48 protein-coding genes, 1 tRNA gene and 1 pseudogene (2 of these 50 only partly in view) are annotated in these 57,671 nt (G+C 41.4%); 31 read left to right on the top strand and 19 right to left on the bottom strand.

The window, feature by feature from the left end:
- Positions 1-2,834 carry the 3' portion of an O-antigen ligase family protein gene (locus HZA77_14620; protein ID MBI5376665.1) on the top strand. The gene continues 154 nt to the left of window position 1, outside the view, so only the last 2,834 of its 2,988 coding nucleotides appear in the window; its start codon lies beyond the left edge, outside the window; the stop codon is at positions 2,832-2,834.
- Positions 2,835-2,929: 95 nt separating this feature from the next.
- On the opposite strand, the gene HZA77_14625 is transcribed toward HZA77_14620, so the two are convergent.
- The 4 genes from HZA77_14625 to HZA77_14640 form a co-directional block, all read right to left on the bottom strand.
- The gene (locus HZA77_14625) at positions 2,930-3,937 is read right to left on the bottom strand and encodes an undecaprenyl/decaprenyl-phosphate alpha-N-acetylglucosaminyl 1-phosphate transferase (protein MBI5376666.1); all 1,008 of its coding nucleotides are present in this window, start codon (positions 3,935-3,937) and stop codon (positions 2,930-2,932) included.
- A gap of 6 nt (positions 3,938-3,943) precedes the next feature.
- Positions 3,944-4,927 carry an NAD-dependent epimerase/dehydratase family protein gene (locus tag HZA77_14630; protein MBI5376667.1) on the bottom strand — a complete coding sequence of 328 codons (984 nt, stop codon included), beginning with the start codon at positions 4,925-4,927 and terminating at the stop codon, positions 3,944-3,946.
- Between the two features lie 112 nt (positions 4,928-5,039).
- Positions 5,040-6,137 carry a glycosyltransferase gene (locus HZA77_14635; GenBank protein ID MBI5376668.1) on the bottom strand — a complete coding sequence of 366 codons (1,098 nt, stop codon included), beginning with the start codon at positions 6,135-6,137 and terminating at the stop codon, positions 5,040-5,042.
- Positions 6,115-7,689 carry a glycosyltransferase family 39 protein gene (locus HZA77_14640; GenBank protein ID MBI5376669.1) on the bottom strand — a complete coding sequence of 525 codons (1,575 nt, stop codon included), beginning with the start codon at positions 7,687-7,689 and terminating at the stop codon, positions 6,115-6,117. The genes HZA77_14635 and HZA77_14640 overlap by 23 nt, the downstream gene beginning before the upstream one ends.
- A 97-nt stretch (positions 7,690-7,786) precedes the next feature.
- Between HZA77_14640 and HZA77_14645 the strand changes: the two genes are divergently transcribed.
- Together HZA77_14645 and HZA77_14650 are read left to right on the top strand one after the other, a co-directional pair.
- Complete coding sequence (locus tag HZA77_14645) at positions 7,787-8,968, top strand: glycosyltransferase family 4 protein (protein ID MBI5376670.1); 1,182 nt, start codon at positions 7,787-7,789, stop codon at positions 8,966-8,968.
- A 9-nt stretch (positions 8,969-8,977) separates the two neighbouring features.
- Positions 8,978-10,132: a glycosyltransferase family 4 protein gene (locus HZA77_14650; GenBank protein MBI5376671.1), complete on the top strand. Its 1,155-nt coding sequence runs from the start codon at positions 8,978-8,980 to the stop codon at positions 10,130-10,132.
- On the opposite strand, the gene HZA77_14655 is transcribed toward HZA77_14650, so the two are convergent.
- A complete protein-coding gene (locus HZA77_14655) occupies positions 10,120-10,929 on the bottom strand; it encodes a glycosyltransferase (protein ID MBI5376672.1) in 810 nt (269 codons plus the stop codon). The two genes, HZA77_14650 and HZA77_14655, sit on opposite strands and share 13 nt — an antisense overlap.
- A gap of 81 nt (positions 10,930-11,010) precedes the next feature.
- Between HZA77_14655 and HZA77_14660 the strand changes: the two genes are divergently transcribed.
- The 3 genes from HZA77_14660 to HZA77_14670 all read left to right on the top strand — a co-directional run bounded on the left by HZA77_14660 (position 11,011) and on the right by HZA77_14670 (position 13,809).
- A complete protein-coding gene (locus tag HZA77_14660; GenBank protein MBI5376673.1) occupies positions 11,011-12,240 on the top strand; it encodes a hypothetical protein in 1,230 nt (409 codons plus the stop codon).
- Positions 12,230-12,778 (top strand): hypoxanthine phosphoribosyltransferase, encoded by a 549-nt coding sequence (gene hpt / locus HZA77_14665; protein MBI5376674.1) that lies wholly within the window; start codon positions 12,230-12,232, stop codon positions 12,776-12,778. Before HZA77_14660 ends, hpt begins: the two co-directional genes overlap by 11 nt.
- A 119-nt stretch (positions 12,779-12,897) precedes the next feature.
- Positions 12,898-13,809 (top strand): flavodoxin family protein, encoded by a 912-nt coding sequence (locus tag HZA77_14670; GenBank protein ID MBI5376675.1) that lies wholly within the window; start codon positions 12,898-12,900, stop codon positions 13,807-13,809.
- A gap of 20 nt (positions 13,810-13,829) precedes the next feature.
- Here HZA77_14670 and HZA77_14675 read toward each other — a convergent pair whose 3' ends face one another.
- Entirely contained in the window at positions 13,830-15,530 is a 1,701-nt protein-coding gene (locus tag HZA77_14675; protein MBI5376676.1) for a PAS domain S-box protein, read from the bottom strand.
- 151 nt (positions 15,531-15,681) lie between these two features.
- On the opposite strand from HZA77_14675, the gene HZA77_14680 reads away from it, so the two are divergent.
- Positions 15,682-16,485 (top strand): SDR family NAD(P)-dependent oxidoreductase, encoded by an 804-nt coding sequence (locus tag HZA77_14680; GenBank protein ID MBI5376677.1) that lies wholly within the window; start codon positions 15,682-15,684, stop codon positions 16,483-16,485.
- Positions 16,486-16,546: 61 nt separating this feature from the next.
- Here the strand turns inward: HZA77_14680 and HZA77_14685 are convergent.
- A tRNA-Glu gene (locus tag HZA77_14685) sits at positions 16,547-16,619 on the bottom strand.
- A gap of 159 nt (positions 16,620-16,778) precedes the next feature.
- Here HZA77_14685 and HZA77_14690 point away from each other — a divergent pair.
- A complete protein-coding gene (locus HZA77_14690) occupies positions 16,779-17,780 on the top strand; it encodes a hypothetical protein (GenBank protein ID MBI5376678.1) in 1,002 nt (333 codons plus the stop codon).
- 6 nt (positions 17,781-17,786) lie between these two features.
- Here HZA77_14690 and HZA77_14695 read toward each other — a convergent pair whose 3' ends face one another.
- The gene (locus tag HZA77_14695; GenBank protein MBI5376679.1) at positions 17,787-18,731 is read right to left on the bottom strand and encodes an RluA family pseudouridine synthase; all 945 of its coding nucleotides are present in this window, start codon (positions 18,729-18,731) and stop codon (positions 17,787-17,789) included.
- A 60-nt stretch (positions 18,732-18,791) separates the two neighbouring features.
- Here HZA77_14695 and HZA77_14700 point away from each other — a divergent pair, with 60 nt between their 5' ends.
- Positions 18,792-19,763, top strand: coding sequence for an alcohol dehydrogenase catalytic domain-containing protein (locus HZA77_14700; protein ID MBI5376680.1), 972 nt, complete (start codon positions 18,792-18,794; stop codon positions 19,761-19,763).
- 21 nt (positions 19,764-19,784) lie between these two features.
- On the opposite strand, the gene HZA77_14705 is transcribed toward HZA77_14700, so the two are convergent.
- Entirely contained in the window at positions 19,785-20,744 is a 960-nt protein-coding gene (locus HZA77_14705; GenBank protein ID MBI5376681.1) for an RluA family pseudouridine synthase, read from the bottom strand.
- 386 nt (positions 20,745-21,130) lie between these two features.
- Here HZA77_14705 and HZA77_14710 point away from each other — a divergent pair, with 386 nt between their 5' ends.
- The gene (locus HZA77_14710; protein MBI5376682.1) at positions 21,131-22,402 is read left to right on the top strand and encodes a hypothetical protein; all 1,272 of its coding nucleotides are present in this window, start codon (positions 21,131-21,133) and stop codon (positions 22,400-22,402) included.
- Positions 22,403-22,439: 37 nt separating this feature from the next.
- On the top strand, positions 22,440-24,224 hold the full coding sequence (locus HZA77_14715; GenBank protein ID MBI5376683.1) for a DUF1566 domain-containing protein: 1,785 nt from the start codon (positions 22,440-22,442) through the stop codon (positions 24,222-24,224).
- Positions 24,225-24,283: 59 nt separating this feature from the next.
- Here the strand turns inward: HZA77_14715 and HZA77_14720 are convergent, their stop codons facing one another.
- A complete protein-coding gene (locus HZA77_14720; protein ID MBI5376684.1) occupies positions 24,284-25,147 on the bottom strand; it encodes an EamA family transporter in 864 nt (287 codons plus the stop codon).
- A 66-nt stretch (positions 25,148-25,213) separates the two neighbouring features.
- On the opposite strand from HZA77_14720, the gene HZA77_14725 reads away from it, so the two are divergent.
- The 11 genes from HZA77_14725 to HZA77_14775 all read left to right on the top strand — a co-directional run bounded on the left by HZA77_14725 (position 25,214) and on the right by HZA77_14775 (position 39,771).
- Entirely contained in the window at positions 25,214-26,302 is a 1,089-nt protein-coding gene (locus tag HZA77_14725; protein MBI5376685.1) for a DUF763 domain-containing protein, read from the top strand.
- A gap of 16 nt (positions 26,303-26,318) precedes the next feature.
- Positions 26,319-27,608 carry a phosphopyruvate hydratase gene (eno, locus tag HZA77_14730; protein MBI5376686.1) on the top strand — a complete coding sequence of 430 codons (1,290 nt, stop codon included), beginning with the start codon at positions 26,319-26,321 and terminating at the stop codon, positions 27,606-27,608.
- Positions 27,609-27,618: 10 nt separating this feature from the next.
- Entirely contained in the window at positions 27,619-29,634 is a 2,016-nt protein-coding gene (locus tag HZA77_14735; protein MBI5376687.1) for a glycogen debranching enzyme N-terminal domain-containing protein, read from the top strand.
- Positions 29,635-29,666: 32 nt separating this feature from the next.
- On the top strand, positions 29,667-29,960 hold the full coding sequence (locus HZA77_14740; protein MBI5376688.1) for a zinc ribbon domain-containing protein: 294 nt from the start codon (positions 29,667-29,669) through the stop codon (positions 29,958-29,960).
- A complete protein-coding gene (gene ppc / locus HZA77_14745) occupies positions 29,944-32,796 on the top strand; it encodes a phosphoenolpyruvate carboxylase (protein ID MBI5376689.1) in 2,853 nt (950 codons plus the stop codon). The genes HZA77_14740 and ppc overlap by 17 nt, the downstream gene beginning before the upstream one ends.
- Positions 32,797-32,871: 75 nt before the next feature.
- Complete coding sequence (locus HZA77_14750; protein ID MBI5376690.1) at positions 32,872-33,585, top strand: lytic transglycosylase domain-containing protein; 714 nt, start codon at positions 32,872-32,874, stop codon at positions 33,583-33,585.
- A gap of 68 nt (positions 33,586-33,653) precedes the next feature.
- Positions 33,654-34,037 (top strand): cobalamin B12-binding domain-containing protein, encoded by a 384-nt coding sequence (locus HZA77_14755; GenBank protein MBI5376691.1) that lies wholly within the window; start codon positions 33,654-33,656, stop codon positions 34,035-34,037.
- Positions 34,034-34,981, top strand: coding sequence for a methylmalonyl Co-A mutase-associated GTPase MeaB (gene meaB / locus HZA77_14760; GenBank protein ID MBI5376692.1), 948 nt, complete (start codon positions 34,034-34,036; stop codon positions 34,979-34,981). The genes HZA77_14755 and meaB overlap by 4 nt, the downstream gene beginning before the upstream one ends.
- 17 nt (positions 34,982-34,998) lie before the next feature.
- Positions 34,999-35,460 (top strand): pyridoxamine 5'-phosphate oxidase family protein, encoded by a 462-nt coding sequence (locus HZA77_14765; protein MBI5376693.1) that lies wholly within the window; start codon positions 34,999-35,001, stop codon positions 35,458-35,460.
- Between the two features lie 88 nt (positions 35,461-35,548).
- Positions 35,549-38,152 (top strand): TIGR03960 family B12-binding radical SAM protein, encoded by a 2,604-nt coding sequence (locus HZA77_14770; protein MBI5376694.1) that lies wholly within the window; start codon positions 35,549-35,551, stop codon positions 38,150-38,152.
- 74 nt (positions 38,153-38,226) lie between these two features.
- A complete protein-coding gene (locus HZA77_14775) occupies positions 38,227-39,771 on the top strand; it encodes an Rne/Rng family ribonuclease (protein MBI5376695.1) in 1,545 nt (514 codons plus the stop codon).
- Between the two features lie 404 nt (positions 39,772-40,175).
- Here HZA77_14775 and HZA77_14780 read toward each other — a convergent pair.
- From HZA77_14780 to HZA77_14805, 6 genes and pseudogenes are all read right to left on the bottom strand, one after another.
- Positions 40,176-40,584: pseudogene (locus HZA77_14780) on the bottom strand (HEPN domain-containing protein).
- Positions 40,581-40,916: a nucleotidyltransferase domain-containing protein gene (locus HZA77_14785; protein ID MBI5376696.1), complete on the bottom strand. Its 336-nt coding sequence runs from the start codon at positions 40,914-40,916 to the stop codon at positions 40,581-40,583. The pseudogene HZA77_14780 and the gene HZA77_14785 overlap by 4 nt, the downstream one beginning before the upstream one ends.
- Positions 40,917-41,042: 126 nt before the next feature.
- Positions 41,043-41,666 carry a hypothetical protein gene (locus HZA77_14790; protein MBI5376697.1) on the bottom strand — a complete coding sequence of 208 codons (624 nt, stop codon included), beginning with the start codon at positions 41,664-41,666 and terminating at the stop codon, positions 41,043-41,045.
- Complete coding sequence (locus tag HZA77_14795) at positions 41,659-43,194, bottom strand: DHA2 family efflux MFS transporter permease subunit (protein ID MBI5376698.1); 1,536 nt, start codon at positions 43,192-43,194, stop codon at positions 41,659-41,661. The genes HZA77_14790 and HZA77_14795 overlap by 8 nt, the downstream gene beginning before the upstream one ends.
- Before the next feature lie 20 nt (positions 43,195-43,214).
- A complete protein-coding gene (locus HZA77_14800) occupies positions 43,215-44,261 on the bottom strand; it encodes an HlyD family secretion protein (protein ID MBI5376699.1) in 1,047 nt (348 codons plus the stop codon).
- A 1-nt stretch (position 44,262) separates the two neighbouring features.
- The gene (locus tag HZA77_14805; GenBank protein MBI5376700.1) at positions 44,263-44,883 is read right to left on the bottom strand and encodes a TetR/AcrR family transcriptional regulator; all 621 of its coding nucleotides are present in this window, start codon (positions 44,881-44,883) and stop codon (positions 44,263-44,265) included.
- A 182-nt stretch (positions 44,884-45,065) separates the two neighbouring features.
- Between HZA77_14805 and HZA77_14810 the strand changes: the two genes are divergently transcribed.
- From HZA77_14810 to HZA77_14825, 4 genes are all read left to right on the top strand, one after another.
- The gene (locus tag HZA77_14810; GenBank protein ID MBI5376701.1) at positions 45,066-46,361 is read left to right on the top strand and encodes a DUF2088 domain-containing protein; all 1,296 of its coding nucleotides are present in this window, start codon (positions 45,066-45,068) and stop codon (positions 46,359-46,361) included.
- A 25-nt stretch (positions 46,362-46,386) separates the two neighbouring features.
- Positions 46,387-47,478 carry an alanine--glyoxylate aminotransferase family protein gene (locus HZA77_14815; protein ID MBI5376702.1) on the top strand — a complete coding sequence of 364 codons (1,092 nt, stop codon included), beginning with the start codon at positions 46,387-46,389 and terminating at the stop codon, positions 47,476-47,478.
- A gap of 124 nt (positions 47,479-47,602) precedes the next feature.
- Positions 47,603-49,114, top strand: coding sequence for a hypothetical protein (locus tag HZA77_14820; protein ID MBI5376703.1), 1,512 nt, complete (start codon positions 47,603-47,605; stop codon positions 49,112-49,114).
- A complete protein-coding gene (locus HZA77_14825) occupies positions 49,111-50,142 on the top strand; it encodes an alcohol dehydrogenase catalytic domain-containing protein (protein MBI5376704.1) in 1,032 nt (343 codons plus the stop codon). Before HZA77_14820 ends, HZA77_14825 begins: the two co-directional genes overlap by 4 nt.
- Before the next feature lie 289 nt (positions 50,143-50,431).
- Here HZA77_14825 and HZA77_14830 read toward each other — a convergent pair whose 3' ends face one another.
- Positions 50,432-50,866 (bottom strand): pyridoxamine 5'-phosphate oxidase family protein, encoded by a 435-nt coding sequence (locus HZA77_14830; protein MBI5376705.1) that lies wholly within the window; start codon positions 50,864-50,866, stop codon positions 50,432-50,434.
- Between the two features lie 211 nt (positions 50,867-51,077).
- Between HZA77_14830 and HZA77_14835 the strand changes: the two genes are divergently transcribed.
- From HZA77_14835 to HZA77_14855, 5 genes are all read left to right on the top strand, one after another.
- Complete coding sequence (locus HZA77_14835; GenBank protein ID MBI5376706.1) at positions 51,078-52,793, top strand: undecaprenyl/decaprenyl-phosphate alpha-N-acetylglucosaminyl 1-phosphate transferase; 1,716 nt, start codon at positions 51,078-51,080, stop codon at positions 52,791-52,793.
- A gap of 102 nt (positions 52,794-52,895) precedes the next feature.
- Positions 52,896-53,627 (top strand): NTP transferase domain-containing protein, encoded by a 732-nt coding sequence (locus HZA77_14840; protein MBI5376707.1) that lies wholly within the window; start codon positions 52,896-52,898, stop codon positions 53,625-53,627.
- Between the two features lie 59 nt (positions 53,628-53,686).
- The gene (rfbB, locus tag HZA77_14845; GenBank protein ID MBI5376708.1) at positions 53,687-54,691 is read left to right on the top strand and encodes a dTDP-glucose 4,6-dehydratase; all 1,005 of its coding nucleotides are present in this window, start codon (positions 53,687-53,689) and stop codon (positions 54,689-54,691) included.
- Positions 54,692-54,942: 251 nt separating this feature from the next.
- On the top strand, positions 54,943-55,794 hold the full coding sequence (gene rfbD, locus HZA77_14850) for a dTDP-4-dehydrorhamnose reductase (GenBank protein MBI5376709.1): 852 nt from the start codon (positions 54,943-54,945) through the stop codon (positions 55,792-55,794).
- Positions 55,788-56,924: a hypothetical protein gene (locus tag HZA77_14855; GenBank protein ID MBI5376710.1), complete on the top strand. Its 1,137-nt coding sequence runs from the start codon at positions 55,788-55,790 to the stop codon at positions 56,922-56,924. Before rfbD ends, HZA77_14855 begins: the two co-directional genes overlap by 7 nt.
- 99 nt (positions 56,925-57,023) lie before the next feature.
- On the opposite strand, the gene HZA77_14860 is transcribed toward HZA77_14855, so the two are convergent.
- Positions 57,024-57,470, bottom strand: a complete 447-nt coding sequence (locus tag HZA77_14860; GenBank protein MBI5376711.1) for a type II toxin-antitoxin system VapC family toxin — start codon at positions 57,468-57,470, stop codon at positions 57,024-57,026.
- Positions 57,467-57,671 carry the 3' portion of a hypothetical protein gene (locus tag HZA77_14865; GenBank protein ID MBI5376712.1) on the bottom strand. It continues 20 nt past the right edge of the window, so 205 of the gene's 225 nt are visible here — the last part of the coding sequence; the start codon falls outside the window, past its right edge; its stop codon occupies positions 57,467-57,469. The genes HZA77_14860 and HZA77_14865 overlap by 4 nt, the downstream gene beginning before the upstream one ends.

Genomic DNA, 57,671 nt, shown 5'->3' on the forward strand with positions numbered 1-57,671 from the left:
TTTTATTTTTTCTGATATATTTTATAGAAAATAAGAAACATACTGTTGCGCCATATTTGAAATATTCTTCTCTGCTTTTAATTTCCGTACTTTTTTATTTTCTCTCTGAGGTGATTTCAACGATATTCTCTATTATTCCCCAATACAGTATATGGGGTAGTTACTTCAGGCAGCAGGGTATTTATACAGTTTTTGCATATTTAATCTTTTTTTTCGGAGCACTATATTTTCTCTCCTCGTCCTTTTTTTACAGGGAATTCTTCATAAATGTCATTATTGCATCGTCTGTTCCGGTTTCAATTTGGGGTATTTTCCAGTCCGCAGGGATAGATCCTATTCCGTGGGCAGTTCAAGACATTTCCGCACGAGTAACATCGTCGTTGGGAAATCCAATATTTCTCTCAGCATATTTAATCATGGTCTTTCCTGTTACACTTAGCAGGGTGATCATTCTTTTTGAAAATAGAAATAAAAGCAAGGGAATGCATATCCCAAATGTAATTATTCATGTTTTATTTCTCATTGTGCAGATTTTAGCCATTTATATGACCAAAAGCCGGGGCCCACTTCTTGGATTTGCTGCAAGCATGCTCTTTTTTATTCTTTGTTACAGCAAGCTATCTGGTAAGAAATTCATGAAGTATGTTTCAACCGTTGTACTGATCATATCAATAATAACCGGGCTTATCCTGGCAAATGCTATTATGCGGGGGAACGGTGAGGCTCCTTCAAACGTAGGTATAGATGCCAGCGGGAATCCTGAAAGGATACTTAATGTTGCTGAGACGGAGTCTGGAACAGGCAAAGTAAGGCTTTTGATCTGGAAGGGAGCTATAAAACTAATTAAAAGCAGTCCATTGTCCAGAATACTCGTTGGTTATGGTCCAGAAAGCATGTACGTTTCATACAATAAAGTCTATGAATCAGAACTTTCAAAATATGAGTCATTAGAAGCTGTACCTGACAGGTCACATAATGAACCATTAGATATTCTTTCATCAAAAGGTGTAATAGGGATTATAGCATTTATTGCAGTTTACATAGCTCTCTTCTCAATGGCATTCAGGAGGCTGGGGATACTTGCGGACAAAAAAAATGAGACATATTTTTGGATTGCCGGCTTTTTAATTCCAATCATTCTGACTTTGTTGATTATATGGTTTACTGTTTTTGAGGAATTGACAGGAGTTGCTATAGGGACTGGTATTTTTCTTACTATTATTCTTTTCCTCTTCAGAGGCAAAAATACTGGTGAGAATATTAACGATAATGATGTCACTTACAGTAATAAATTATATGTCGCCGGATTTCTTTCCGGTATTATTGGGCACCTGATTGAAGTACAGACAGGAATTCCCATAGCGTCAACAAATCTCTACTTCTGGGTCTATTCAGGAAGCATTATAGCTTTTCTTTCTTATAATAATATTGAGGAAGAGAATAAGAATAAATTGTCCCAATTGAGTAATCCTGCGCATTGCAAGACAGGGAATTGGCTCTCATCAATGATTGTTATAATTCTTCTTATAACGACTATGTTCGATTTTTTATCAAGCGATATTGGCCTTCAAAGAAGTTCATCATTTTACTTTATATTTATCTCAATTATATGGATTCTCACCGGTTGTATATTTTGCTTCCAATATCAATATAAAGATGAAGATAAAAAAGGAACGTATAGTAAAGAACTTATCAAGAACGGGGCCATAATTTTTGTTTCTTCTGCAGCAGTATTCTCTGTATGTCTTGTGCTTTATTTTATACTCATGAAGCCTGATGTTTCTTTAAAACATTTATTAGCTGCCGACCAAATTTCAAATTATATAGGTTATTATATAGTGACAATCATATTAATTATATTAGCCGCATCAGTTGCAGAAGTTGCTAACATCCCCGCTAGTAATAGGCTATCAACAAGTCCATTCAGGCTGGCAGTTTATGTTCTTGCCGGAATAATTTGCGGAGTTTTTGCTTATCGAATTAATATCTTTCCTATAAAGGCTGACTGTTATTTTAATGTCGGGTCAACGCTCAAGAGTTCAAAGGGTCAGGATCTTTCGATGCCTTTTTTTGAAAAGGCTGTTTTATATAATCCAACCGAGGAAGTTTATAGAAAAGCACTTGGCGTTGCATTCATGTCTAATGGTGTTCGTGATAGCAAGGATAGGCAGATGTGGTTCGATAAGGCAGAAAATGAAGTGGAGGCTGCATGCAAGTTAAATCCTGAAAATGCACATAACTTTTATGTTATGGGGTTAATGTATAAACAGTGGGCGACTGTAGAGGCGTCACCTGCTAAAAGAAAATCTCTTTTAGAGAAAGCAGCAAAAGCTTTTGAGACTTCTATTTCCCTAACCCCTGGGAGAGGATATATTTATCGCGAAGCAGGGGAAAGCTACATGATTTTAGGGGAATTAACAAAAGCAAAGGATTATTTTCAAACCTCTGCAAATCTCAATAACAGAGACGAAAATTCCTGTATACTTCTTGGAGATATTCTACGCAAACTTGGAAAACCTGATGATGCGCTTAAAGCATATACAGAGGCTGTCAAAAGAAAGCCTGATTCTATCAGAGCATACAGCTCAATGGCTTATATATATACTATGAAAAATGACAACCTGCATGCCATAGAGGGGAACCAAAAAGTTCTTGGAATAAATCCAAATGATTATGATGCGCATAAGAATCTTGCAATTTTATATGACAGGATTACCCGTTATAACGATGCTTTGAATGAAGCTCAAAAAGCTTTTGCAGTTGCACCAAAAAATCAGAAGGAAAGGATGGGGAAGTATATCGAGGAGCTAAAATTACGTATGAAGAGAAGTTAGATTCAAGAGAAGCTTATACTTCACTCACTTAGAGAAATCTACTGATTAGCGGTTGGGTCGTTAATGATTATCTGATTATTGGATGACAAAATTGACTAATTGCGTTTACCTTCGTAAAGCCTTTCCATGAAAACAACACCGATTATTCCGATTAATATCGTTGCGGCAAATACCATATAACCGGTTATACCCGGGAAATAGAAAATCAATACCCCGAGGGCTCCGAATAATAATGATATAAGGTAAACAACATATGCTACTTTTTTATGCGACAAACCCAACAGACAGAGCCTGTGAGTTGAATGATCTTTGCCTGGTGTAGTAAATGGGTTTAATCCTTTTTTAGCACGTGAGATGGTTACTAATGTTGTATCAAATATTGGAAATGAAAGTATCACAACAGGGATCATCCATGTGTTTTCCACCGCTAACCCCGGGAATCTTAATTTTATGCCGACTGAAGCGAGAAGAAAACCTATGAACATGCTCCCGGTATCTCCCATGAAAATACGTGCGGGATTCAAATTGTATCTTAAAAAACCTAGACAGGCGCCAAGCATAGCTGCAGCAAGGCTTCCAACAAGATACTGCCCGTTCATTATCGCAAGTACTAAAAAAGAAAGTGAAGCAATAGATGCAACTCCTCCAGCTATCCCATCCATGTTGTCAAGGAGGTTGATGGAGTTGGTTATTCCAATAACCCATAATCCTGTTATTAGTATATTTATAAATTCTGACTCGAATATTTCTACTTTTACTCCGGTTGAAACCAGGACAAAAAGTGGAATTAGCTGACCTCCAAATTTCAAGGCAGGATTAAGCTCCCTCCAGTCGTCGTATAAACCGAAAAATGATACAAGGGTTGCTCCGGTAAATATACCGAAACACTGATCTATTCTGAATTCTGACCTGAATATGATTAGAGCGATGAGAAATGATAAATAAATTGCAGCACCGCCAAGCAGAGGGGTAGCAGCCATGTTAAGTCTCTCAGAGCTGGGGGTATTAATTATTCCTGTTTTTATGCCAACTTTTCTTGCAAGTGGTGTCAGTGCCAATGATAATACGAGGGCGCACGCAAATATTAAAATAAAATAGCTCATATTCCCTTATAAAAGCCTTTTTAACGGAACACTCTTAAACCAGTCTATTGTTTTTTTAAGACCCTCTTCAAACCCGATTTCTCCTTCAAAACACAGTTCATCTTTTGCAAGAGATACATCAGCAGAACGTGACGGTATATCTTCAAAATTTGTACCATAGATATCTTCAGGCTTGATGAATGTTATTGGTGATTTTGAGCTGGTAAGTCTTTTTATCGCTTTTGCGAGGTCGACGATTTGGATTTTAGAATTGCTTCCCAGGTTATATAGTTTTCCTATTGAGCGCTTTGATTCCCCTGCAAGCATTGTTCCGCGTGCGGTGTCTCTTACAAAAGTAAAAGAACGTATCTGTGTGCCGTTTCCGAAGATTGTTATTGGTTTTTCTTCAAGCGCCTGCATGATGAATTTTGCAACTACACTTCCATAGCCGTCGGGTTTTGATTTTGGTCCATACGCATTAAAGTAGCGGACAACTGTAACCTCAAGCCCGCTTTTTTTAAGGGACATTGCGAGATGTTCTCCAAGTGCCTTTGAAACAGCATAAGACCATCTCGGTACTGAGGAATTACCGAGTATCATATCCCCGCTCTCTTTGAAGAACTGCCCCGGACTTTTACCGTAAACTTCAGAGGACGAAGTGAATACCATTCTCTTGTTATGCGTCAGGCAAGTTCTCATTACTTTTTCTGTTCCAGAATAATTGACGTAAATTCCGCGTGCCGGATTATCTACCACATGTTTAACACCGACCAATGCAGCAAGATGATAAACAACGTCCACTGTTGGAATAATTTCTTCGAGTATTTTATCATCCAGGATATCTCCTCTGACAAAGTTTATAAGACCTTTTTCGAGGAGGTTGCTTAAATTTTCAAGGCTGCCGATGGACAGGTCATCAAGAACCGTTACCTCATATCCCTTCCCGACAAGAATATCCGTGAGATGAGATCCTATGAACCCCGCTCCACCTGTAACAAGACATTTCATCATCAAATACCTTTCATCAAAGACTATGGTTTATAACACAGTACAGAATTAAACTAATAAATAATTGTGTGATTATACTTTACGCTTATGTTTTGGCAAACCTTTTATCATGGCATCAAATAGAATGGTATAGGGAGAGAATTCTGTCGGACATAACGGAAATGGTAAAATTATCTACCACACGTTTTTTTGCATTGTCGCCGAATGTTTTCATAAGTCCCGGGTTGTTTAAAATTTTAGTGGCTGATGATGATATGCCATCAGGGGCTTTCGCCTTTACGACAAATCCGGTTACGCCATCTATGTTCACAAACGATGTTCCTGTACCAAGCTCTGTGCTTATGAGGGGCTTTGCGCAGGCCATAGCTTCAAGAAGTACCGTCCCAAAAGCTTCACTTTTTTCTGTAGAAGGAAGGACAAATATATCGCAGGCATGGAAATAATCGGGCAAATTCTCATAAGAAACTTCACCTGTGAAAAAAACCTTTTCTTCAAGTTGTAAACTCTTTACCATCTCCTTGAGCTCAGTTTCCATAGGCCCCGTTCCTACTATCAACAGAAATGCGTTTATTTCTTTCATCGCCTCTATCAATACAGGGAGTCCCTTATAATAACGGAGTTTTCCTACAAAAAGAAGAAGAGGGGTGCCGTATCTGGTTCTGATCGCATCCTGCCCCTTAGTATTAATGTTTTCAAAAGGTGCTAAATCTATCCCGAGCGGAATTACTGCGCATTTATCCCGAAACCGTGAAAGGAAAGGGGATTTGGTGATATAGTTTTCGCTTGTAGCAATCAGACGGTCGGCTTTGTTAAGAACCCTTTCAAGCACGGGACGGTACAGCATGGCAATATATTTTTGTCTTACTATATCGCTGTGATAAGTAATCACTGTTTTTGCTTTGATACCTGAAATAAGATAAAAAGTCTCTCCAAGCGGGTAAGGAAAATGGAGATGGACGATCTGCGGCTTTAATTTTTTTAATATAGCAAGCATTGAGATGCTCAGCGGAGTAGACGCAACTGTCGCTATTCTTGAGGCTTTGATTATTTTTACTCCATTGAGAATTTCCGTAACTGTTTTATTGGTATTATTGGTCACCAGAACAGTTACATCGTATCCCTTTGATGACTCATATTCTGCAAGCATCTTTATATGGTTTTCGATCCCACCCAGAACAGGGTAGTAATCTTTATATATGTGAAGGATTTTCAATTGTCTCTCTGCCAGTTAAAAAAGGTATTTTCTTGAAGACTTTTGTTGTGACTTTATACTGATATGATTTTTTTTTAAACAAGAATTCCTTCAAAGCAAGGAACGTTTTATCGCTCTTAAGATAATTAATTTGTTTTTCAAAGGAATAGCCAATTTGTGTAACTGCCTCTTCAGGGTCATCTTCATATAGCTTTTGCATCCTGTCTCTTCCCAGAGAGACAATTATTACAAACTCCGGCCTCTTCTCCTTTATGGCAGAGATGGCATTCATCCTGTTGTCATATTCATATGTTTCAGGCCTCCTGGCGAGGCGTTCCAGATATTCAGGAACCGCTGAATCGGCAGGAGCAATTACTAAATCATTTTGGCTGTAATTGGCTGCGATTTCATGCGCTATCTCTCTTGATGGTATTGCATAAATTGGGTTTAGGAAAGAATCCCCCGAGAAATAAGATTTGATAGGGAAAAAGTTCAATATCACAAATATGGGAATGATAAGTTTCTTAAATCCCGGGAACGAATAAAATCCTTTTGCCAGTATGACGGTAAAAACCGGGAACAGGAAAAAACATCTTGAAGCAAATAAGATGAAAGAATGGTTTGAGGCTATCGTATTAAATATAATGAGCATTCCTGCGGCAGGTATTAAAAAAAGCGTTATTAACAGTAAAAAGATTTTCTTTTCCTCTTTCCAGAGAAAAAACAATCCTCTTGCTGTAAATATCGAAGTAATTGCCAGCAGCAGGAGAGCAGATATACCCCATGGGAATATAGTGCCACCACATGAGAACTCATAGAGCATATCGCCTGCAGCAGCAATAGTTCCCAGAGGAGAAGCAGAAAGGTCAGCATTAATATCATTAGAGAACCTGGATGTCTGATTCATTGAAAGAAGCAGTGCTGGAAGAATACAAAGTGCTATGATTGATTGAGTAATTATCCAGTATTTTGCTGGAATATTATGATAACGTTTAAGGATAAAAAAACATGCAGTGTGCGAGACGATAAGCAGCGCTGCCGGATAAAAACACCAGGGCACTGCTGCTGAAAATACAATGTATGACATCGTAACCGGCAGGGTTCTTTTGCCTTCCATTATTTTCAAGAATAAAATGTTGCATACACAGACTAAAAGTGCCTCCAGTACGTAATATCTTGCCATCCTGGAATAGAGAAGAAAAAAAGGTGATATGCCAATAATGAAGGAAGAAAGGATAGCTGTACTGCGAGTTAAAATTTTTTTTGTAAAGAAGTAATTAGCTGCAATGACGAGGAGTGCGCAGAGCACGGAAAAAAATCTTATTGATATGTCACTGTCTCCGGAAAGCTTTGCCCATAAAGAAAGTAGAAGAAAGTAGAGAGGAGGATGAACGTCGCCTGCTATGAAACTGAAAAAATCCCCGAAGGAATTGTTGAAATGCCGTACCGCATTAACTGAAAAAATCTCATCTACCCAAAGACTTTTTTCTCCAAGATCCATTGAAAGCAAGGCTGTTGCAATAAAGACGCCAAACAATATGAGAGCTGCATTAATATTTCCTTTTTTATCCATTTTTATGATTTTTTTATAGTTAATCCATGTAACAATATGTTATGGATATGATAAATTAGCGTAGCGTGACAAGTAAACCTGTTTTTTAAAAAAAAGAATGGTAGCTCATAAAAATAACAAAAAACCAGTAGTCCTTTTCTGGGAAGCACTTCCAAATGTTGCCGGAGGACAGAGGGTCTGCCTTGATGTCATCAGAGCACTTCGGGGAAGATGTGAGATGGTAGCGATCGTGCCTTCAAAAGGTGAATTTTCAGATGCTGCGGAAAGAGAAGGGGTTAAGTGTGTAGAGATCCCTTTTAAATCATATTCGCTCGTTAAGAAAAACGTTTCAGATGTTTTGTCATTCTTTACAGATACTCCGTCTGTTGTAAGCAAGGCGGTAGATATAATTAAGGGAATGGGTGTTACAGCAATATATGCAAGCAGTACAAGGGTGTTTTCGTGGGCTGCAATTGCCGGAAGAAAGGCTTCTGTCCCTGTTATATGGCATCTTCATAATATCCTTGGTGATTTTAAAACAAAGGCACTTGTAAAGATTTTATCCAATATGAAAAGCGTAAATCTTATACTTTCAGATTCAAAGTCAGCCGCCTTGCAGTATGGGAAAATGGCTGAAAGAGTTACCGTAATATACAATGGAGTTGACCTTACAAGGTTTTATCCTGATAAGAGAAAGCGCGTTGCTTTCAGAGACCTCTGCAGGATACCTCAAGATGCTGTTGTTGCCGGTACGGTCAGCGACCTTATCCCTCACAAAGGGCAAATAACATTTATAGAGTCAATGGGTAAACTTTGCAGGGACAATCCAAAACTTTTCGGAGTAATAGTTGGAAGGGCAAGGAGCGGATTTGAATGGTATGATGAAAAGCTCAAATCTGAGATTGCAAAATTAGGGCTCGATGGAAGGATTGTATTTACAGGTTACAGAAAAGATGTTGAGAATGTCCTTAACGGAATGGACATTCTTGTTGTCCCCTCATATTCTTCGGAGTCCTTCCCTCTGATAATCCTTGAAGCTTTTGCCTGCGGTACAGTTGTCGTGGCTTCAGCTTTCAGCGGAATGATGGAAGTAATCAATGACGGCGTAAGCGGTTTTTTATTTAAAACAGCCAGCAGCAATGAACTTGCTTCCAAGCTAGCGCTTCTTGCCGGTGACCCGCAATTGCTCCAAAAAATGGGACAATATGTAGAAGAAGAAGCAAAAAATCTTTACGATATGGAAATATTTAATGCGTCTGTAAGAAAAAGTTTTGCTCCTTTTATACAACCTGCTGAGTAATTTTCAAAGATGCCTGATATTAGAATCTGTTCCCCATGCATGGGCATTTCTCCTGATTCCGACCTTGGGGGAGAAGTTTATGAAAGAGAACTCTTATTAAGAATACCTAAATACGGCGGAAAACTCAGTCTAATACTTCCGAAGAACAGTAAAATCAGGGAAGATATGGTTTTTGAAAGCATCAATTATCTTCCAATTTCGCGACGGCTCAGATGGTTTGTTTCAAATCCACTTTATTTCAATGCCATAAAAAAAAATTATGCAGAAGAGGGCTTTGATCTGTTGCGTGTCCACTCGCTTCGGTTTATTGGTCCGGCAGCTATTATGTTCAGAAGTATTTATGGCGCAGGCATTCCGCTGATAGGGCATCATCATCATATAGACCCCGAGGTATTGAGCTTTGTCATTGACAGGAGAGTTGCCTCTGCCCTCGATCTTATCATAACTGTGAGCGAGTTTTCAAAAAAACAGATTATCAATGATTATGGAGTGGAAGAAGACAGGATTGTGGCTGTCTATAATGGTGTTGATGATAAATATAAGCCGTTTCCAAAAGATCCTGTTATGGAAAATAAATATGGGACCAATGGGAAGAAGGTTCTGATGTATATAGGGGGAATGAAGAAAAGAAAGAACCTGTCATTTCTCCTCGAGTGTCTGGCAGAGATAAGGAATGAAGAGTGGCTCTGTCTCATCTTCGGCAGAGGTGAAGAGCTTGCTTCTCTTAAGAGGAAAAGCGCAGCACTTGGGATTTCAAATCTTGTCAGATTTTGCGGCTATCTGCCTGAAGAGGAAAAATGCAGAGTTCTGAATATTTGCGATGTATATGTTTTTCCGTCACTGCTCGAGGGATTCGGGATGGCGGCTGTTGAAGCTATGGCTTGCGGAAAGCCTGTAGTGGGGCTAAATACAGCGTCGCTCCCTGAGATAATAGACGATGAGAAGACAGGGCTTTTATCTGTTCCGGGAGATAAAAGGGCTTATATAAACAATATCCTGTTGCTTTTGAAAGATGAAAATCTCAGGCAGAAATTAGGGAACAATGCAAGAGCTAAAACAGAGAAGTGTTATAGCTGGGATGAATCCGCAAGGAAGGTTATGGGCCACTATGAAGCGGTTACTGAAAGATTCAGGAAAACAGGAACAGATACTCAACGACCATAAAGGCTGCTTTTGAAGAAAGTCTTTCTAATAAATTTTCTCAATTGTTGAGGGGTAAGATAGGCAACGAGCGGTTTTATTACGTGTATTAAAGCGTAAGCAGGAAAATATCCTGCGAATATGTATTTAAGCCGCAGTTTGACTCCGGCAAGAAGCTGTGCATTGTCGGTTGTAAGGCACACGTTTCCTTCATGATAGCGCCTTTTAATCAGGGATTCGTCCAAATTGGCGAGTTTACATTTCTTAGACATCCTGATCCATAGGTCATAATCCTCAAGCATCCTAAGTGAACCGTTATAATAGCCTGCCTCTTCAAGTGATTCTTTCTTCATCATTATAGAGGCATGAAAGAATGGGTTTATTTTTATCATCAGGCTTTTTATATCTTTGTCATCTGATGGAAATTTTTTCTCGCCGATGATTTCCCCTGATGAATCTATCTCATAATATGATGTCCCAAGAACTGAAATATCCTGATTTTTTCTGAAGAATAATATCTGTCTTTCAAATCGTTCTTTCACTGAAATATCATCTGAATCCATCCTGGCGATGTATTTCCCTTGCGATTCTTTTGCGGCAATGTTCAACGCATATGCCAGCCCGTGATTTCTATCCAGCCTGATGATTTTTATTCGAGGGTCGTTATAGCTTTTTATTATTTCGTTTGTACGGTCAGTCGAGCAGTCATCAACTATGATAAATTCGAAATCATCATAACTCTGCGAGAGTATGCTTTCTATCGCCTCGCTTACATAGCGTTCACCGTTATATACTCCCATTATTACGCTTATTTCCGGCATAAATATTCCATCTTTCCTCTCTTATATTTTCAATCTCTATTATATGGAATTGTATCTCTCTCTTGTTGTATAGTAAATCAAATGATGATGAAAAGTAAAAAAGCAATGTCCATAGTGGAAGGAGGGAGCTATCTCATTGCATCAAGGATTTTTTCTGTTGTGACCGGTGTAGTTCTTGTGGTCGCCTTTACAAACCTTGCTGATAAAGAATTGTTTGGAAGCTTTCGGTATTTTATAACTATCCTTGGAGTGCTCAGCCCTTTTTCACTTCCCGAGATAAACACAGCAATAATAAGGACTGTCGCCGCAGGGAAGGGGAAGGCATATATAAATGGTACGCGCACCAGACTTAAGGCAGGAGTTGTAACCGCCCTGATTGCAGCAGTGACGGGGGGAGTATTTTATAAATTAAGATGGAACGCAGATATCGGGATTGCGCTTATTTTTGCATCTCCTTTTTTGCCGCTTTATTTTGCTTTAGATTCAGCCTTTTCATATCTTAACGGCAGGTCGCTTTTCAGGTCTCTTGCTTTCTTTCGTGCTGCATTTGCCTTAGTAACTTTTTCATTTGCTTTTGCGGGGATATATTTTTTCTCAGCCAATATAGAAGTAGTCTGTGTTTTTTATGTTGCCTCTGCCTCGGTGTTTTACTTTTTCTGCACTCTTTATGTAAGAAGGCTTAGCCGCAGCTATGTTCAGGGAGAAGATGACGGAGGAGTAGTGAGACTTGGAACTCATCTTTCTGTAAGGTCTGCCATAGCGAGCGTGGAAGAGAAATTGGATACATTATTCATAGGGTCATTTTTTTCAATGACCCAGCTTGCAGTGTTTTCCGTTGGAAGGTTGTTTAATGATCAGATGGGAGAGTTTTCAAGGATAATACAAACCCTTTTGCTCCCGGGCTTTTCCAGAGAGAAAGAAGCAAGAAGAACGTCTACGGTTAAACTCATTATTGTTGCCACTTCGCTTTTTGCTGTGATGGCGCTCATTATAATAATCGTTATTCCATGGATAGTCCCATTACTTTTTACATCTGCCTATTCGGAGAGTATTCGTTATGCAAAGTTTTTTTGCATCCTTCAGGTCATTGGCGTCAGCGGTGGGATAATCGAAGCTGAGTTTGTTTCACAGGAGAGAATAAAGGAGCTATATCTTGTAAAGATTGCCGTGCCCATTGCATACTTTGCAGTATTTCTCATTCTTGTCCCTTACTTTGGCATGGATGGCATAATATATGCCCTCTTTATAAGGATGATTTCCTTTTCAGGGCTTTCACTTTATCTTCGTTCGGCGAGGGCACATGCAGAGTGACATTGAGAAAATAATAATTACAGAAGAAGAGATTAAGGAAAGGCTAAAAGAACTGGTATCTGAAGTTATGGAATACTATGTTGACAAGCCCCTTGTAATAATCGCCATACTTAAAGGGAGCGTTATATTCCTTGCTGATTTTATACGGCTTATGCCTATAAAGATGTCATTCGATTTCATCACTCTTTCTAGTTATGGCAATTCATCGGTTTCCACGGGCAAAGTTAAGCTTGATAAGGACATCAGGATTGACATAAAGAATAAGTATGTGCTTCTCATTGATGACATCTATGATTCCGGGCTAACATTTGACTTTGCCAAAGAATATCTTGCCCGTATGAAACCAGCAGAAATAAGAACATGCGCTTTTATCGTTAAAAGAAAGAAACGTCAATGCGATGTCAGCATAGACTATTCAGGGTTCGAGATAGAAGACAGATATGTTGTAGGATACGGACTTGATTATATGGATCTATACCGGAATCTTCCTTATGTGGCAGTGATAGACCCCAGGATTATTTCAGATAATTCTCCATAGGGCTTATTGTTAATTGTAAATATTTCGCAAAGTTTCTACAAAGTTTGCTTACAATATTTGTTAAACTTTTAAAATAAATAAAGACAAACTAACTTTTAAAAGCGTGGAGGAATTTAGATATGGCAGAGTTACCGCTTTCGTCTAAAGCAGAAGAACTGCTACAAAAGATGCTTCTTGCCTGGCCGGCAATCATAAGGGGAAGGTGGCGCGAAAAGCTTATGATCATTGCAAATCTCCATGCAGCAGCCAATGGGGAAAAGGAAATAAGCGCTGATACCCTGCTTAATATTCTCAATGTCTGGCCCTTTTCAGAACATAGCTGGGTAATTAAAGGCACGCTTCTTCATTTAGGTCTGATAACCAGAGAAGAAATGTTTAGAGGCAGGGAAGCTGTTCTAAAACCTACTATAAGGTTTTGGAGCACTGATGAAAGTAGCAAAATCAAGATAGCCCCTTCCGGAAAGACAAAGGTTGCTGCCATACTTGGAAGCCCTCGTAAGGGAGGGAATACGGATATTATTATCGACGAACTGCTTAAAGGCGCTGAATCAGCAGGTGCAGAGGTTGAGAAGGTACATCTTAACAAGCTTAATATACGCTACTGCACAGGATGCGATAAGTGCAGAGACAATAACTTTAAGGGCTTTTGCTCTCTTAAGGATGACATGACGCCGGTTTTATATAAGCAGTTTCTTGAATGTGATGTTCTTATAGTCGGCTTCCCGATTTACACAGGGAGGGAATCGGCAGTTCTCGCAAATTATCATGACAGGCTTTACGGGCTGGGGAGTTTCCCGTGGGTGTTCGAGGGGAAAAAGAGAAGGGGGGCTCTTGTGGTGACATGGGGTGCTCCGAATGCAAGAGCCTTTGAGCGGATTATAGATCATCATGTGAGCCTTATGTCATGGTACGGCGTGACTGTGGAAGAAGCAGTATATGGCTCAGGGTGCACAGAGAAGGGGGTAATCGCTCAGGATAAGGAAGGATTACAAAAGACATTTGAGACAGGTAAGAGACTTGTGATGGTCTGAAATTAAGAAAAGATCTGAAACTATTTCTTCTCTTCGGGCTTGGCAGAGTCTGTTGCTTTGCGGATGTCGATCATCTTTATTCCATCGATATAATCAGTGGTTTCGACATCACGGATCCCCTCGACCTTCTTTATTACATCTCGAATGCGGAATGCCATTTTGAGCATATCTTTGAGCCTTCGCAGATTATCTTCAGCGTAATTTTCAGGGTGCTTTAACATTAATTCGCAATAGCCAATTATCCCGCCTAAGGGATTATTTATTTCATGTTTTACTGTTATACCTATCTGCCCCACTGCGGAAAGTCGCTGTGCATCTATAAGGGCCTGTTCAAGCTTTTTCTTCTCAGTGATGTCTCTGAAGATTACAATTCCGCCTTTGTAATCACCATTCTCATCCTTGAAAAGGCTGTTTGTTGAGTCACAGGGGAATATCTCTCCATTTTTTCTTTTCCACATGTTTTCATATGATCTAAGTCTGCCTGTAGTAAAAAGTTCGTTCAGGGAGTCAAGTCTTTTCTGGCGTGCTTCCGGGTCAGGTGAAGACAGAAATGCAGTATGCATCCCTATTAGCTCATTTTTATCGTATCCGATAATATTGCATGCTGCTTCATTTACATCTTTCATAATTCCTTTTTCATCTACAATCAATATTCCGTCAGCTGAGTTTTCTATTAGCTTTTCAAGAACCTGCTTTGTTGCAAGTATATCTGCAGTGTATTTCTCCCTGTTTTCTGCAACAATCCTTTCCCTGTTGATACGAAGTATAAGAATTGAACCTAAAAGAATTGTCGCGGCAATAAAAAACATAAGCACCAATGTCTGCTCAAAGTTCTTCTGATTAGCATTATCAAGCTGGGTTACAGGAGTGTTTATTGCAATAACCCATTTTTTTGAAGCAACGTTAGTGGGCATGGAAACAATATAGTTTTCATTTGAACCTTTAACTTCATATCTATATATGCCGCCATCCCCCATTAATATCTTTTTTAATGGTTCCAGTGTTTCATGACATTCATAGCATCTTTTATCTTTTGTGAATATGTTGTTGAACACCATCTCCGGGTGCCTGATCTGGCTTAAAAGAGTCCCATTTTCGTCCATCATCCATATATATCCCTCTTTCTCTGGTCTTACAGAAGCAAGGAAGTTTTGTGTCAGCCAATCCAAATCAACGTCAGCAGTGACAATACCTTTGAAAATTTGCCCCTTCTCTTCAATGGCAAATACAGGGACAGACACATGTATTTCTTTTTTCCCATTTTCATGGGTAAGTGAATTTGAAATATATTTATCACCGGTTGCAAGGCATTTTTGGAAATATTCTTTAGAACTATAATCTTTGCCGAGAAGGGCGTTATTCTCTTTTGTCTCAGGCAAGATCCTGACTAATATCCCTTTTTCATTGATATAACGTAAAGAGGTTACCCTGTCCTTCATAGAGTTAAAAAAATTGTTCGTCACTCTGTTTATTTTCGCAGTGTCGCCGCTAACAATAGGAGGAGCCATTGAAAGTGTGTGAAGGTCGCCTGAAAGGTCGTTGAAAAAATCTTCAACACGCGCTTTTACCTGACGTGCAATGATTAGCTGCCTCGTCTTAAAATCATTTAGGTGTTCTTTTTTGTTTGTATTGTAAATAGAGTATGCCATGTAAAAGGCGAAGACTTCTAATAAGAGGACGCCAGCTACTATAATGAAAATTTTCTTTGTGTCAGCTCTCATAATCTCAGCAGTCAATATTTAAATTGGTTGTCACTTCTCAAATACATTGATTAAATTTTACTTTACAATAGCACTAATAGTGCAAGAAATATACTGTAATTATTTTATAATAAAATTGAATTCGATTAACGGTTTAAAGGAGAATAATATTATGAAAACAGTTGTTGTGACAGGGAGTACAAAAGGGATTGGATTAGGATTGGCAAAAGAGTTCTTGAAAAGAGAATGTTCGGTCACTTTGAGCGGCAGAAACAAAGAGAAGCTGGAAGATGAGGTAAAGAAATTAAGCAAGGAGTTTGGACAGGACAGAGTTTTAGGGCAGAGCTGTGATGTGACAGATATTAATGAGGTACGCACGCTTTGGAATTCTGCAAAGCAGAAATTCGGGAAGATTGATATCTGGATCAACAATGCAGGCAGAGATACAAATTCAAAGGTTCTATGGGAACTGGATCCGGCAGAAATCGCCCCGACTGTAAACACGAACATAACCGGACTTATTTATGGGACTATGGTGGCATTAAAAGGTATGCTTGAGCAGGGGTCTGGCCAGATATACAGCATGGAGGGTTTTGGCAGCAGCGACATGATGCGTCCGGGTTTGACTGTGTATGGGACAACCAAAAGAGCTGTCCGATATTTTACTGAATCAATGATTGAAGAAACAAATGATAAGCCGGTTCAGATCGGGACTCTTAGCCCTGGCATGGTAATCACGGACTTTCTCCTTAATAATCTGAAAAAGATGCCTGAAGAAAAGCGGGCAGAGGTAAAACTTATCTATAATATGCTTGCTGACAAAGTAGAAACAGTTACAGAGTTCTTAGCCAGCGAAGTCCTTAAAAATGATAAGACCGGTGCAAAGATTGAATGGCTTACAAGTGAAAAAGCAATGGAACGGATGAATTCGGATGAATATATAAACAGGGATTTATTAAGCGAATTTGGAGTCTGACGATGCGCCGCAATCCCCCAGCTAATGTCTGGGGGTGTTTCATTTTGGTGAAATAAAAAAATAGTCCCAACGGGAGTCGAACCCGTGTCTTCGGCGTGAGAGGCCAATATCCTAGACCACTAGACGATGGGACCAAAATGCTCACATGCTATTAATAGAAATTAACCCCTTATGTCAATATAGAAAATAGGTAAAATTTTTTTTGACGTAAAATAAAGAGTGTAGTAGTTGAAAGAAGATCTGTTATTTTCAGCAGATAAATCTTATCAGTTATAGTATACGGAGGGAAAGGTATGAGAAAGTGTATTGTCTTTATCGCAGTTCTGTTTCTTGTGCTTCTTGCAGGCAGAGGCTTTGCGGATGAAAGGGCAGGTATATTGCTTCTCGAGCATGGCGGGGATCAGGAATTTAATGAAGGCGCAGAAGAGCTTCGTGATGCTGTAAGATCTGCAACAGGTGTTCCTGTAGAGCTCGGTTATGTATGCTGTGTCACGTGGGGGAACTCCGGAAGCATGCAGTATGCAGTAAACAAGCTTGCAAAACAGGGGGTGACCAAAGTAGTGGCAATTCCCGCGTTTGTGCATAGCAAGGATAACGGGCTTCTTTCAAGGGCACACAACATACTGGGTATAGGTCCTGTCGGGACTCCTCCTTTTAACAAGGAAATGACAGGAGCGCCTCTCAAGTTTGCCTCGGTCCCTCAAAATATGACATTTGCAGTAACAGATGGCTGGCGCGGAGATGAACTTATTGCAGGTATCCTTTTGGACAGGGGAAAGGATATAAGTAAGAATCCCAAAGAAGAAACATTGTTCGTACTTGACCATGGCGCAACTTATGATTGGGAAATGCCTGAGTATGATAAGACACTTAATGAACTGATAGAAACAGTGAAGTCAAAGTCCCCTTATAAGAGAGTCGCCTACGGGTACTGGAGGGATGATGCTGACAAAGAGATAAAAGTTGTACAGAAAGAGAAGATAAGAAATACCATTGCTGAGGCGTCAAAAGACAGCAAAGTCCTTGTTGTCTGTGCACAGACACAGGACATAAGGTCAATGAAGCCGAATGGAAAATGGATCAAGGAGCTTTCAGGACTAACCTTTGATTTCAACAGCCACGGACTTAACCGCCACCCGAACTTTGCACTCTGGTTTAAGAAAAAGTTCAACGAAGCCATGGCAACAGGTCAGTTCGTAAAATCAGATCCTTCAAAATATAATCAGGTCGCAGAAATCCCTGCACATTCCGGGATGCAAGGAATGGAAGGAGTGCAAGGCGGACATAAGATGTAAATTGCTTTATTTTTTTCTCAGAATCTGCAGTACATCATTCATGTCATCCGGCATCGGTGAGTCGAACTCAAAAGACTTGCCGGTGCGGGGATGAATGAATCTCAGAAAATGTGAATGTAATGCCTGGCGTTTGATCTTTATCCCTAAGCTCTGCTCTGATTCCGCAAATCCTTTTCCATAAACAGAATCCCCGATTACAGGACATTTGATGCTTTTAAGATGCACTCTTATCTGATGGGTCCGTCCGGTTTTAAGTGTAAGCTCAAGAAGAGCGTGACTTTTAAAGCGTTCAATCACTTTGTAAAAGGTTATGGCTTCCCTGCCTCCTTCTTTGACAACTGCCATCTTCTTTCTGTCCGTACGGCTTCGTCCGATCATTTTATCTATCTTTCCTTCATCCTGCGGCGGAGTTCCGTGGATTATGGCAAAATATTTCCGTGTAAGGGATTTATCTTTTAGCTGTTTTGAAAGATTGATGTGCGCCAGATCATTTTTTGCAACGATCATAAGCCCCGATGTATCCTTGTCTAATCTGTGGACGATTCCTGGCCTCAGCTTTCCTCCAATACCGGAAAGATCCTTGCAGTGATGGAGTAGTGCATTTACCAATGTCCCCGTGTAATTGCCTGCGGCGGGATGGACAACCATGCCGGCAGATTTGTCTATTACAAGCAGGTCTTTATCCTCATATTTAATATTGATTGGTATTTCTTCAGGGATTGCAGAAAGCTCGTCCAGCTCGGGAAGCGTTCCTGTTATTATTTCTCCAGCTTTCACCTTATGGCTCATTTTAGATAAAGCCGAGTTTACTTTTATGTCTCCATTTTTTATGAGACGCTGAATAGCAGCGCGGGAGAGCTCCGGAGCTTTTGAATGTATTAAACTGTCAAGGCGTTCTCCGGTATCTTGGTTTAAAACAGTGATTTTGATATTTTTATTCATGTAATTAATATAATTAAGAATGTAATTATAAAGCTACTATAATTTAATAGAACGTGTTATAATAAAAAAATGCGTGGACTATATTTTGACAAGAACCTGAGTTTTAGAAGCGACCTGCCGCTGCCTGTAGCAGAGAAGGGTACGTCCCTTGTAAAGATTATCAAGGCCGGAATCTGCAATACTGACATCGAGATAACAAAGGGATATTTGGGATTCGATGGAGTTCCCGGGCATGAGTTTGTAGGGATTGTAGAGGAGTCTTCAAACAGGAAGTTACAGGGCAAAAGGGTTGTGGGCGAAATAAACATTCCCTGCGGGAAATGCACATACTGCAGAAAAGAACTGGGCAATCACTGTTCTAAAAGGCAGGTCCTTGGAATAGCTAATAAATGGGGATGCTTCGCTGAGTATATTACGCTTCCAGATGAAAACCTTCACCTGATCACGAACATAAGCGATGAAGAGGCTGTTTTCGTCGAGCCTCTTGCAGCATGTCTCGAAGTGCTACGGCAGACAGTAATAAAACCAAATGCAAGAGTCGGGATAATAGGCGACGGCAAACTTGGTTTGTTGATGGCTCAGGTCATGTTGTTGAAGACCAAGAGCGTAATACTTGTAGGCAAACATAAGGTAAAACTCAATGTAGCTTCAAAGCTTGGAATAAGCACGATTGATATAGCTCAGGCTAAACCATTGCAATCTCTGAAAGATAAAAAACTGGATGTATTGATTGACTGTGCGGGAAACACATCAGGCCTTGAAATGGCTATTGAGCTTGTAAAACCTCGTGGAGTAATAGTTTTAAAAAGCACGGTTGCCAGCTCGTACAATATCAACCTTGCACCTCTGGTGGTTAACGAAGTTACGGTTGTTGGTTCAAGGTGCGGCCCCTTCGAAGACGCAATCAAGATACTTGCCGGGAAAAAAGTAAAAATATCTCATCTCATCTCGCAAGTATTCCCGCTTTCTCAGGGTGTAAAGGCCATTGAGGCTGCAAAAGAAAAGAATGTAATAAAGGTACTCATTGATGTAGCAAAGTGATTTGTCTTGCCAAGCCGATATTTATTTTGTTTCTATAAGTCTTGCCATGTAATCTTCAAAATCCTCAGGTACCGGTGCAGTGACCTCTAATGCTGATATTTCATTTCTTTTGGGAATACATATCTTCCATGCATGAAGGAGGTGGCGCGAAGGTGCCAGTGTGTCTGCCTTCTTTTGGCGGTGCGATTGATAAAGACTGTCTCCAGATATGGGATGATTGATTGATGCAAGATGGCATCTTATCTGGTGCATTACAGCGGACTTGATAGTGACTTCAAGAAGCGAATAGCCGTTGAATGATTTTGCGACCTTGTAAGTTGTCTCAGCCTCATAGATTTTTCCTCCCTCTTCATCTTTTGATGAAAGACAGGCTTTCATTTTTCTTTTATCTTTCTCATGGTGTCTGATGGAAGAAGTTATGACTCCATTTTCTTCAGGTTTGCCGAGGACTAGTGCAAGATAGGTCTTTATGATTAACCTGTCTTTCATCATTGCTCTCATCCTTGCAAATGTTTCTTCATTCTTTGCTGCCATCAAAAGCCCTGATGTATTGATGTCGAGACGATGGAGGATTGCAGGCTCAAGGGGCGAATAGCCAAAGCCTGACGCCTCGGGGCATAGGTTAAGTATAAAGTTTACAACCGTGTTATTTTCAAGGGGAGCCAGAGGATGTGAGGGCATTCCGGCAGGCTTGTTTACGATTATGAGATTTTTATCCTCATATACGATATCGATTAAAATGGAAGGATTTGCTGAGGGGAACATGTCAGATGGCTCAGGCATTTCTTTTATCTCAATATTATCTCCCTCACTTAGCATTATGCCTTTCTTGCCGGCTTTTCCGTTTACAAGTATAAACCCTTTGGTAATGGTTTCCTGAACAGTCCTTCGCGAAATATGAGGGAACAGGATGGCTATGAATTTATCAAGACGTTCCCCTGAATCTGTTTTTCCGACAGTGAGTATTTTATTAGTTATCATTATTTGCGTATGTCATTTGTATATATCAGCGGCGGCAGTCTGCATTTCGCTTCAAACTTCAGGCGCCCTTATGCAGACCGCCGCCGCTTTCATAGTAATATATTTTATCTTCCACTGCATAGAAAAACCTATTTGATTTAGTTTTTTTTCTAACTGAAGTTCTGTTTTCGTGATTATAAAACAATAAGAATTATAAAAGTAATCAAAAGTATTAAATATTTTATTGAAATTTAACATTCAAATGTGTATGGTAGTTAAAAATAGATAAAATTAATTAATATGGTGTAATTTTGGCTTTAATATTGCAATCAATCAATCAATCAATCAAATTTTTTATCTAAATGGTTTTCCTTTTTTGCTGAAAAAATTCTTTGGAGATGTCTGATATGCAGAAAAAAATAATTGGGTTTTTTCTATCGGTTGTAACTTTCTTTGTTTGTCTGGTCAGCTATTCAAACTCAGAAGTTCAAGAAATTAAAACCGGCAAATTATCTTCAAAGAATCTAATTGGTTCATACTCTAGCAAAAAAAATAAAATATATCCTCAGGAAATTATTATTAAAAATGATATTGCGTATCTTTCATGTTCAGATCTCGGTTTATTGATTTTAGATATTTCAGATCAGGCAAAACCAAGGCGTTTGGGACTTTTTAAAGTAAAAATAGTTGAAAATAACAATTTAATTACTGACATGTTTGTTGAGAATGAGCTTGTTTATCTGGTTGGCCCGTATATTGGTCTTAAGATTATTGATGTGTCGAATCCAAAAAAAACAACCCATTTGGGTGACTACGATATAGAAGGTGCATATTATGTTTACGTATCAAATGGCCTGGCATATGTAACAAATGGGGATTTAAATATTATAGATGTTTCAATTCCTTCTTCTCCTTTGCTTATTTCAAGTATAAGTACAGGCACTCCTGTAAGCGGGATTTATGTTTCTGGAAATTATGCTTATATGGGGAGTAGCGAGGCCAGTGACGGTCTCCAAATATACGATATTTCTAATCCCTCTTTACCTGTATATGTAGGTCATTCGACGGATGCTGGAGCTGAGCAATTTATATATGCTGATGGATATCTGTATGGAAGGCAATACCAACCAGTTAAGATAGATATAAGTAACCCTGAATCACCGTTTGTAGTATCTCATCTAGCGGGTGAAGATGTCGGTGCTTTTGATATTAATGATAGTAAGCTCTATGAATATACGCAGAGTGATGAAAATCCATTCACTGGTATATTAGCTTTTGATCTGAGATCAGAAGAAATAGTTGAGCAATATAACTATCATAGAGAAAACGTAAGTGACATAAAGGTTGTTAATGGAGTACTTTATTCAGTTGCAGATAATGCATTTGAGATTTTTGATTTAGAAGGCCCACCTATACTTTCTTCTTTAAGCAATAAAAAAACAATGCCAGGAAGTACATTGACTGTTAATGGTAAATATTTTGGAGAAAATGCAGGAACAGTTTTTGTAACTCAGGATGCCAAAACTTATAAGTGCAGTGTGGTTTCGTGGAGTGCTGAAAAGATTGATGTGACATTGCCAAAAAAGCTTGAAGAGGGTGATGCATCCATAGGGGTGAAGAAAGCAACAGATATGAAATCCATGAACTCAAAAACTATTACTATAATAAAAAAGAAGTAACCAGAAATTTAATAGATTCAATATAGAGGTTTATGAAATGCGAATAAAAATATTTGTGTTTGTTCTAATGTTTTTAAGTTTATTTATTTCAACAGCACTAGCTGGAGGTGTGATCAAACTTCCTCAGACAGGACAGACAAAGTGTTATGATAATGATGGAAACGAAATAGCCTGTGTGGGTACTGGACAGGACGGAGATATTCAGGCGGGAGTTGCATGGCCTAATCCTCGGTTTACTGATAATGCAGATGAAACTGTCTCAGACAATCTTACAGGTTTAATTTGGGCAAAGGATGGGAATGTTATAGCAACAAAAGATTCGGACTATGATAGTGATTATAAACCTGGCGATGGTGCTGTATATTGGACGCATGCTTTAAGCTATATAGATAAACTTAATTCTGAAAGTTATCTTGGATACACTGATTGGCGTCTTCCAAATAGTAATGAGCTTCAAAGTCTTATAAATAGCGGTGAAGAAGATACATCAATATGGCTTAATAACCAAGGCTTTGTCAATGTGAAGTCGGCTGGATATTGGTCTTCTTCAACTTATGGAGATGCTAACACATGTGCATGGGATATCTTTATGTGGAGTGCTCACCTGATTGGACGTCAGAAGAATAACGGAGATTATTACGTCTGGCCTGTTCGTTCCGGACAGTGTGGAGAAGTTGATAATTTTGCTATATGTTTGCCTCAGACCGGGCAAACACATAGCTATGTAGAAGGAGACGATGCTGCGATTCTGGCAGGAGTTGCATGGCCTGATCCAAGGTTTACTGACAATGGCGATGAAACAATAACAGATAATCTGACAGGTCTGATTTGGGCAAAAAACGGGAATCCTTTCGGCAATGCAAAAACATGGCAGGATACTCTTGACTATGTTTCATCTCTTAACGCCAGCAACTATCTTGGGTATAATGACTGGTATCTTCCAAATAGAAACGAGCTTGTAAGCCTTCTGAATGTGGACAAGATAGATCAAGCTTGGCACTGGATTAATATTGAAGGTTTCACAAATGTGTGGTCACTGGACTATTGGACATCTACTACATACTCATTCAACAAAAAATTTGCGTGGGGCGTCTCTATGGCGGATGGCAGTGTTCATTACGGCAATAAGGCATATGCCTATTATTATCTTTTGCCGGTACGCTCCGGACAAGCTGTTGTTTCAGGACCGGCTGTTGTTGAGGTAAATCCAAATTCCGGAGAGCAGGGGAATATGCTCGATGTCACTATAAGTGGCGCCCGCTTTACCGATGCCACTGCAGTAAGTTTTGGCTCTGGAATAGAGATAAATAGTTTTTCAGTGATAAGCAGCACAGAGATTACTGCAAGCATCTCAATTGATCCTTTCGCAATAACAGGCACAAGGGATGTGAGTGTTACAACTCCTGATGGTATTAGCGCATTGCCAGCAGGGTTTAGTATTATTACAGTTACAGTGCCGGCAAAATTGCCAGATCTTATTGTCCAATCAATTAACTTTCAAGGTAAAGCGAAAAATGGAAAGAAGATTACCTTGATTGCAGATGTAAAAAATATTGGGAATAAGAGTGCTCCTAATTCTTCTGTACAGTTTTATCTGTCATCTAACAATAGTGATACTGTTGAAGGAGGAGACTCTCCAGTAGGACAACCCAAAAAGACGGGAAATATTAAAGGTAAAAAAGGCGCAACTATTAAACTTACATGGAAAGTCAATGCAACGCCAGGTGCTTATTATATAAAAGCTTTTTGTGATGATGGTCGTGACGTGACAGAGTCTGATGAAAACAACAACATAAAGTCAAAACCAATTACAGTAAAATAATTTGAACTTGGGATTGCCATAATAAATAAAGAACTACCTAGAAGTTTATAGTTTTGTTTTTATTTCGCAAATGCAAGTATTATGATTCCTGCAAGCATTATAATGCTGCCTGTCATTCGTTGGGCAAGACCTTTTTCTCCGAAAAAAACAGCGCCGTAAAGAACGCTGAAGATAAGATTGCTCCTTTTTACTGAAATCATGTAAGCGACTTCCACCATTGATAGCGCAGCAAAGTGAGTAATGATGGATGCAGTATAGACAAATCCTGTTAATGTTAAAATTAATATTCCACTCTTTATCTCATTGAATATGTTGCTTTTGTTAGTTTTAATAAAAGGGATGAGAAGAATGGGTTGGAGCATGAAATATGTGCATCCAAAGAACATGGGGCTTGAATGAGTTATCCCCATCTTACCGAAGTTTGATGTTATGCTATAGAGGAAAGCCACACAAACCATCATCATCACACCTTTATCTTTTGTTATTCTTCGAAATGGTTCAAAGAACCCTGTTTTAAGATGGGATATATTAAGCACATATGCCCCACCGGCTATAAGCATTATTCCTGCAATTCCGGAGAGACCTGTCTTCTCACCGAGCATGAGATATGAAGTCGGGATGAGAAACACAGGTGTAAGCGCAAGAAAGGGAATAGTAAGAGAGAGCGGCGAAATCTGTATCGATCTCATGTATAGAAGAAGTGCCAATATTTCAATAGGAAGTCCTAAGATTACTGAAGTAAAATAATAACCATCCAGCTTGGGTAATCCGGTCGCAATCAGCAGAGGAAGAAGAAAGGGGATACAGAAGATGAGCCTTATCCATGATATGAAATAGATGTTGTTTTTTTCGAGTGCTTTTTTTGACAGCGCATCACTCGTTGCAGTCAGGAAAGCACAGACAAGCGAAAGAACAAACCACATATTTAAGAGTCTCCATAAAAATTTCAGAATATTGCATTTATCATACTTATCTGTTACAAAAAAGACATGAAAACCGGAACAGCCAATTTACCGCTTCACGGAGGGAAAGCTCCAGCCTGGCTTTTTAACAGGATGGTAAAGCTTGCCGGAGCAGTGATTGAAATAATAGCTGAAGACAGCGGGCCGGAAGAGGTGTTACGGAAGATATCTGATCCTTTCTGGTTTCAGGCGCTTGGGTGCATACTGGGTTTTGACTGGCATTCAAGCGGTGTCACTACCACTGTTTGCGGCGCCATGAAGGAATCAATGAAGGGGAAAGAAAGGGCATTAGGATTGTTTATAGCAGGAGGTAAGGGGGGAGCTTCAAGAAAGACTCCTAAAGAGATTGAAAATGCTGCGATGCGCACAGGCTGCGACGGCGGCTCTCTTGTCTATGCAAGCCGGATGTCTGCAAAGGTTGACAGCTCTGCGGTACAGGATGGCTACCAGCTCTATCATCACTGTTTTTTCTTCACTGTAAACGGCAAATGGGCGGTTGTCCAGCAGGGGATGAATGATGACAATGGCTATGCGCGCCGTTACCACTGGTTTTCGGAGAAAGTTGCAGACTTTGTGGAAGAGCCTCACACAGCGATATGCTGTGATGACAGGAGGGAAGCACTTGACATGACTGCAAAGCAGAGCGAAGGTGCAAGGAGCTCTTCATCGCGCCTTTCCTGCGAAGACCCTGCGTTCTGGTTAAAGGAGACTGAAAAGCTTAGAAGCCTTAACCTTCCGGCAAGGCACCAGATTTTAAAGGAAGATATAAGCTCAAGATATTTTTCGCAGATTATGCTTAAAACTTACGAAGCAAGACCGGCAAATTTTGAAAAACTCCTTTCAATGGAAGGAGTGGGACCAAAGACAATACGTTCACTTAGTCTTTTGAGCGAACTTTTATTTGGTGAAAAAGCAAGCTATGATGATCCTGCCCGGTTTAGCTTTGCACATGGCGGCAAGGACAGGATACCATACCCCGTTGACAGGGAGACCTATGACCGCACGACGGAAATATTAAACGGCTGGATAGGACGCGCAAAGGTTGATACTACCGAGAAAGTAAAGGCATCAGAAAGATTGAAGAGATTTTTAAAACCACAATTAAAAATCGTTTAATGTATAAGGAGAGATCATGACTGTTATCGTTGGTGTAAGAGGAAGAGAGATACTTGATTCAAGGGGAAATCCGACTGTGGAGGTTGAAGTTCAGCTTTCCTGCGGGGCCATAGGAAGAGCCGCAGTCCCGTCAGGCGCTTCTACAGGAATATATGAGGCCGTGGAGCTTCGCGATGGAGATGCAAAACGTTATGGGGGAAAAGGAGTGCTGAAGGCGGTTAAGAACGTGAACACCCTTATAGCAGATAAAATTTCCGGAATGGATGCAATTGAACAGGCTGAAGTTGACAAAGCTCTTATAAAATTAGACGGCACTGAAAATAAGAAGAGACTTGGAGCGAATGCAACACTTGGTGTTTCTCTTGCAGTTGCAGCCGCAGCGGCAGACTCAATGTTCATGCCATTATACAGATACCTCGGAGGTGTGCAGGGTAGGACTCTTCCTGTCCCTATGATGAATATATTGAACGGCGGTGTCCACGCAGACAACAATGTTGACCTTCAGGAGTTTATGATAATGCCTGCCGGTGCAAAGTCTTTTGCAGAGGCATTGAGGATGGGAGCAGAGACATTTCACTCCCTTAAATCAGTACTCAAGAAAAAGGGATACTCAACAGCGGTTGGAGATGAAGGGGGATTTGCACCCAATCTTAAATCCAATGATGAGGCTGTCGAGGTGATCCTTGAAGCAATCGGCAAAGCAGGCTACAAGGCAGGAAAAGATATTTACATTGCCCTCGACCCTGCTTCAAGCTCGTTCTATGATGAGAAGGCAAAACGGTATGTTTTTAAGAAGTCTGACGGCTCAAAAAAAACCTCTGACGACATGGTGAAGTTCTACAGCAATTGGGTGAGACAATATCCCATAATCTCAATTGAAGACGGTCTTGCAGAGGATGACTGGAGCGGCTGGGCGGCTCTTACAAAAGAGCTAGGCAGCAAGATCCAGCTTGTAGGCGATGACCTTTTTGTGACGAACACAAAGAGGCTTGAGAAAGGAATAAAATCAGGTGTGGCAAATTCCATCCTTATAAAACTCAACCAGATTGGAACGCTCACTGAGACACTTGATGCGGTTTTCATGGCAAGGAGCGCAGGCTATACGGCTGTTGTCTCGCACAGGTCCGGTGAGACTGAAGACACTACTATCTCAGATCTTGTCGTAGCTGCGAATACAGGACAGATAAAGACAGGCTCAGCATGCAGGACCGACAGGGTGGCGAAATACAACCAGCTTCTGCGCATAGAAGAAGATCTCGGCGCCAATGCACTGTTTGCCGGCAAAGCGCTGATAAACTGCAAGTGATAAATAGATAATGATATCCTTCGGTAAGGATGTTGTAAGCAACCTGAAGATTGCCCTGAGAAAAGAGTGGCTTCTAACCAACGGGCTTGGCGGGTATGCATCATCTACGGTAATTGGCTGCAATACAAGACGCCATCATGGTTTGCTTGTGGTCCCTGCCGGCACTTCAGACGACCCCGGACGGAAGGCAGTCCTTCTATCCAAGTTCGAGGAAGTTCTTCAGGTCGGCAACAATGCCTACAAGATTTCCACAAACAAGTATCCAAAGACTGTCCATCCGCAGGGATATCTCCTCATACAGGAGTTCACCCTCTCGCCATTTCCGAGGATGGTCTTCATGATGGAAGATATAATCCTTGAAAAAGAAGTTTTCATGCCGCAGGGGATAAATGCAGTGGTAATAACATACAGGATATTCCCGGCCGACCGTGATGTTAACTTTATAATCTCCCCCCTTGTTGCATTCAGGGAAGCAGGCATGCTTATTGAGCCGCACTCTGATGATTATGACCTCAAGATGAAAAATGGAAAAGGCTTTACTATGTTCCATCCTGAGCCTGAGCTTCCGCCCCTTTATCTCTATTATCCTGATGATATAACTTTTGTGACCGGCGGATGCTGGTACCATAACTTCGAGTATGACACCGACAAAAACACTGAGAAAGAATTTGCTGAAGATCTTTTTGATGCAGGTTATTTTATGGCGGTGCTCAAATCAAAGACAGAGTTTTCCCTCATTGCCTCGTCCGAAGAGTTGCCTGCCGGCTTTGATGCTGGTGAGGAAAGAATGAGGGAGCTTAAGAGATTAAATTCCATAAGAGAGAAATGCGGGTCTCAAACTGACTGGAATGAGTTCATGCTCATGAAAGCGGCTGAATCATTTATATCTCAGGAAAGAACGCCTGTTGAAGGGTTTTCTGGAAGAAGTTCTATTGTTTCAGGTTACCACTGGGGAAGCGAATCAAAAAGGGATGCCATGATGGCTATGACAGGGCTTCTCATATCTACCGGGAAAAAAGAGGAATGTGAGAAGGAATTTGTAAGGGCTGTGCCATTGCTCAGGGAGAGCATCGTTTCAGAGAATCCAACCGGTAGTAATAATGATTTAGTCGCCGATGCTGTTGAAGCATGTCTCTGGATGATAAATTCATCATATCATTATTCCTCAGAGTTCAGCGGCTGTGCATTTATCAAGGATAATCTTTTTGGCATATTCAAAGAAATCATTTCATTCCTTACCGGCGCAGGTATTTCGTCAGGCATAAAAATGGATACCGACGGACTTCTGGTTTCACACAGAAGAAAAACTGATGTCCCATATCACAGTTTATGTTCCGGAGTTGAAGGTTCGGCCCCGAAGTACGGCAAAGAGATAGAGGTTCAGTCGTTGTGGTACAACGCACTTCGAATAATGGAAAAATATTCGAAAGAGTATGGAGTGGATGGCGGGTCATATTCAGCGCTTGCAGACAGGGTGTCTCAAAGCATTGTATCTCAGTTCTGGTATGCGAATGGAAGCTATCTCTGCGATTTTGTCTCAGATTGGGGGCAGGACACATCTTTTACGTCCAATCAGATTTTTGCTGTTGCCCTTCCTTTCACTGCTCTTCCCATGGACAAAGCGGAAAGAGTTGTTGAAGTTGTTCACAGGCATCTGCTTTTCGCTTTTGGTCTTCGTTGCTGCGGAGAGATTAACAGATATATCTATGCAGGCGACCATGATCACCCATCGGAATCTCTGTTTGCAGAAAAGGTTATGCTTCGCCCATGGACTCTTGCCGCATTTATTGACGCCTATCTTTATGTTAAGGGTTATTCCAGGGTGGCTCTTGTAAAGGCGAATATGATTCTGGAACCTCTGCTTTTACACTTGAATGATGCAGGGCTCGGCTACATTTCGGAGTGCTTTGATGCGGACAAACCTAACTCTCCTGAGGGATGTATTGCCCATGCTTTATCTCTGGCAGAGGTATTGAGAATAAAAAAGAAAATAGATAAATTATTAATGAGCAGCAGTACAATATAAAAACTGTTTTTTTGAGATGAGAGATTTTAGATATGCCTATTTACGAATATAAGTGTAAAAAATGCGGTCATGTCACCTCTTTTATAGAAAAGGTGGATGAGTTTAAATTTTTCGGCAGGAAATGCAGTAAATGCGGAAGCCGGAAAACCAGGAAAGTAATGTCCGGCTTTGCCACGGCAAGGCGGGTTGATATGCCTTCAATGATAAATGAGTTAAAAAAATATGGTCCTGTTAACTTTGTCCCGGGACCGCCTCCAGCACAAGGTCCTCCGTCTGGCGGCTGTCCATTTGAAAAACAAGAGGCAAAGGATGAAAAAAAGCCATAGAAAAAGTGTTGTTGGCAGGATGCAGAAAGGCAAGCCCCAGTTATCCCGGCAGTTAAAAGACAAACCATTAAGCCATGATGTCAGATACCTTGGCAATCTCCTTGGCGAAGTGCTTTTCGAACAGGCAGGCAAGGAAGTTTTCGATATAGAGGAGAAAGTACGCCTGTTGAGCAAAGAACTCCGTAACCGCTACAATCAGGACTCGGACAAAAAAATCAGGCAGATTATCGGTAAAATTGACAATGGGAAACTTGTCAGCGTTATTCGCGCTTTTTCCCATTATTTCCAGCTTGTGAATATGGCTGAGCAGTACCACAGGATAAGAAGACGCAAGGCTTACAAGCAGGTCAAGGAACCGGTATTCCAGCAAGGCTCTATTGAAGAGCTTGGTCTCTGGCTTAAAGAAAAAGGAGTTACATCCCGCGAACTGGATTCCTGTCTTCAAAAAATCGCTGTTGAGCTTGTAACAACAGCCCACCCCACAGAAGCCGTGCGAAGAACATCTCTCGCAAAGCTTAAACATATTGCAGAGCTTCTTGAAAAAAAAGACAGGATGTTTCTAAGTTCGGTTGAAGGTGAATCCCTGCAGGAAGAGTTTAAAAGAGAGATCACTCTCCTCTGGCAGACTGATGAAGTACGGCGGGATAAACCTACAGTGATGGATGAGATAAGAAACGGACTCTATTATTATGACGAGATATTCTACAACTCCCTTCCGCAGCTGCACAGGGAGTTTGAGCAGGTTGTGGCTAAGAATATAGGGAGTGGAATGTTCAAGTCGCCTGAGCTGATAACCTTCGGCACATGGATTGGAGGAGACCGCGACGGCAACCCGCTCGTGACCAACGATGTCACCATCACAGCCGCGCGTTATCAGAAAGACCTGATCCTTAACCGCTACAGATCTGACTGCAGGAATCTTCTTGAATCATTGAGCGTTTCAACGAGAATTGTGCCGGCAGATGACTGCCTGATGGCATCAATATCCGGGGATGAAAAGAACATGCCTGCTCTGGCCCTTTCGCTTTCAGGGAGGAACAGTAACGAGCCTTACAGGAAAAAGCTTTCTTTTATGATAGAGAAGCTTAACAACACCATCCAGAAGAACTATGCATCACCTCCAAAGGGCCCTGTGGAAAAAATAGAGCTAAAGAAAATCTATAGCGAGGAAGCTGAGTTTATCTCCGATCTCGAATGTCTTAAAAAAAGCCTCGAAGAAAACAATGGAGAGATTATTTCAAGGGGAGAACTTGGGACTCTCATAAGAAAGGCGAGGCTTTTCGGATTTTATCTTGCAAGGTTTGATATCCGCGAATATTCAAAAAAAATAACTTCTGCCGCAGGTGAAGTATGCGAAGCCGCCGGGATTTGCAAGGCTTCCGATTATGCTCAGATGAAAGATGAGGAACGGACAAATTTATTATCTCTGGCTATGGAATCTGCGGAGAATGTGCGGACAAAGACAGGTAAGCTTTCTGAAGAAACATTAAAAATTACAGGTGCCTTCGAAACTATTAAAAAGCTTTTGAATGAGATATCTCCTAAATCCGTTCAAAGCTTCATCATAAGCAATACAAGCGGTGCAAGCCATGTGATGGAAGTGCTTTTATTATGCAGGAAAAGCCTGATAGACATTGTTCCTCTTTTTGAATCCATTGAAACATTAAGAAATGCCCCTCAAGTAATGAAAATATTGTGGGAAAATCCTGTTTACTCCAGCCACCTTGAAAAGCGCGGTATGCTTCAGGAAGTAATGCTCGGTTATTCTGACAGCAACAAGGACGGCGGCTATTTTACATCCACATGGGAGCTTTATAAGGCGCAAAAAGAACTTTCATGTCTTGCAGAAAGACATTCAGTAGAGCTCAAATTGTTCCACGGAAGAGGCGGTACAGTAGGAAGAGGAGGAGGACCTACCAATGCTGCCATACTTGCATTGCCTGATGGATGCATGAACGGAAAGATAAAACTCACCGAACAGGGAGAGGTGATTTCATCCAAATATCTGCTTAAAGATATTGCCATGAGAAATCTTGAACTCGTACTCAGCGCTGTGGTCATGAAAACCATGAGTCTATTGGATGACGCAAAAAGGGATGACGCAAAAAGAAGCAATGTATGCGAAACTGACAGCCGGGAAGAGGTGATGGAAGAAATTTCCCTGTATTCGTTTAAAAATTACAGGGAACTTGTTTATGATGACGAGGGGTTCATAGATTATTTTTACGAGGCTTCTCCCATTGAAGAGATTGGTCTTTTGAACATTGGCTCAAGGCCTGCGAAAAGGAAAAGTTCGAGAAGAATAGAGGATCTTCGTGCCATACCATGGGTTTTCAGCTGGACACAGAACAGGCATATACTGCCGGGATGGTTTGCAGTGGGCTCCGCTCTTAAAAAATTTATCGGGAATTCGAATGTGAGGAAAAAAACTATCAGGGATATCTATTTGAACTGGCCCTTCTTCAGGGTCATGATTGATAATCTTGAAATGACGCTTCTTAAAACTGATATGCGGATAGCAAGGAATTATACTGAGCTTGTAAATGACAGGAAAATAGCAAATAGGATTTTTAAACGCATAGAAGATGAGTATAAACTCACAACTGCTATGACACTTTTTATTACGGGACACAATAAACTTCTTGAAAATAACCAGATACTGAGGCGTTCAATAGAACTGAGAAATCCTTATATCGATCCTTTAAGTTACATTCAGGTCAAACTTTTAAAGGAGCTGAGAAATCGCAGGCTTTCATCCTCAGAAAGGCAGAGACTTACATTTATGGTCCTTCTGACGATAAACGGAATCGCAGCAGGAATGAGAAATACCGGATAGAAAATTTATTTAAATTACAATGGGTTTCGCATCAAAGCGGTTGACATGACACCAACTAGATGTTATAAAAAAAGTATGCAGTCCCGTATAAAAAAAATCATTATTATTCTGTTTGTAAGTCTATTTATAAATCTGGGATGTTTTATCTTCACCGGGCTTTCCAATGCTGTTATTTATAAAATAATAAATTCTGACGGCTCCATACACTTTACCGATGATCCCTATAATGGCGCTGCCAGTGGAGCTGTACGGAAAGCAGTTTATAAATCATCTTCATATACACCCAAATATACTTCCAAAGTGCTCAGCAATGCCTATTCCAGCGTTATTGATGAGGTTGCCCAGAAGTACAATCATGATCCAAAGCTGATAAAGAGCATAATCAAGCATGAATCCAATTTTGACCCGGAAGCAGTTTCAAACAAGGGGGCAGTAGGTCTTATGCAGCTTATGCCTGACACTGCTTCGAGGTTTGGAGTGACTGATACATTCGATCCCAAGCAGAATATCGAAGGGGGCGCTGCTTATCTTGATTACCTTATGAAGCACTTCGAAGGGGACCTTCCGTTAGTGATTGCGGCATATAATGCAGGGGAGGGAGCAGTACAGAAGTACAGCGGGATTCCCCCTTACAATGAAACACAGGAATTCGTCGGAAGAGTGCTCGGAACGTATACCGGCTCAGGGGATATATCAGCATCCGGTTCAAAAACAAAAAGCACAACACGGGCTTCAAGGACGCGTTTAGTCAAAAAAAATGATGGTTCGATAATGATTACAAACCGTTAAAGTTGATAAAGCAATAAAGACGCAACGATATCATTGATTGAAGGAGGAAACTTAAAGTGGCAAAGAAAATGAGGATATTGATAGCTAAACCGGGACTTGACGGGCATGACAGAGGAGCAAAGATAGTAGCCCGCGCCCTTAGAGATGCCGGTTATGAAGTGATTTACACAGGCCTTCACCAGACGCCGGACCAGATAGTGGCAACAGCTCTGCAGGAAGACGTTGATGGAATAGGTCTTAGCATACTTTCCGGATCCCATGATTACCAGTTTAAAAGAATAATGGAGCTTCTTAAGGAAAAGAAGATGGACGATGTCGTAGTTTTTGGAGGCGGCATCATTCCCGATGATGATATATCAAAGCTTAAAAGTTATGGCGTAAAAGAGGTATTTACCCCGGGTGCTTCCACTGAAGATATAATCAAATTTGTCCAGGAGAATATCGGAAAGTGAGCCTTGCTCAGAACGCCCTTAGCGGTGAATTAAGGGCCATAGCAAAAATCCTGACTGCCATTGAAGACGAAAGAGAAGGATGGATTGAACTTATAAAAGAGCTTCATCCTTATTCTGGCAGAGCTTATGTGTTAGGTATTACAGGGATTCCGGGCGCCGGAAAATCCACGCTTACAGATAAGATTATAACGCATCTGCGCAGGGAAAATGATTCGAAAGTTGCCGTAATTGCAGTAGATCCTTCAAGTCCATTTTCAGGAGGAGCTATTCTCGCTGACAGGATACGCATGCATGAACATTTTCTCGATGAAAAGGTCTTTATAAGGAGCATGGCAACCAGAGGGTGTCTTGGAGGGCTCTCAAAAAAGACTGTTGATGTTGCAGGAGTTCTTGATGCGAGTGGTTTTGACTGGGTAGTGATAGAGACAGTTGGTGTGGGGCAGGATGAGATAGATGTTGTGAAAGTCGCGGATACAACGGTGGTGGTCTTTGCTCCCGGCACCGGGGACGAGATGCAGGCTATGAAGGCAGGGATAATGGAGATAGGAGATATCTTCGTTGTGAACAAAGCAGACAATGACGGGGCAGAAAAGCTTGAAAGAGAACTTAATGCAATACTTGATTTAAGCTCATCGAGGAGAAAAGAGTCGAATTGGGATGTACCAGTAGTCAAGACCATAGGGACTACGGGAGAAGGAGTTGACAAACTCATCAGCACTGTTATGGAGCACAGAAAATACCTTGAAAGCATGCATAATATCCGTCTCGAAAAAAATATATCGAGGAACAAGGAAGAGATAATCAATATCATAAAAGACAAATTGCTCAGTGAAGTTATGAGTCATTCTACTAATGGTACGTTAACGGATCTTGCAAGGCGCGTTGCTCTGCGGGAGATAGACCCATATACGGCGGCGGAAAGTATGATAAAGGGAGTTTCTTAATTTCTGAGGATTTATCTATGAATAAAAATAGTGAGAGCAAAGTTTCCAAAGAGTTAAGAGATAGGCTGAATGAAAAGGACAGGGTTGCTTTTATATCTGCAGTTGACACTAACAGCATACCTGCATTAACTATTATTCCCTTTTTTATTGCGAAGGATGAGGAAAGCCTGCTTTTTGCGGTTCACCGTGATGATTCCACATACAAGAACCTTGTGAAGAACAAAAAAATAGTCTTTGGCGTTTTTGATTCAGGAAACTTCTGCTGCAGGATAACCGGAAGGGCAGGAGTAGTAAAAGCCCCGTCCGATACCCATCCATTGATGAACATAGTGAGGCTCGATGTAATAAGCATTGAAAAGGAGCCTTCTCCTTTCATGGATGTTGTTGATGGCATAAAGATTAAGTATGTTGATCAGAAAGCATCGCGGTTCGCTGTGGCAATGCTTGGAGAGCTAAAGAAGGTTGCCGCTCAGTTATGATTGACGGCGCTGAATAATCTCTTATACTTTCTTTCTATCTATACATATCAGGTTGAACCTGCCATCCTTTTGAGCTATTACAATCTTCATGAATAAAAGAATTATAGACTGCCTAAACTCAGTTCAAAAACCCACACGCTATACCGGTGGGGAACTTGGCTCTATTGTCAAATCAAAGGAAGAAGTGGAGCTGACATTTGCCCTCGTGTTCCCCGAGGTCTATGAGCTTGGGGTTTCGAACCTCGGGCTGCGCATACTTTACAGCATCCTTAACAAGATGAAGGGTGTGCAGGCAGAGAGAGTTTATTCTCCGTGGGTTGACATGGAGGAGATTATGCGGCGCGAAGGTTTTTCACCCTTCGGTCTTGAAACAGGAATGCCTCTCGGGGATTTTGACATAGTAGGTTTTTCACTTCAGTACGAGCTTCTTTATACAAATATCCTGAATATCCTAGAGCTTTCCGGCATACCTCTTAAAGCCTCTGAAAGAGATGAAAGATTCCCGCTCATAATAGGCGGAGGTCCATGCGCATTCAATCCAGAGCCTCTCGCAGATTTCTTCGATGCTTTTTTTATCGGCGATGGCGAGGAAGGTATAGTTGACATTGTTAATGTTTTTAACATTTGGAAGAAAGATGAGAAGAGAGATAAAAGAAAGCTCCTTAAAGCCATAAGCGGTATTGACGGAGTCTATGTCCCGTCATTTTATGAGGTCAACTACAATGATGACGGCACGATTAAATCCATAATTAATAAGGAAGGGGAGCAGTCAGCGCAAATCCGCAAAAGAAGCATTCTTTCTCTTATGTCTTCTCATAATCCGGCAAAAACCATAATTCCTTTCTGCGAGGCTGTGCATGACAGAGTGAACATCGAAATCGGTAGAGGATGCTCTGCCGGATGCAGATTCTGCCAGGCAGGCATTATATACAGGCCTGTCCGTGAACGGAGTGCTCTGGACGTAATAGCTCTTGCTGATGAAAGTATAAAAGAAACAGGGTACGAAGAGGTGGCGCTTACAAGCCTGAACGTGGCAGATTATCCATATATAGAGGATGTGGTTACCAGACTGATTGCCATGATGGAGGAGAAAAGGGTTTCTGTGTCGCTTCCATCTTTAAGGGCAACACTTCTGAAGAACGGGAAAATCGCTGAAGAGATCGCAAAGGTAAGAAAGACAGGTTTTACCATTGCGCCTGAAGCAGGGTCACAGAGGCTTCGCGATGTCATAAACAAAGGAATAACAGAAGAAGAGATCCTTGAATCCGTTGAGAGTGCTTTTTCAAAGGGGTGGAGGGCGGTGAAACTCTACTTCATGATATCCCTTCCAACGGAAACTGAGAAAGACATTGAAGAGATAGCAGGTCTTGTGAACAGGATTATGAAAATTATAAAGACAGCAGGAAAAAGGATAAAAAGGATTTCCGTTTCAATATCCCCCTTTGTCCCAAAGGCACATACCCCATTTCAATGGACAGGAATGGAAGACAGGGCAGATATCGAACATAAGATAAGGATGCTTCAGGCAATGCTCAAAAGAGGGAGTGTTGACCTTGAATGGCATGACTCTACTTCAAGCCTTGTGGAAGGGGCAATGGCAAGAGGCGACAGAAGGACGGGAGACGCGATATTAAGGGCATTCCGCATGGGGGCGAGGTTTGACGGATGGCGGGACTTTTTTAATTTCAGTATTTGGGAAAAGGCTTTTGCTAGCTCAGGACTCAGTATGGAGTTCTACGCCAGGAGGGTCAGGCATGAGGATGAGATATTCCCGTGGGAACATATTGACTGCGGTGTAAAAAAGAAATTCCTGTCAGATGAATATGCGGCGTCGTTGAAAGAGGAAAAAACAGTTGATTGCAGGTTTGGAAGATGCAATTCCTGCGGCTTTGAGAAAGAGTGCGCAGATATAAGGCAAATAAATCAGATGACCACAGAGGGCACAGAGAAAGAACAGAAGAAAGACGGAGGAGATGCAAAAAAGGTATCGCACTTTAAAGCTTCAGACAGGGAGAGATTTTTCTACAGGATAAAGTATTCAAAAAAAGGGAATATGCGGTTTATCTCGCATCGTGAATTTCAGAAGATGTTCAGCAGGGTGCTTGCACGTGCGGAAATGCCTATAGAATATTCAGATGGATTTAATCCTCATCCTTCTATTGCATATGGTATGCCGCTTTCTGTGGGAGTCGAGTCTGAATGTGAATATATTGATATCGAGCTTTTGCATGATATGGGATTGCCGGAAATTATGGAAAAGCTAAACAGCGAACTTCCCTCCGGATTCATGGTAACTGATGTGGAAAAAATGCAGAGTCTTAAGTCTTCTCTTCAGGCAAGCGTCAGACAGTTTATTTACTATGTGGTGTTCGGAACTGAGATGCTGCAAAAGGAAAAACTTTCTATTGAAACAGTCCATGAAAAAATCAGGCTATTTGAGGAAAGTGAACGATTCAATGTTGTCAGAGATACCGGTAAAAAAAAGTCCGACATAGATCTTAGAGAGTTTGTAAGCTTTCTTAAAAGCCCCGGAGAAAACAGAGACGGTTCAGTGAACCTGTCCATAAGTGTTGATGTCAAAAACGGAGTTGCCCCTGCAATATACCTTGTTTTATGCTCGGTCTTCGGGTTATCGTTTCCATTGCCTAAAGGCATTCAGGTCGTCAGGAAACAGGTTGCCTTATCCATCTAATTATGTTTTAAACCTGATTGTGTTTTAAACAACAAAAATTTATTTAATTTAAAGAAAAGAACGGAGATTGTCAGTTGGCCAAAGAGTTTATCGTAAATACCACAAGCTATGAGACACGTGTTGCAATCCTTGAGGACAGCGGAGTAGCTGAGATATTCATTGAGAGGAAAAAAGACAAGGGGTTCGTGGGGAACATTTATAAGGGAAGAGTCACAAAGGTACTTCCTGGTATGCAGGCCGCCTTTGTTGACATAGGAAATGAAAAGGCAGGATTCCTCTATGTCGGTGATATATGCGATGATAAGCGCGCCTATGAGGGTTTTCTTGAAGGAGAAAAAGATCTCAGCGACGAGGAAAATGAAGAAGAGCTTTACAATGAGGAAATCCCCGGGAAGAATGTGAGAAAGAGTGAATCTGAACCGCAGATAGAGGACCTTTTGAAAAATGGACAGGAGCTTCTTGTTCAGGTTTCAAGAGACCCGATAGGAACAAAGGGTCCGCGCCTTACATCCTATATTACACTTCCGGGAAGATACATTGTGTTTATGCCCACTGTTGACCACATAGGCGTTTCAAGGAAGATTGAAGACAGGAATGAAAGGTTCAGGCTTAAGAAAATAATATCAGACCTTAACCCGAATAATTATGGTTTTATAGTGCGGACTGTCAGCGACGGAAGGACGGAAGAAGAGTTTAAAACGGACATAAACTTCCTTATGAAGCTATGGGAGTCTATAAAAAACAAGTCAGAGAACAAGACTGCTCCGTCTCTCATCCACACTGACCTTGACCTTATACTGCGTGTCATAAGAGACCTTCTCACGTCAGATGTGGACCGTGTCATAATCGATTCTAACGAGGACTACGAGAGATGCCTCAGGTTCGTTCGTGAATACCTGCCAATATATGAAGACAGGATTAAAAAATATGAAGGTACAGAGCCTATATTTGATGCCTATGGCATAGAAATAGAGGTAGACAAGGCATTGGGGAAAAAGGTCTGGTTGAAATCAGGCGGCTATATCATCATAGATGAAACTGAAGCGCTTGTTTCCATAGATGTGAATACCGGACGTTATGTAGGGAAGAAGAACCTTGAAGAGACAATATTAAAGACCAATTTAGAAGCGGTCAAAGAGATTGCTTACCAGTTAAGGCTGAGAAACCTGGGCGGGATAATCATTATAGACTTTATAGACATGCAGAAAGAGGATAACCGCGACAAGGTTTTTAGAGCTCTTGAGCATGAGATAAGCAAGGACAGGATAAAAACAAATATTCTCAAGATTTCAGAACTCGGGCTTGTCCAGATGACAAGGAAACGCGTAAGGGAATCGCTCAGCAAGTCGCTATGTCAGCCATGCGAATATTGCGACGGAAGGGGCATGGTGAAATCAGCCACTACCATATGTTTCGAGATACTTCGGAAAATCTCAAAAGAGCTTGGCAAGGTATCCGGCAGAAAAGTCATGGTGAGCGTGAACCCCGTCATAGCGGACAAGCTTTACGAGGAAGAGAGCAAGGCAATCGAAGAGCTTGAACGGATCCACCGCAAGAAGCTGGTCATTAAGACGGATTTTGATAGTCATCTGGAAGAGTATGATATCATGGTCATCTGACCATCCTTCAGTAAATTTGACCTTTGGTGGCATACTTTGTCAGTGGCCAACTCGCAAATGCTCACATACGGAAAAGTATGCTCCGCTTTTCTCGTTGTCCGCTTTCGCGTCTGCCATCCAAATCTCAAATTTACAAAAAAATATATCTTCCTCGCCTGACGTCAAATCCCGCATTTGCGAAAAACATAAACAATCTGCTTTCGCGTCTGCTATCTAAATCTTACGTTTGCAAAAAAATATTGCTTCGTCGCCTGACTCCAAATCCGAGAACATAAACTATCAGCTTTCGCGTCTGCCATCCAAATCTCAAATTTACAAAAAATATTGCTTTCTCGCCTCACATCCAAATCCCACATTTGCGAAAAAATAGCTAAGCAGCCATTTCCTCTTTCAGGTGTAATCAGTTAAAACAATGGCAAATGGGAAAGCTTGAGTTTTTTTGACACGAATTGTTTAACAGTTTCCGCAAGCTTGATTGCTTTTTCAGTTTCTTCAGCAGTTGGCATATAGAAATCATCAGGATACCGTGCTTCAACTGCATAATCCGTCAGATTTTCAATTTTATCATTATTTAATATCTCAAAACTATTGTCTATTGTCATACATTGCGAGATAAGCAAAGAGATGTTGTGAGTTTTGCTTATCTCCTTGCCATGAAAGATGAGATACGCCTTAAGATATTTCTCAACGCATTGCTGCATGTGAAAGCAGACCATATCTGTTGCAGGCATCTACGGATGCCTGTTCATCTCGACCTGTTTTCAGATCGTTCTCTGCTTTTATGATCCATTTTTTCACAATATCTTCATTCATAACAGTATGCCTTCTTTTGCAGCATAATAGGTTACATAGCCGACATTCTTAGACTGTTCCAGATAACTTTCTTCAGATTTAACTATTACGTCAACATCAATAAAAGCTTCAGCCAGGCGATGGCGGATTCTTCCAACTATATTAAGCCTATCTCTGCGTTCAATCTCTCTGTCCACAACCACCAGAAAGTCCCAGTCGCTGTCAGGTTTTGATGCCCCTTTTGCCCTGCTACCGAATAGCAGGATTGACTTAACGTTAATGTTGTTTGCAGCAAATTCTTCTTTAATTGCCTTAACAACCATATCTTTTTGTAAAAGTTCTTCTTCTGTCATATATTTCCCTGCAGATTTAATATACCTCACATTTTATATTATCTTCTTTAATGGCGAGCCTCAAGGATTAATTGCCCAAACTTAATTAAAAAAAGATAATTGTGTGGTGCAAAAGCAGAAAGATATTCAGAACAAATTCACCAGCAGCTTTGATACCGCCGGCAATGCCAGGTCGGATTCGATGATGAGGATAAGAACGCCGCAGACTTTCAGCGTCCAGAGGCTGATATTGATGCCCGGAGGGCAGAGGGTTGAGAGGGTTCGCAAAACTTTTGGGAAATCTTTTTGCTCCAAAGGCTGTTCTTTGTTGTGAAGGGAAGAGATTACAATAAGAAAAGAGCCGCAGAGAAACCGGAGAAGAAAAATCGAGATTGTGTGAATCTTCACTGAGTCCTCAGAGAGAAATGTTGCGATAAAAAGCAGAATCAGGATAAATATCAGCGATGCGATCAGAGCTTTTCTTCTCTGGATAAAAGAAGCGAATTTCAGCATTCCCTCCATGTGCTTTTTACTGCACACTGCAAAACTTATATTTGTGCTTTCAGTCTGTTCAACCAATTCTTTGCCGCACCATAAGCATTGTTTCCCTGCATTAAGGGCAGTATGAATCCTCCCTGAGAGGAAACATATTATTAAAAACCCGGCTGCTATCAGAATAGCTGTAAGGATGTTTTTCCCGGGGAATAGAAGAATGAATATTGAGATTGGAAGAAGCGAGAAAATGAAATAATCGGTGGTTCTTTTAACCATGACGGCGCCTTGTGTTGTTTAACAGGAAAGCAAGAGGAAGGATACAGAGATTAAGTATGCAGAGAAGATAGAACATATCAGCGAATGAGTACATTAATGCCTGCCGAAGTGTCATATTGTAAATCATCTCAAGTGTGGTTTGGGCAGTGGCTGTACCTGCGGCTAAAGTCCGTTTTAAAAGCTCGCTTGTCCTCTCATATGCCATTACGAAACTGAAGTTATAGATATTTAGTTTTTCACTGAGCATTGATTGATGAAACTGCGCCCTTCTTGAAAGCTGTGTCATGACAAAGGCTGTACCAAAACTTCCTCCAAGATTTCTCAGAAGGTTGAACATCCCTGTGGCGTTTCCCATCTGTTCTTTCGGGATGGTGCTCATTGTGGCAGTCATTAATGGCACAAAGAAGAAGGCGACTCCCACACCCTGCACAATTCTTGGTATAAGAATATTTGTAAAGCTTGCATCAAGGCTAAGCTGTGACATCATGTAAACAGCATAGCTTCCAATTATAAGCCCTACGACAAGTATTTTCCTTGCATCAAAAAATCTAAGAAGAATTCCTGTTATAGGCATGAAAAGAAGTATTGTAAGACCCCCGGGTCCAAGGACCATTCCGGCAAGTGTTGCTGTGTAACCCATGAGCGTTTGAAGAAAAATAGGGTAGAGTACTATGCTTGCGAACATTCCGAAGAAACCGAAAAACATCATCATGCTTCCGCTGGTGAAAGAAATATCTTTCATTACCCTTAAGTTCACAACAGGATTTTTAACGAAGAATAGTTCTATCACAACGAAGACTACAAGGCTCACGGCTGCGATTGCAGTTAAATAAATGATGAAGTTCGATGAAAACCAATCCTCCCTTTCACCCTTGTCGAGGACTATCTGCAAAGCGCCAAGTCCAATGGCAAGAAAGCTCAATCCGAAATAATCAATCTTCCCCGGAGCCTTCCTGATGTAGGGAGGATCATAGATAAAGAGCATGACCATTATTACAGACAAAATACAGATAGGAATGTTGATGTAAAATATCCATCTCCATGAAAGGTTGTCGGTGATCCATCCGCCGACTATGGGTCCGATGACAGGCGCGATGACGACACCAATTCCGTATGCAGCCATTGCCATACCGTGTTCAGCCACTGGAAATGTCTCAAGGAGTATTGCCTGTGATAAAGGTTGTAAAGCGCCTCCTCCAAGACCCTGTAATACCCTGAAGAATACAAGGCTCATAAGATTTGGGGCAGACCCGCAAAGAAACGATGAGACACTGAAGATCATAATGCAAAAAATCAGAAAACGTTTTCTTCCCATCAAACTGCTAAGCCAGCCTGTTATGGGCAATATTATCGCATTTGATACGAGATAGGATGTCAGAACCCAGGTGGCTTCATCAACGGAAGCGCTGAATGTTCCCCTGATATGATTTAATGACACGTTTGCAACGCTTGTGTCCATTATCTCAACAAAAGTCGGCAGTATGACTGTGAAAGCCACAAGCCACTTGTTTATTTTTGGAACTGACATGAAGTGCCCGTTAGCCTTAGTTATTCTGAAAGTGGTACTATAATATTACAGGACATTCCTACCCGCAGAATATGATCCGGGTCCTGATCTTTATCAAGGAGGATCTTTACAGGAATTCGCTGCACGACCTTGACCCAGTTTCCGGTGGCATTCTCAGGAGGAAGGAGAGAAAATGCGCCGCCTGTACCTGCCATTATGGATTCGATGTGTCCGCTGAATTTCATGTCAGGGAAAGTGTCAACTTCTATGTCTGCCTTCATTCCGGGTTTCAGCTTTTCAACCTGATTTTCCTTGAAATTGGCTTCTATCCATACATCATTTAAAGGAATAATCGCAAAAAGCGGCTGTCCCTCAGATATCCTGTTTCCCGTTTCGATGCTCTTTTTCGTTATATAGCCGTCTGCAGGGGAATATATCGAAGTATATTCATAGTCAAGTTCTGACTGTCTGAGCTCGGCAGCTTTTTCGCGGATGATCGCTTCGTCATTGTCTTTCGAGACCATTGCCTCGGCCTGCTTTAGATTTTCCTCATCAGCTTTAACCTGAGCTACAGCGACATTATAATTGGTCAGCGCAAGGTCATATTTTTCCTTTGGATAAACGGCTTTTTCGTAAAGCGTTTTCGCCCTGTTCAGTTCGATTTTTGAAAGCTCAAGTTTTGATTTTGAATATTCTATTTGCGCTTTTGCTGATTCTACTGCGGCATATCTTCGTTTTATTTCCTGTTTGGCAACCTCAAGGGCTGCACGATTTTTTTCTATAGTTACTTCATAGTCAGCAGGGTCTATTTTTACCAGAATATCTCCCTGCTTTACCGGCATATTGTCTCTTACAAAAACCTCCTTGACCGTGCCGTCAATCCGCGAACTTATTGTGAAAAGGTGTCCTTTTACATAGGCATTGTCGGTGATTATGTTAGTCGAAAGGTATTTCCAGTAATAGTAGCCTGCTGTACTTCCGGCAGCTAAAATAATAAGCAGGATTATAATACCGGTTATCTTTCTGCCTCCGTTATTATTGTTCCTGCTTGCAGGTTTCTTATCTTTCTCCACTTTGCTTTCAGACAATTTACTTTCCTCGCTCATCGTTTACAGTCCCTTTAAGAAAGAGTTGTACATATTCACGGACAACATGTTTTTGATTGAATTTCTTTATCTCCTTTTCAAAGAAGAATTCCTGGTTCATAAAATAAAAGAAGAACATCCCGAAAAACGCCCTTGCTGCAAGAGGAGAATCAAACTTTCTGAGCTTGCGCGATTTTGAAAACTTGCCCAGATAATTAACGAAATGTTTGAACACCTTTTCTACAAGATTCTTGTATATCATCCGCGCATGGGTAGGGTGATTATATGCCTCGGTTGTCATTATTCTTACGAGATTCTTGTTCCTGTATAGATTGTCAATGAAACTACCGGCAAGAAGCTCAAGTGCTTCGGTATATGAAAGATGTTCGAGCTTTGGTTCCAGTTCCTCTATGCGGGCAAGAAAGGAGTAATGCTCTATGACCTTTTTGAACAGGTTTTCCTTGCTATCAAAATGGCGGAAAAGGGTTATCTCGTTTACACCTGAAGCATCTGCCAGCATCTTCGTGGTGCTCCCCCTGTAGCCATATTGCGAGAAGACATCGAAGGCTTTCTCAAGTATCTGTTCTTCAGTCAAAGCCGTGTTCGTATTTTTAGGCCGCGCCATATCTATCCTGTAATATATCAAAAGAATGTAAGTACTTACTACATAATTCGCAATTCACTGTCAAGAAAATCCAGGACTGTTAAGCTACGACCTTTTTATCTCAAACTCCCATATCTCAAAATTATCCACTTGCTGAATGTTTTTGACTTGGAGGCGACCTCTCCTGTATAAAAATAATCCTTATGAATATAAAATTTTTATCAGGAACGAAGCCGCAGGGGCTGTATAGCGAAAAACTCCCCAGATTCATTGATATAGTCTGCGATTTTAAGAGACCAAAGGTTCCTAATATAGAGGACTCCTTGAGGAAGAATATCCTCTCACTCGCTTCTCTAAAAAAACTTCCTAAAGGCGCATCTGTCGGAATAACGGCAGGAAGCCGCGGAATAAGCGGATATTGTGACATTCTTAAGATTGCAGGCGAGCTTCTTCGCTCGCAGGGATTAAAACCTTTTGCAATCCCTGCAATGGGAAGCCACGGAGGAGGAACTGCGGAAGGGAGAAGAGAGATACTGAAAGGAATGGGTATTACGGAAAAGTCATGCGGCATACCAATAAGGGGAGGAGATAGCTATGTTAAGATAGGCACTCTTCCCAACGGCATTACAGTTTATACCGACAGGGAAGCGCTTGGTGCTGACGGAATAATAATCTTTAACAGGATAAAGCCTCACACTGATTTCGAGGGTACGCATGAGAGTGGGCTGCTCAAGATGACGGCAGTCGGTCTTGGAGGACCTCAGGGAGCTGCCCAGATACACAGCATGGGAATCAAAGGACTAAAAGAATGCATAATCCCGGCTGCAAAAAAAATCTTTTCAGCCATTCATCTTATGGCAGGTCTCGGAATAGTTGAAAACAGCGCCGGTGAGACAGCGATTATAAAAGCCTTTGAAGCAGATGAGATAATTGACGGAGAAAAGAAGCTCCTAAAGATTGCAAAAAAACTTCATCCTTCTTTACCTGCCGGCAACATTGACCTCCTTGTTGTTGACCGCATGGGAAAAGAGATAAGCGGGACAGGGATGGACACGCATGTGATAGGCAGGAAGGTGATTCGTTTTGAACATGAGAGTGAAAAGCCGCGTATAACAAGGATTGTAGTTTTAGATCTTACACGGCAGTCGAAGGGGAATGCTGCGGGGCTTGCGCTTGCTGACATAATAACTGAGAGATTTTTCAAGAAAATAGATTTTGATGCCTTTTATTTTAATGCCATAACTTCAACATTCATTGACAGGGGGAAGATCCCTGTTGTGGTTAAAAACGACCGTGAGGCCTTTGCTCTTGCTATAAAATCAGCATGGGTAAGAGCTCCGGAAAGGGCAAGGATTATCAGAATAAAAGATACTCTGAGCTTAGAACGCATGTCGGTTTCAGAGGATGTGTACCGTTCAATTGCTGGAAATAAATCTATTTCAAAAAAAGGTGGTTTTTATAATTTAAGATTTGATGCACGGGGAAATCTGGTAAGATAGAAAATAAAAAAACTGAGGATAATTTATGGAAAAGCTTTTAATGGGACCTGGTCCATCTAATGTTGATCCGCGTGTATTAAAGGCGATGTCGCAGCCGCTTGTTGGTCACCTTGACCCGGATTTTTTAAAAATCATGGATTCAACTATGGAATGCTTGAGGCAGATTTTCAAAACTAAGAACAGGCTGACCATGCCCGTTTCCGGGACAGGGAGCGCGGGGATGGAGGCAGCGTGCGTAAACTTCATAGAGCCGGGAGACAAAGTTATAGTCGGTGTTAATGGTGTGTTTGGTGCAAGGGTAGCAGACCTCATGGGAAGGATAGGCGCCGAGGTTACAGAGATAAAAGAGAAATGGGGAAGCCCCATAGAGATAGAGAAGATCGTGAAAGCATTTTCAGCAGCCAAAGGGAAAGTAAAAGCCCTTGTGCTTGTCCATGCCGAGACATCCACCGGAGTGCATCAGCCGCTTGATGAAGCGGGCTGGATTGCGCGGGAGGAGGGAGCGCTTTTTATAGTCGATACCGTTACATCGCTTGGCGGCGTGGATGTAAGAATTGACGACTGGCTTATTGATGTATCTTACAGCGGAACGCAGAAGTGCCTGAGCTGTCCTCCGGGACTTTCACCGTTTACCGCCAATGAACGTGCAATGGAAGTCTTGCGGAAAAGAAAGACAAAGGTTCCGTCATGGTATTTTGATTTTTCCATGATCGAGAAATACTGGGGGAGTGAAAGGGTATATCATCACACGGCGCCAATAAGCATGATATTCGGACTCCATGAGGGATTAAAGATCATACTTGAAGAAGGGCTTGAAAAAAGGTTTAGCCGCCATATGGAAAACCATATTTATCTGAGGGATGAACTTGAAAAAATGGGAATCCGCTTTGTAGTTGATTCCGAGTACCGCCTGCCCAATCTTAATTCTGTCTATGTGCCTGCTGATATAGATGAGAAAAAGGTGCGTATGAGAATGCTTTCGGAGTATAATATTGAAATCGGTGCAGGGCTTGGAGAGTTTGCGGGAAAGGTATGGAGAATAGGGCTTATGGGTCACACTTCGAGAAAGGAAAACGTTGATACCTTAATCAATACTTTGAAAAAAGTTATGTATTGAGATTGCTTCGGGTTCCTTCGCTTTGCTCAGGACAAGCCTCGCAGTGACGAGGTAGTAGATAAAAATTACAGGCTAATGAAGCGTTATAATCATAATTAACAGTTATTATTTGGAGGAAAAGATAGTGCCAAAGAAGAATGGTCTCATCCTCTCGATCGACGTTGGAACTTCAAGATGCAAGGCTGCGCTTTTTAAAACAAATGGTGAGCCGGCAGGTTTTGCTTCAACATCATATTCCATCAAGTTCTCTCAGAACGGAAGAGTTGAGGCAGATGCGGTGGAAGACTGGTGGAAGCCTACAATCAGGAATATAAAGGAACTTATTAAAAAGACAAAAGGAGCTCCGTCGAATATCATTGCTGTCGGTGTTTCCTGTACGAACGGCATCGTCCCTGTAAATGAAGAAGGTAAGCCTGTGGGCAATGCCATAATGCAGTTCGACAAGAGGACCACTGAGCTGGTTGGATTTTATTCAAAAAAGCTGAACGACGAGGAGCTTTTCGAGATCACCGGGAACCGCCTTGCCGCAGGCTCCTATGCGCTTCCGACCATAGTCTGGCTTAAGGAGAATGCAAAGGATGTTTATAAGAAGGCAGCTTCGTTCCTTTATCCTTCAGGTTATATCGCTTCAAACCTCACCGGGAAGTTTTCAATAGATTATACGAGGGCAGCAACCACATTATTTTATGATATGCAGAAAAAAGTATGGTCCACCGAACTGCTGAATTTCTTTTCTGTAAAACCTGAGAAGCTGCCTCCAATATTTTCTTCTTCCGATGTGATTGGAACAGTTACCAAGTCAGCATCTAAGGAAACAGGACTGCCGGAAGGAATCCCCGTAGTAGCGGGCGCTATGGATACATATTCAGCCGTTGTGGGGCTGGATAAAATAAAACACAATGACACGTCTCTTATCCTCGGGACAGTGGCAAGGCTTTGCAAGACAGTTATAGCTCGTGGTGTATTGAAAAGTGATTTTACGAATATTGAGTGCGGTTCCAAAAAATTCCTGTCAATAGCATGCATGGACGGGATAGGGACATCTTACAACTGGTTTAACGATGCCGTGGGGAGTAAAAACGGAGCCGGAGGAACAGCTTCCATCGATCCCTGTTCCGGAGGTCTCATTTATCTGCCATATCTCGTGGGCGAGCGCTCTCCTATATGGGATCCATATGTAAAAGGAGTTTTGTTTGGAATAGAGCCGGGTCACAGGCGGGAGCATATTTATCGCGCCATAATCGAAGGGTGTGGTTTTGCAGTAAGATCCAACATTGAGATAATGAGCTCTGAAGCAGGACTTGAGACAGGAAATCTTGTTGTTCCCGAGACAGGATTCGGGAATTATCCTGAGTGGCTGCAGACCATATCTGACATTACGGGATGCGAGATTAACACTGTAAAGATAGAAGACCCGGAATGTACCGGTACAGCGGCATTGGCTGCAATTGGTGCAGGAGAGGCTAAAGAGACTTCATCTTTTGTAAAGAGAAGCGCAAAGTCAGGGAAAAAGTACAAGCCTTCGAAGGAAAGGAAAAAGGCATACGACTCTTATTTTATCATCTATAACAAACTCTATACTGACCTCAAAGGCGATTTCAGGATATTAAAAGAGATAAGGAATTCCCTTAGATGAAAGCAGCAGTATTTAAAGGAATAAATATCCTTTCTGTCGAGGACGTAAAAGAACCTCCTCTCCCTAAAGGCGGGCTCTTGCTTAAAGTTCAGGCTACCGGAATATGCGGAACAGACGTCCGTATTTTCAGGGGGAGAAAAATGGTCACTCCTCCCCGTATCATAGGCCATGAATTCTCAGGCATTGTTGCCGGTGTTTCAGAGGGGACCGGAGGGCTCAAAGAAGGTGACCGTGTCGTTGTTGAGGCGATAATACCGTGCGGTACATGTTATGCGTGCAGGCGGGGCGAGGCGAATATCTGTGTTTCAAGAAAAACATTGGGTTACGAGCTTGACGGCGGATTTGCAGAATATGTGGCCATCCCTGCTGAAGCAGTTGCAGCAGGTTGCGTTATCAAACTGCCGGACAATGTTTCATTTGCGGAAGCCGCAGCGTGCGAGCCTGCGGCAGCATGTATAAACGGAAGAAACAAGATAAGCAGCAATCTCAGAGAAAGCATTCTTATTGCAGGTGACGGACCAGTCGGACTCATACATATGGAGCTTGCAAAGGCATCAGGTTTTAAAAAAGTTCTTATGGCCGGCACAGATAGTGGGAAGCTCGCACTAGCAAAGAAACTTGGAGCAGATGCTGTTTTAAATGTAAGGGAAGGTGATATTGCACCATTTATAAAGAGCGTCTGCGGCGAAGATGGCGTTGATTGCGTTATCGTCGCAAATAACAACAGAGCTTCTCTTGAAGAATGTATCAAGCTTTTGCGGAAAGGGGGAGAGGTTGTCATTTTCGCAGGATACAAGAGCGAGGAAGCAATAGAGATAAACCTTAATTTAATCCACTACAGGGAAATAAAGATAAAAGGTTCATCCGGTCATTCTAAAGTTCACATGAAAGAGGCTGTAGAGCTTGTCAGCAACGGCAGCCTTGATCTTAAAAGCCTTATAACCCATGAGCTTAAACCTGAGCAGATTGTCGAAGGGATAAAGATGAAGGAGGAGCTGGTGGGGATCAAGCACATCATTAAGTTTTAAGTTAAAAAACGCAATATTTGCTTTAATACTTCGCGAGCGGCCAGCTCGCAAATGCTCACATACAGAAAAGTATGCTCCGCTTTGCTCGAAGTCCGCTTCCTTGTCTTAAACACAAATCTTGCATTTTGTAAAAAATATTAAGCTTACCAAGTTAACTCATTAGCTGCGGGTGATTGATGGATTGGTAGTTCCGCTTCTTTTTATTGTCATCCCCGCGAAAGCGGGGATCCAGAAATAATAAGTAACCATGGATTCCGCATCATGTGCGGAATGACAGCATTTCTAATTTCTATGGCAGGTTGGTTCTGCCGCTCATTACCTTTAGCGGGATACGTATGGAGTTTGATTCTTCAGAATTTGCAGCAATTCTGTCAGCCATTCCATCAAATGCATTTTCAGGACGTCCCATTTTTTTGGATAGAAGCCTGAGGAAGACAAGTATATCTTCCTTTTTGGTGAGACGTTCAGCTTTGCCTTCAACTATGGCCGCGCGCCATTTCATATGATTGGGGTCTGAGTCGCAGATTTTAAAGGCAACATTTAAATTTGATTTTACACATTTTGCCATGCGTCCACCGGGTCTGGAGCCGCAGTAAAGATAATTGTCATCGCTCGCATAAGATACCTCGACTGCATAAGGCTTGTTTCCGTCAACTGCCAGAATCATTCCCCATCTCCATTCAGCGATAAAACTCCTGATTTCCTTCTCTGTCATTTCTCTCATAACGCGCCTCCTGTTCAAAAATGAAAAAAGTTTTGTGACATATTAATTTATCAGTGCAAAATGAAATATATCCATAAAAAAAGCAAATCAATTTTACGTATGAAAATATTGTCAAATATAGAATTAACGCTTTATTAGGATTACTTTGTTCAGAATTTATGTTGACACTTTAGAAAAAGTCAATATATACAAAGGGTACGAGGTTCCACAAATGACCATTGATACAATATATCAAAGCCTACTATTTCTTTTTTTGACTTCAGGTTTTCTTTGTCTGATATTGACGCCTGCGGTAAAGCTTTTTGCTATACAGACAGGGATTCTCAGAAAACCGGGAATCCGGACTGTCCACTCAAAGCCTATGCCTCTTCTTGGAGGACTGGCGATTTTCATGTCAGCATCAATTTCGCTTGCGTTGATGAATCTTTTTGGAATCGGGTATTTCAACATAACCTCTTTTGAGGAAAACAAGTATATCCCGGTTATAGCAGGTGCCTTAGTGATAATGATTGTTGGCATAATTGATGATGTCCGCGGCATGAAGGCTTCAACAAAATTTATTGCCCAGTTTGCAGTGGCATTGGCAGTGTGGCATGCAGGTATCAGGCTTGACCTTTTAAAAACTTATACTGGTGCTGAAATTCCATTTTTGAATTCCGGTCTCTCACTCATTTTTACCATATTCTGGCTCCTTGCTTTTACCAATGCAATAAACCTGATTGACGGTCTTGACGGACTGGCTACAGGGATTTCTTCCATAGCCTTTCTATCCCTTGGAGTTGTTGCACTGTTCAATGACTGTTTTGTTCAGTCCTATATATGCTTTGCCATCGGGGGAGCTGCAATAGCATTTTTGAAATATAATTTTAACCCGGCAAAGATATTTCTTGGCGATACCGGTTCACTTTCCCTTGGTTTCCTCCTTGGCGGGGTTTCCATTACTGGCTCTATGAAAACCGCTACTATCGGGACTATCCTTGTGAGTATCGTGCTGATGGGGCTTCCCGTGCTTGATACAAGTCTTTCCATTATCAGAAGGGTCCTTAAAAATATCAACATATTCCAGGCAGACAAGGAACACATTCACCATAAGCTTCTTGATATGGGGTTATCTCATAGAAGAGCTGTGATAATCCTTTATTGCGTGTCATTGATTTTTGCTGTTTCGGCGGTTTATATATCATTTTCCACAGCCAGAAACATCGGGTTTATTGTGCTGATATTCTCCGGTATGGCGTACGTGGCTCTTAATAAGCTTGGATACAAAGAATACCTTAAGCTTATCAAATACAGAAATTCAAACGGTACAAATGAGAATGTGCCCTTTGAAATCCAGTATTTCAACCTGGTTTCTAAAATGAACCTTGCTGTAACACCTGAGAAGATATGGGAACATGCGGCAAAGATCCTTAAACTTATAGGCTTTGAACGCGTATCAATGCATATGCTTAATAATGACAGAACAAAGCTTTCAACCATTTTTACATGGTCTGTTGATCCGGATAAAATAAAAAACATCATGAAAGAATATGAGAAGATAACGAGAGACCAGAAGCTTGGTCAGGGCGGGTCTATAGTTTCCTATGTTCTTTCGCTTTCGAACAATGACATGATGGTGGTGAGGGACAAAGAGGAGATGAGGGGAAAAGTCTCAGACCAGATATTAGACCATATAGCCGCTGATGAATTCATCTGCATCCCATTGGTCGGGACATCAGGAATGCTTGGCGCTATTATTGCTGATAAGTATTTTACCAATAACAGGATAGAAGAAGATGAGATTGCCCTCCTTGCTTCCCTGTCATCACTCATAATCGCGGTTATAGAGCGGAACAGCCTGCTTAGCTACGAAGGTAAAGAGATAATTTTATCGAATAACGAAGTCAAGCTCAGGACCCGGAATGGCAAATTCGAGCATCTCCACTAAATGGGTTTTAATCGCTTCCTGTACTTAAATTTTCCTTGTATGCCTGCCTGATATTATGTATGTTTATTTTTTTTGAACTGACCAAATAAGGGGGTTTATCTTATGAAAGGTATAATACTTGGAGGCGGGCTTGGAACAAGGCTTAGCCCTCTTACGAAAATTACCAACAAACATCTTCTCCCGGTATTCGATAAGCCAATGATATATTACCCCATAACTGCGCTTATAAATGCCGGTATAAGGGACATACTCATTGTCACCGGCGGAAACAATGCCGGCGATTTCTTGAAGCTTCTCGGGAATGGCAAGGAATTCGGGCTTAAACATATTAATTACACATACCAGGAAGGTGAGGGGGGAATAGCCGAGGCGCTTGCCCTTGCCGAGCATTTCTCTGACAAAGAGAAGATATGCATAATTCTTGGAGATAATATCATTGAAAAAAATATAAAACAGCAGGCAGATGCTTTTATAAAACAGGAGAAGGGTGCAAGGATTCTTTTAAAGGAAGTTCCTGACCCTCATAGGTTCGGAGTTCCTGAGCTAAAAGGCGACAAGGTTGTCTGCATTGAAGAAAAACCGAAGGATCCAAAATCCAATTATGCTGTTACTGGAATATATATGTATGACAGCAAGGTATTTGATATTATAAAAACGCTGAAGCCTTCGGACCGCGGAGAACTCGAAATAACTGATGTCAACAATGCGTATATAAAGCTTGGCGAGATGCAATGGGATCTGCTTGAAGGATGGTGGACAGATGCAGGGACATTCGAATCACTAAGACGTGCTTCGAACCTTGTTGCAGAAACAGGAGCGAATAAAATAAATTAACAGCATGTATGTATATTGTTTAAAATCAACTAGATACATTGAAATAGGTAATGTGTGACATGAATATACTTGTAACAGGCGGGGCAGGCTTCATTGGTTCAAACTTTATCAGGATGATGCTAAAAAAGCATCCTGACTGGAATATAATAAACGTTGATTTGCTCACATATGCGGGTTGCATAGAAAACCTTGAAGATGTTTCTACAGACAAGCGCTACAGATTTGTTAAAGGAGATATTAACGATTCTGGTCTTGTTTCCTCACTTTTAGACGGCGTTGATGCAATCATAAATTTTGCGGCAGAATCACATGTTGACAGGAGTATTGAAGATCCATCAGTTTTTTTAAAAACCAATATCTTCGGGACTTACACACTCCTTGAACAAGCTATGAAAAAAAAGATAAAGAGGTTTATACAGATATCAACTGATGAGGTTTACGGCTCTCTGGGTAAAGAAGGATATTTTACTGAAACGACCCCACTTTCACCTAACAGTCCATATTCAGCGAGCAAGGCTTCAGCAGATATGATTGCAAGGAGCTATTTTGAGACCTACGGTTTCCCTGCAATCATCACACGCTGTTCCAATAATTACGGCCCGTACCAGTTTCCGGAGAAGTTTATCCCTCTGATGATTACAAATGCCATTGAGGACAGAGAGCTTCCTGTTTACGGAGACGGGATGAACATAAGGGACTGGATACATGTAGATGACCACTGCGCTGCCATTGAGGCAGTGTTTCTCAAAGGACGGGAAGGGGAAGTCTATAATGTAGGCGGCGGATGCGAGAAAAACAATATTGACGTTGTGAAGATGATTTTAAGGAAAATAGGCAAGCCTGAATCCTTTATAAGATTTGTCAAAGACAGACTTGGACACGACCGGAGATATGCCATAGATTCATCAAAGATAGAAAAAGAGCTCGGCTGGAAGCCGTCGGTTGAGTTTGAGCGGGGTCTTGAAGCAACGATAGGGTGGTATAAGACAAACACGAAATGGTGGGAGAACATCAAGAGCGGAGAATACCGCGATTACTACCGCAAGCATTATGAAAACAGATAATGCCGGAAGTGCTCCAGTTTTAGTTAATCAAAAGAATTCCTCGATGCTTTGTATTGGGGTGAATGTTATCATTTTCTTTGTTTTGTCATCCCCTCGAAAGAGGGGATCCAGAAATAATGGGTAAAACTGGATTCCGCATCAAGTGCGGAATGACAGTGTTGTATTAATATTTGGATTGCTGGGTAATTCATTTGTTTTAGATTCAGAGAATTGCCTGGCTCGTCATTGATTACAAATAAAGGAATAATCGGATGAGTTGTGCTTTACTGGTTGGTGCCGGAGGAATGCTCTCAAGGGATGTTGCAGCAAGGCTTTCCAAAGACTTCGATGTAAAAGGTTTCAGCATACATGAGCTTGATATCAGAGACAGGGAGAATGTCTCTGTAATGTTCGGGAAATTGAGACCTGCTGTCGTGGTTAACTGTGCAGCTTATACTAATGTTGATGGATGTGAGACAAACAGGGATGAGGCTATGTCGGTAAATTCCGCAGGTGTTTTGAACCTTGCCTTAGAAGCAAAGAAACATGGCTCTTTAATGGTTCATTTCAGCACTGACTATATTTTTGACGGCACGAAGAAATCTCCCTACAAAGAAGATGATATGCCCAATCCTATTAACTTTTACGGCAAGTCAAAGTTTGAAGGGGAAAGGTGGTTGATTGAGAGCGGGTGCGAGTACATAATCGTTAGAACTGAGTGGCTCTATGGAGCGGTCGGGAAGAACTTCGTATTCACGATGCTTGAAAAGCAGAAGAATCAGGGAACGATATCTGTTGTAGATGACCAGCGCGGTTCCCCTACATGGACTGACGAGCTTGCTGTGGCTGTCACGAAATTATTACAAAAGAAGTGCAGGGGAATTTATAATGTGACAGCATCAGGGGATTGCACGTGGTATAATTTTGCACTGAAAATATTTGATGCGGCAAAACTTAAAGCAGAAGTGTTGCCAATAAAGACTTCTCAATCCAACAGGACGGCGTCAAGGCCGACTTATTCAGTCCTTGATTGTTCAAAGTTTGAGAAAGATACTGGGATGAGGATGAAGAACTGGGATGATGCGCTTCTGTCTTTTTTGAGAGAGGTTAAGATTACATGCTGAAGAAATCGTTTTATAAAATCAGAGGCAAGGCTTTCGTCTGTTTCCTTATTGCTTTTGTCGCGATTATTCTGTCAGCGGACAATTCATCTGCTGTGTCAAGGCTCGTGATGAAACAGTTTCAGCCCCTTTTTGACAAGGGTGCCGAGTTTACAGGAAATAAAGAGTGCCGCACGTGCCACGAAGATATTTCAAAGAGTTTTTCAGAGACAAAGCACCAAAATGCTTTTCTCACACTCACTTCAAGGGGAAAAGAAGATGATACCAAATGCATTGTCTGCCATGTGACAGGAAACAGAGAAAGCGGCGGATTTAAAAGTCTTGATGAGACTCCTGCAATGGCAGGCGTTCAATGTGAATCATGCCACGGTCCTGCAAGCCTTCATGTGGTGAAGATAGAAGTCGCGGATTTCAGCCTTTCGCTTTGTACGCCCTGTCATACACTTGGGACTGTCGAGGGCATGGCGGGAGAATGCAACAGATGTCATCCTGATTATAAGCGTCATGTCGAGAAATTAAAAAGAAGGGAACGGATAATCAGGAAGCCTGATTCTGCCACCTGCACAGAATGTCACGACAATGATAATGACCCTCAGTTCAACTATGAAAGAAATTTCATTGAAGTAAGCCACAAGCCACCTGCACAGCCTTTGCCTGAAGTTAAGTCAAATGATAATGTCGTACTCCTTCCTTCAAAGCCCAATGTAAAAGGAGATGTAGATTATGTTGGAAACAACGCCTGCATAAAGTGCCATGCAAGCGCTTACAAAAAATGGGCTTCAACACCTCATGCGAAAAGTTTTGAGACTCTCGTTGAAAAAAAAGAAGAGATGACAACAAGATGTCTTAGATGCCACTCAACAGGATACGGGAAGAAAAGCGGTTTCCTCGATGAGAAGAATACGCCTTCATTAAAAGAAGTAGGATGCGAGACATGTCATGGCCCAGGCAAAGACCATATCGAAGCTGACGATGACAGGAAGATGAAGACTATCTACGGCATTACAAGCGACTGCCCGTCATGCTCGGCGGCACGCACATGTAAGCGCTGCCACACCATAAGGGAAGATTCCGAGTTCGACACAGCCCGCGACCTTGAACTGATCCGCTGCGACAGGCCGATAATAAAGTAATGCCGTGTCATTCCTGTACAAACAGGAATCCAGTTTATTGAAATACCTTATTGTTGTGAGATAGTGAAGAAATTATGCAGGGAGCGGGAATGGTCTACTTTATAAATAATCCTTCAAAACTATAACTTTTATTTCTTTTATCTGCTTTAGTTTTACATCATTAGTAATAAATGCATCAGCCCCAGAATTAATTGCAGCTGAAATCTGGATAGCATCAATAGTTCTGAGGGAAGGATATCTCCCCCTTAATTTGCCTGCGGCTTCGGCAATGACCTCTGAGATTTCAATCATGGTAAGATTTTTTCCATGTTTAAGGAATTCTGCAAATTTACGGGTAAGTTTTTCATCTCCCTGTTCTACCGGTTTTGATAAGACCTCTGTAAGGGTTATTACAGAAGAAAAGGCAATCAAATCTCCTGACTGAAAAGCTGAAACGACTTCTTTGGCGAGCGGGCCAAACTGATAATGGGCTTCTATGAAATATATAACTGGGGCTGTATCTATGAAGATAGTGTTGGTTTTATCAAGTTCATCAGAAAGAGTCATGCCCGATCTTCTCTAATTTGGTTAACGTATTTCTGGGCATCATCGCCTTTCCATAATCCTTTTCCAATTCCGTAAAGTCCTTTCCAATCGAGTTCCTTTTTGATTCTAATGCCGGTTTTTTGCAGCTTATGCGTGAGTTTTTCAACCAGTTTTAGCTGTTCCTTAAGCGAGAGCTTTTCAACCTCTTTTTCAATTTTTCCA

Source organism: Candidatus Schekmanbacteria bacterium (genome assembly GCA_016219965.1).
Classification (GTDB): Bacteria; Schekmanbacteria; GWA2-38-11; order GWA2-38-11; family J061; genus JACRJM01.

Coding starts and splice junctions, on each gene's coding strand:
- HZA77_14625 (MBI5376666.1), bottom strand. CDS start 3,937: ATGAGCTATTTTATTTTAATATTTGCGTGCGCCCTCGTATTATCATTG.
- HZA77_14705 (MBI5376681.1), bottom strand. CDS start 20,744: ATGATAACTAATAAAATACTCACTGTCGGAAAAACAGATTCAGGGGAA.
- ppc (MBI5376689.1), top strand. CDS start 29,944: ATGAAAAAAAGCCATAGAAAAAGTGTTGTTGGCAGGATGCAGAAAGGC.
- HZA77_14810 (MBI5376701.1), top strand. CDS start 45,066: ATGAATATAAAATTTTTATCAGGAACGAAGCCGCAGGGGCTGTATAGC.
- HZA77_14840 (MBI5376707.1), top strand. CDS start 52,896: ATGAAAGGTATAATACTTGGAGGCGGGCTTGGAACAAGGCTTAGCCCT.
- HZA77_14785 (MBI5376696.1), bottom strand. CDS start 40,916: ATGACAGAAGAAGAACTTTTACAAAAAGATATGGTTGTTAAGGCAATT.
- HZA77_14655 (MBI5376672.1), bottom strand. CDS start 10,929: ATGCCGGAAATAAGCGTAATAATGGGAGTATATAACGGTGAACGCTAT.
- HZA77_14770 (MBI5376694.1), top strand. CDS start 35,549: ATGAATAAAAGAATTATAGACTGCCTAAACTCAGTTCAAAAACCCACA.
- HZA77_14690 (MBI5376678.1), top strand. CDS start 16,779: ATGAGAAAGTGTATTGTCTTTATCGCAGTTCTGTTTCTTGTGCTTCTT.
- HZA77_14790 (MBI5376697.1), bottom strand. CDS start 41,666: ATGGTTAAAAGAACCACCGATTATTTCATTTTCTCGCTTCTTCCAATC.
- HZA77_14835 (MBI5376706.1), top strand. CDS start 51,078: ATGACCATTGATACAATATATCAAAGCCTACTATTTCTTTTTTTGACT.
- eno (MBI5376686.1), top strand. CDS start 26,319: ATGACTGTTATCGTTGGTGTAAGAGGAAGAGAGATACTTGATTCAAGG.
- hpt (MBI5376674.1), top strand. CDS start 12,230: ATGCAGAGTGACATTGAGAAAATAATAATTACAGAAGAAGAGATTAAG.
- HZA77_14860 (MBI5376711.1), bottom strand. CDS start 57,470: ATGACTCTTTCTGATGAACTTGATAAAACCAACACTATCTTCATAGAT.
- HZA77_14805 (MBI5376700.1), bottom strand. CDS start 44,883: ATGGCGCGGCCTAAAAATACGAACACGGCTTTGACTGAAGAACAGATA.
- HZA77_14755 (MBI5376691.1), top strand. CDS start 33,654: ATGAGGATATTGATAGCTAAACCGGGACTTGACGGGCATGACAGAGGA.
- HZA77_14645 (MBI5376670.1), top strand. CDS start 7,787: ATGGTAGCTCATAAAAATAACAAAAAACCAGTAGTCCTTTTCTGGGAA.
- HZA77_14660 (MBI5376673.1), top strand. CDS start 11,011: ATGATGATGAAAAGTAAAAAAGCAATGTCCATAGTGGAAGGAGGGAGC.
- HZA77_14855 (MBI5376710.1), top strand. CDS start 55,788: ATGCTGAAGAAATCGTTTTATAAAATCAGAGGCAAGGCTTTCGTCTGT.
- HZA77_14630 (MBI5376667.1), bottom strand. CDS start 4,927: ATGATGAAATGTCTTGTTACAGGTGGAGCGGGGTTCATAGGATCTCAT.
- HZA77_14765 (MBI5376693.1), top strand. CDS start 34,999: ATGAATAAAAATAGTGAGAGCAAAGTTTCCAAAGAGTTAAGAGATAGG.
- HZA77_14640 (MBI5376669.1), bottom strand. CDS start 7,689: ATGGATAAAAAAGGAAATATTAATGCAGCTCTCATATTGTTTGGCGTC.
- HZA77_14795 (MBI5376698.1), bottom strand. CDS start 43,194: ATGTCAGTTCCAAAAATAAACAAGTGGCTTGTGGCTTTCACAGTCATA.
- HZA77_14650 (MBI5376671.1), top strand. CDS start 8,978: ATGCCTGATATTAGAATCTGTTCCCCATGCATGGGCATTTCTCCTGAT.
- HZA77_14740 (MBI5376688.1), top strand. CDS start 29,667: ATGCCTATTTACGAATATAAGTGTAAAAAATGCGGTCATGTCACCTCT.
- HZA77_14725 (MBI5376685.1), top strand. CDS start 25,214: ATGAAAACCGGAACAGCCAATTTACCGCTTCACGGAGGGAAAGCTCCA.
- HZA77_14750 (MBI5376690.1), top strand. CDS start 32,872: ATGCAGTCCCGTATAAAAAAAATCATTATTATTCTGTTTGTAAGTCTA.
- HZA77_14825 (MBI5376704.1), top strand. CDS start 49,111: ATGAAAGCAGCAGTATTTAAAGGAATAAATATCCTTTCTGTCGAGGAC.
- rfbD (MBI5376709.1), top strand. CDS start 54,943: ATGAGTTGTGCTTTACTGGTTGGTGCCGGAGGAATGCTCTCAAGGGAT.
- rfbB (MBI5376708.1), top strand. CDS start 53,687: ATGAATATACTTGTAACAGGCGGGGCAGGCTTCATTGGTTCAAACTTT.
- HZA77_14710 (MBI5376682.1), top strand. CDS start 21,131: ATGCAGAAAAAAATAATTGGGTTTTTTCTATCGGTTGTAACTTTCTTT.
- HZA77_14735 (MBI5376687.1), top strand. CDS start 27,619: ATGATATCCTTCGGTAAGGATGTTGTAAGCAACCTGAAGATTGCCCTG.
- HZA77_14715 (MBI5376683.1), top strand. CDS start 22,440: ATGCGAATAAAAATATTTGTGTTTGTTCTAATGTTTTTAAGTTTATTT.
- HZA77_14675 (MBI5376676.1), bottom strand. CDS start 15,530: ATGAGAGCTGACACAAAGAAAATTTTCATTATAGTAGCTGGCGTCCTC.
- HZA77_14830 (MBI5376705.1), bottom strand. CDS start 50,866: ATGAGAGAAATGACAGAGAAGGAAATCAGGAGTTTTATCGCTGAATGG.
- HZA77_14720 (MBI5376684.1), bottom strand. CDS start 25,147: ATGTGGTTTGTTCTTTCGCTTGTCTGTGCTTTCCTGACTGCAACGAGT.
- HZA77_14680 (MBI5376677.1), top strand. CDS start 15,682: ATGAAAACAGTTGTTGTGACAGGGAGTACAAAAGGGATTGGATTAGGA.
- HZA77_14670 (MBI5376675.1), top strand. CDS start 12,898: ATGGCAGAGTTACCGCTTTCGTCTAAAGCAGAAGAACTGCTACAAAAG.
- HZA77_14815 (MBI5376702.1), top strand. CDS start 46,387: ATGGAAAAGCTTTTAATGGGACCTGGTCCATCTAATGTTGATCCGCGT.
- HZA77_14700 (MBI5376680.1), top strand. CDS start 18,792: ATGCGTGGACTATATTTTGACAAGAACCTGAGTTTTAGAAGCGACCTG.